Here is a 52,908-nt window from a genome sequence, read left to right on the forward strand (position 1 = left end):
AAGAACAGCTAGGAGTTCTAAAAATGAAATTGTTATGAGAGCTTACCATGACTTGTACGGTTATGTTTGGTATGATGGAGCGTCTTGGCAAATCGCTAGTTCATGTATAGCAAACTTATCCGTAAGTTTCGATTCAGCGTCAGGAGTATTAACGATTAGTCATGATAGCATGAGTAAACAGCCTGGATATTATGAGTTTCAAACTTGTCACGTGGAAGCGAGAAGAGGAGTAACAAAAAGGTTAATACATGCTCGCACCACTTCGGTAGCCCAATCTCAAATTCAAGTAGAATTTTTCGATCATGCTGAAGGGCGTTTCATGACACCAGATCCTAATATGCGCCTTTATTTCAGCAGACCGGGTTTCAAAGTACCGCACGTATGGGCTACTGGAACAAGGGTGTATTTTGACTTAGGTTATACTATAGTAAGACCTGGGAATTTAGTTGCAGATACAGGGAACCTTTGGTTACTTGGGGTGCACACAGCAAAATAAACTGAACAAAATACGGCTTGTATAACAAAACGAAGCGTGCTTATAGCAGGCTTTTTTTATTTTTAGAAAAGGAGGAATTAAAATGAAGAATTGTAGTCATAAAAAGGTATACAGTAACCGAGTTCTTATGAGTAATCCACCTCGAATTTCATGGACTTGCGAGAAGTGTGGAGAAACTGGTTCTGAAAAATATAATGTTAGCGAACAAAAAATTAAAATTAATTAGATATAACAGTTTTTTAATATTGTAAAATTAAGATTTTTCATGCATACTTTTTGTATATTTTTGTAAAGGAGAGAGTTTGTATGAAAAATGAACTAAGTAATGCGGAACAACTTTTATATTCAACCGTTAGAATTGAGTGTGAATCTGATCAAGGCATAAGTACCGGAACAGGTTTTTTCTTTCGTTTTCTTGAGATAGAGGGTACAGCTAGCCATATACCTGCTATTGTAACAAATAAGCATGTAGTAGAAGGGGCTATACGCGCTAGATTCTTTATGACCCAAGCAGACGATGATGGGAACCCGATTGACAAACAACATATACCTATAACTGTAGATAGTTTTAGAGAACGCTGTATTTTTCATCCGGATCCTGAGGTCGATCTTTGTATTTTTCTAATCGGACCGTTACTTCATCAAGCTAATGAGAAAGGAATAAAAGTGTTTTATAGATCTCTTATGAAAGATATCATTCCAACGTATGAAGATGTGAACGAGCTCGATGCTATTGAAGATATTCTCATGATTGGTTACCCTAATGGAATTTGGGATCAGGTGAATAATTTTCCTATAATGCGTCGGGGAATAACAGCTACTCATCCAAAGGTGAATTATAATGGTAGGGAAGAATTCATGATTGATGCAGCTTGCTTTCCGGGATCAAGTGGTTCTCCTGTATTAATATATAATGATGGATTCTATTCAACGCGAAAAGGTACTACTGTTGGAAGTAGAGTATTATTATTAGGCATCTTGTATGCAGGACCGCAATTTATAGCTACAGGAGAAGTTAGAATAATGAATATACCTACAAGTCAGAGGGAGGTTGTGGTTTCAAGTATTCCAAATAATTTAGGGTTTGTAATTCGTTCTAATAGGATATTAGATTTTGAACCTATTCTGGAATCTATGGACATTAAATAGAATTCTAAATAAAACTGGTTGAGGAGAGGAGCGATTTCGCTTCTCTTTTTATTTTGGGGAGATGATCAGTGTGAAACGAATAGTAGACCAAGCAATTTATGAAAAGTATGTTAGCCAAGAAAACAAAAACCTAGTCAAAGATTTTCTAATCGAAAAGAAAGCACAAGGGAAAGCGGCAAGCACTTTACAGCAATATCATTGGGATTTACGAATTATTTTGTTTCTATTACATCAACACTTCGAAAATAAAAATCTAATTGAATTAACACGTAAGGATATTCGAAACTTATCTATTATTTTTCAAGAGCTGGGAATGTCTAATGCACGTGTAAATGGACTGATGAGTGCATTAAGGTCCGCGTTAGAGTTTTGTGCGGATGATGACGACTATGATTATGAATTTAATGTAGGCTCACGGGTTAGAGGATTACCTAAGAATCCAGTCAGAGAAATCACTTTTATAACTGAAGAACAAATTGAGTGGTTAATCGATGAATTACTTGAACAAGAGAAATATATGTTAGCAACCTATTTAGCGCTTTCTTACTACAGTGCAGCAAGGAAGAATGAAGTTTACCAAGTTCAAAAAGAAGAACTAACAGAACGTTATTTTACGAATGTAGTACGTGGTAAGCGAGGTAAGAAATTCAGATTGTATTATAATCCCCGAGTACAGAAATGTATTCGTTTATATATAGAACAACGAGGTAAGGATACAATCCCAGACTTGTTCGTACGAGTTTATAAGAATGGTGAGCGAAAACTTTTAAATAAGAGTGTATTTAATTACTGGTGCAAAATATTCGCTAAGATGCTATACGAAAAAGAAGGGAAGGAATATAAAATTAATCCTCACTGTTTCCGTCATAGCAGATTAGATAATTTAAAAGTGCAAGGTGTACCACTCGAAAAATTAAAATCACTTGCAAATCATTCGGATATTTCAACAACACAATCCTATTTAAAAGATAGGAGCGAGGAAGATATTGCAGATATTTTCGGAATGGATCCAAGTTGCTTTGCAGCTTAAAAGGAGGCTTAATAAATGCCAGAACAAAAACATGATGACTTTAAGGAATTATTAGTTGGATTAACAAGGGTGGAAACAAAGTTAGATACGCTTGGTAACGTTAAGGATGTTGCAATTGAAGCGCAGCAGTCAGCGAAAAGTGCTCATTTGAGGATTGATCGATTAGATAAATTAGTATTTTGGATTGGTACTACAGTAGTTGGAGCTATTATCACCGGTGGGATAATGGCTCTTTTTAAATTCGCAGGGAAGTGATCGTATATACGGTCACTTTTTTTATTGAAAGGAGGTGAGGTTATGAAAAACTTTGATGCAGCTTCAATTAGTCGTTATGTCGTATTAGTAATCGCTGTGATTAACAGTGTTTTGAATCTTATTGGGTACCAAACGATTGATGACAAAATCACAAATGATTTAGTGGCAGTAATTACAGGAGCTTTCACTCTATATATGGCATGGAAGAATAACTATTTAAGCAATAAAGGATTACAACAAAAAGATGTATTACAAAAAAATAACCTACACTAAAAGGAGATGTTGAACAATGGGTTGTTTCGCAGGGTCAGGTGGTCACAATAGTATCGTACAAGGTGCAAATAGTGTTTATGGGAAAGAACATGTGGAGGACAGAAAGTTTCTTGATGCGGTTGCTAAATATGTACAAACAGCTGGATGGAAGTATGTGAATTGTTCTGATGAAGTTGGAACAACAAAAGAGGCAGTTTGGAGTAATGCAGCTAATAATCATTTACGTGTAAAAGATAGCGATGTAGATTTACAGTTTCACTTAAATGCTTCTCCAGGTGGTACAGGGTGTGAAGTGTGGTTACATCCTTCATACGGAAATAGAGAATTGGCGGCAAAGATTTCAAAAGCGATGGCCGATGCATTCGGATTAAGAGATAGAGGAATTAAGTTTTCAACAGAATTAGGTTGGATTAATAAAACGAAGACGGGACTACTTCCAGAAATCTGCTTTATTGATAATGAAACAGATATGCAAAAATACCGTGCTAACTTTGATAAGGCGGCTAAAGCGGTAGCTGAGGTTATTGTTGGCAAAACAATTCAATCAAGTACAAATAATGGAGAGGTGGAGATCACAGTGAATAAATTTAATAAAGTTGTTACGTATGAATTTGGGACAGCGTTAGTACCAGAAATGTTAGGAATGATGGATTCTTTAGGATACGAATCTCGTATCATTTCAGGTGGGGACAAGCAAGGTTTAGTTAGATTTGAGACAAATTACCGCCAAGGGAATGAACTAGATCGAGCAACAGCATGGTTAGATGCTAAAGGACTTAAATACTTCTATACAAAAGAATAGTCCAACAAAAACGAAAGCCGTCCTATTGGGCGGCTTATTTTACATATCCCAAAAATCATCAGCTTTTACCCTTGAATCAAATGACCATACTCCTTAACGTAGTTATCATTTTTCAATGCATAATCAAATATTTTGTGTGCCGCTTTTCTTATCGAACATCTCCAAGCAACAGACAGTTCAACAAGCATATCATATATTTCTAGATTTAACTTAACGTGAATAAATGTACCGGTTCCTGAATCATATTCCACATCTGGAAATTCAGATTTGTTAAGCAAAGTTTCTGAAAAAGTCCGAGTAGAGAATTGTGTTGGAGTGAACCCTTCTTTTCGGCTAACGATTAAAATCTGTTTATACATATCATCAGTGATAGGTATCTTTACATCTTTTTTCTTATCACTTCTCGACTTCTTCTTGAAATCCGCATATCTTTTCTTGACCACGGTATCTTTATCAGTAATCATTTGTATATTATATACCCCTACGAATGATGAGTTTTTTATTAACACCCTCTCTAAAATAACTGCATCTTCTTCAGTTTCGCATTCAAAATAAATAATATGACTTATTCGATTACGAGAAATATCTTTCTTTAAGTATTGATTATGCGACTCATATAAGTGACTTTCTATTCTTCGTTTCAAATTAGCGGCTTTCCCTACATATAAAGAAGTACCTAAGTAGTCATACCAAACGTAAACACCTGGTGTTTCAGGTAACATGCCTTGGTTTAATTCTTCAAATCTTAATAATCCATCTGGTTTTGGTAAATTATTGACTAAAGAAAACACCATCTATCCCCCCTTTTTTTATATAAGACGTTGTGTTATTAGTTTATTTGTACGATCTAATAACAATAAAGTATCCTCATGAACAGTTTTAGTCTCACTAAAAGATAAAAATCCAAACCCCTCTTTTCTAATAATATCTTTTATTCTATGACATTCATAAATAAGATGGGCGGCGTTATACTGCTCGAACCCTTCCAACTTATCCAATGACAATGAAACTTTTTTTAAAATACTTACTATTTCTCGTCTTAAAATGTTTTTTTGTCGCTTTTCCTCATTAATTTCCCCTGCAATTCTCTCCATCCCTTGGTGTGTTACTAGAATAGCGCCTCCACTTTTTTTAGCTTCATTATTTTCAAATTTCCCTCTGTTATACCATTGTGTAACTGTTTGATATGACAATCCCCATATCTCCGCAGCTTCCTTTGATGTATAAACATACTTTAATGCATCTTTCATAATTCTCCCCCTCATATTGTATTTAATTGATTACAATTCGTTATATTGAATTTAACACCATTTTGTATTTAAGTAAATACACTGTTGATATTTTAATTCAAAAAATAAAAAGCTGACTAATTTTAGTCAGCTACATCCAAAATTCATTTTCATTTATGTTTTTCCCTAATTTTTTTAATCCTTTTGTAATTTGAACTACAGTTGAAAATTTCGGTCTGTATGTATGGTCATTACACAATTTTGAAATAGTCGCTCTACTCAATTTTGATTTTTCTCCTAATTCAGCTTGAGAAATCCCTTGTCTATCTAACCACTTCCCAAATTTACTTCTATTTGTTTTCCCTAACTTTAGCCAATCAAACATTACTGTCACCTCAGTAAACAGCATGTACAAGAATTAACTTTTTTATACGAGTGCAAAAAAAGATGCATATCAAACAAACAGTATGAAATACCTTTTACCATACCAAACAAATTACGATTCTCAGTTCCGAATTAATAGCCTCTTAAAACTACGTTTTATCTATTCCAAATAGAATTCGTTCACGGAATACCGCAGGAAGAACCTGCAAAAGCTTTGCGAGGGATTGGATTGCAACATATTTACAGTTACTGATTTCCATTAAAAATAGGGAGATGGTCCATATGGCAGCAGAGACAATGAGCATCAAAGATTTTATGGATGGTAACTATGGAGCGAAGAAAAAGTGGAGCTTGTTCAAAAAGAAAGCAAAAAAATACGCACCTGTCGCAGTGCGAGTAAGTATAGTAATCGGTAGTGCTATTATATTCAGCAACATTATAGATATTCCTCACGTATTTGCTGATGGAAATAATCCAGATGTGAATGAAGTATTTAAAGATGTGCAGTCCAACGATGGGGCGATAAAAAATTATATAGATGGCCAACTGTACAATCGTATTGTAAATGCGTTTGAACCGGTTATTTTCTTGATTAAAGCAGTTTCCTATCCAATTGCATCCGTTGTAGCGTTATGCGGCGGGCTATTCATTATGGTTGGTAGCCAAGAACGGGGATTCTCGTTAATAAGTCGTGCAGGGATTGGCTATATAGTTGTTCAAATGATTCCGTTGTTTATGAGATTGTTAGTTGAGATTGTTAAGGCTATATAAATAAAGGGGGATATCTTTTATGTTTCGAACTAATTCTGCAAGAAATGGTTTTAAAAAAGAAACAGAATGCGAATGGTGTAAAGATATAATCAGTAAAGGGGACTGGGTAATAAATAGTTCGGAATTTGGCATCTATCACGATGAGTGTTATAAAGAATTTTTGGCGAATGAGTTTTCATATGATTATGGAATGTGGGGTAAGGATATTACAGAAAAAGATTTGTTTTGCTAGCCCTATATAATAGGGCTTTTTTCTTTGCAGGAAAATCCTAACCATCATGGAATACTGTCACTAGGAGGTGTTGTGACGTTATGACGGATGAAATTGTTTATTCTGCTAGTGAAGTGTATAAGCGACTAGGAATAAGTGATAGCACCCTTAGAAAGTACATGGAAGTATTGTCGCGAGAAGGATTCGCAGTGAAGAAGAATAATCGTGGCAGACGCCAGTACACAGACAGTGACATTATGGTGATTGAGAAGTTAATTGAACTGAGTAAGCATGACGGTATGACGCTAGAGAAAGCAGCGAAGATGATTGCGCAGCAAATAGAGAAGGTTAATCCAGATCTAATTAAAGAAGAGACTGAGGAAACGGATTTAGTGCCATTCCACATTAAACAGCAATTACAGGAACAGTACAGCGTTATGGCGCAAGAAATGAATCAAAGCATGTTAGCGATGGAAAAACGATTAAGTGAGCAGGCCAAGCAAAGTAACGAGGAAATCAAAGCGAGTGTAGAAGCGCATAATGAACGAGTGGAAAAACGATTGGAAGCGCGAGACGAGACGCTTATGAAGACACTACGTGAGATGCAGGAAACGAAGAGAATGATGCAGGAATTTCGAGATGAGGTTGCTGCAGCGAAAGAGAAGAAGAAGCCGTGGTGGAAGTTCTGGTAAGGTTTCTGAATAAACTACGCATAAGTAGAAAAGTGTATTTTTCTACTTTTCTACTTAATAGTAAATATACAAAAAGCCCTACATATGTAGGGCTTAATCATTCACAAGATAATTGGCGATTCCTCTGTTATCTCCAAAACAGACTCTCCACTATCAAAATCTTTTATATCAAACTTCCCGTTTGAATCTTTGCCGAAAACTTTCATTTCAATATTGTTTATATTTTTAAGAGCGTTATATATTCTATTTGAATAATTGGGAGCAATTGTAATCATACGAACATCTTCATTAAAGCAAGATGGATAATAAGCAGATTGCCATACTAAACTTTTATCATCTTCAACCGTCTTCAATTCAATAATACACTTAGTGCCATTTTTGTCCTTAGCTATAATGTCAATAATCCCATTTTCCACTCTATATTGTCTTTCTATAAAACTCATACCTTCTTCAATGACGAATATATGGTCACACAATATATCTTCTAATAAGCTTTCAGGTCCATTCATCATTCCCTCTGTTATTAGTTCTTCCCAAATATTGTCCATAAACTTTATCTTTTCTTGTATTACATCATTATTTTTGAATTCTTCACGAGTCATACAAGAATCAGAACATATTCCAAAGAAAACAAAAGGTTTATCGTCATTAGTTATACTTTTTACCATAGACCAATCCATATCATCTATTGAATATAAAATTTCATCTTGTAGTAATTTTTTAGTATGATTCGGGGTTTTGTCCCAAAAATTATGACACCAATATTTCGTATTATCTTTATTAGATAATTTTTCAATATCTTTTTTTCTGAAACATTCTTTACAAAAGAATTCACCTACAGATAAAGTTAATATTTTTGAGGCAATCTCTTTAACTTTATCTTTATTGTGGGTAATTAAAATTAATTCACCTTTATTAAAATCCCACTCGGTTAAATCATTACGAAAAGCATATAAGTAGTATCTTTCACCTTCTTGTTGCTTAAAATCAACTTTTATACAACCATACTTTTTTGTGAACGAATCGAAATCGTTTAAACTATCACCATTTCTCGTAATTACTCCCATGAACTTCATCTCCAATAATAGTATGATGGAAAATCCTAAGAACCATTGTGTAGAAAAGATAAAATTGTATCGTGTTTATTGTTTATCTAACATCTCATAAAGTTGCTTATATATCTCTTTATATCCTTCAGACTGTCGGGTTGTTAGTTTAGTATTTACATAGCTTTCAAGCAACATGTCGATAATGCTGTTAATTGATGCTTTATCCATGTTTTCTTGTTCTTTTATAAAAGGTTTTAGTGTGTTTAATTTTAATTGAACTGCAGGCGAAATTTTAGCAGTTTTAGATGGAACTAAACGCTGATCAGGCTTTTCAGGAGTAACTACTTTTCCTTTATTGATGATAGGCTTAATAACTTGCTTTTTAACAGGCTCACTATTACGGCCAAAATCGTTAGTTCCTTTTATCTGTACATCTTTGTCATTTAAGGTGTTTCCAGGTTTTGTGACTATAGGTTTAAATGGTGTTTTAGACATTACGAACCTCCTCCTTAAGCATTAATAGTAGCAAAATAATTTTCATGCTCATTAAGTTCGCTAAGAACATCGATGAATAATTGGTGAGCTTTTTCATCCCACATATCAATATTGCCGCTAACATTAACGTTTTTATGAATCCCTTCGATATCGTACACTTTTAGCCGCTCTTGATATCTCACGATTGTATCTAGAACGTTTCCACCATACATTTCTTGAGCTTGTTGTAATACTTTATTATCCACTCGTTTCCCTTGATGTAACATCATTGGAATGATACCTAAAACTTGTAAGTCTGCATCATATTTTTCTGCTAAGAACTGCATATAAGCGATGTATGTTTGAGCACCTTCTAGAGATAATTCTTGTGTTTGTAGAACGATGATACAATAATCAGCTGCTATCATAGCATTATCTGAGTAGTCACTGATTGTTGGCGGCACATCGATGTAGATACGATCATATTTATCTTTTAATGGTTCTAATAACTTCTTTAAATATGTAATTTGTGCAAGCTCATCCTCTGGGAACATATCGAAGAGGATTTTTGAAAGCTTTCTAAATGAAGTATTAGATGGAACGATATCCAAGTTCTCAATAACCGGGATAATCTCATTCTCTAAATTTTGATTTAGAAATGCATCCGTAATAGACTTGTCTATTTGTTCAATGTCACCTGTTTTAGCAAGTACTCTTGTAGCATTACCTTGAGGGTCCATATCTACTAAAAGACATTTCTCATTAAATACAGTAGCTGCTTCATAAGCTAACATTGTAGCTGTTTTCGTTTTTCCAACTCCACCTTTAAAGTTACCGATTACGTATGTAGTTGCTTGTCTAGTCATTTTTGACATTCCTCCATAAAACTCCGAATAAGTATACCTTTGAGTAAAATGTATCATCTATATACAATATTCGCAACAGTATACCCGATAAAATTTTATGTTTTTTCAACGGATTTATCGAAAGAGTAGAAAAGTAGACTCAATCGTAAGATTTTTTGGTATACATTTCTACTTTTCTACTTTTGCGTAATTCATAGAGATAAGGGTGTTATAGGCTGATATTTATACATTTATATCAAAATGTAAGTTAGTAGAATTATAAGTTACTTTGAATATAAGTAGAAAAGTAGAATTTTACACTTTTGCGTAGTTCTACATTTACACTTTTGCGTATATTTGACTTGTCATTTCTTTATTTACAAACAAAAAAGCTTGTTGTAACGTAATAAACAACAAGCAACATTCTACAAAACAAAACACAATTTGATATTTTACATAAACGAAGATCGAGCAAAACAATTGAATATGAACACAAAACAAAAAGCCACTCCCATATGCTATTGGCGCCAACCATTAGCGGGAATGACTTGCTCTAGCAAGTGTACCACCACTTGACTAGAAAAAACTGTTTTAACCGACAGTGTTAACGTTTAAGTAGTGTACCACCACTAACCTTAAACAACTATGCCTTTTCACGAGGCTTCTTTGATATACCCATTTTATCTATTGTTTGACTAAAATTCAACTAGTAAATGCTAGAATTGTATTTTTTGTAGTCAAAAGATATATAACGGGCATCTCTAAACCTAGAAGTCTTGTGAACGTACAGGCCATTTAGGAATAGGAGATGCCTTTTTGTTTTGGTTCGCGTGGAATTGCCTGAAACCACGTAAATAAAAACTGATAAGCCGTAATTCCGTGCTTCTATATAGAGGGAACGTGTTACGTGCGTGGCTAGCTGTTGGTCGTGCAGGGGGTACAGAGTATGCGCCTACAAAAACAGCACCCCTCATTGGAATCCTGTTCTTCTGGTGAGGGAGGGTGAGAACTTACCCAGGGACGATTCTCTGAAAGGTTCGGGTGGTTATCGTTAGCATTACGGTGCTAGGGAGTACATTCAGTTTGTCGTGTAGGGACGATATTACAAGGACAAGCCATAGAAAAAGGATGTATGCGGTGAAAATCGCTGAGTGAACAGGGTCTATACATACGGATACCTTATAAGTGACCGCATGGAGAAAACAAGACGCTTATCCATCTATTTTGATTGATTACTTTTTTGTGATCTTTCAAAGTAGGGGATAAATCTGCCTTCCAGCCGTGTTCCATAATCGTTCCCACATGATAAAAACCCTCAAGACCTTCAGTCAAGATTAAATTCGAAGAAAAGCAGAAAAACATGAGATTGTTTAAGTCCTGGGGGAATGACTTACTAAGATAGAGGAATAAATAAGGGATTTTCTACTTATTTGGTTAAAGGATAAGGGGACGGATGGTAGAATAGACCTTATTGCAGGATTTGGTTTTACACAACAGATATAGTACGTGAAATTATAGATTGATATTGAACATATAGTGTTTTATTTGAAAGGGATTCTATAACATTCAGATATATACAAAATAAAAAATATATGCTACATTATTCCAGTAATGATAGTTTATCGAGTGGGATTGTCAACCTACCTCTGGTAAGTTAACTAAAATCAAGCAACCTTTTATCAACCATTGCTGTTGATTTTTAGTTCTTATTAGAAGGAGGTGATACATGTGAAAGAATTGATAGGGGCTGTATTATTGTTTTTAATGGAAAGGTACTTCATTGAACCTTTCGTTGAATATATAGAACAAAAAACGCGGAATTTATCTATTTTTACATATGTAAAAACCACTCAAGCTATGAACGTAGCTGTAGAGTGGCTAAGAGTGCTAAAGATAGTTACTTTTAGTTATGTTCCGTTCACTCACTAATAAGTGAGTATTACATAGAACAGGGTGTCTCAACCACTCTGTTCTCTTGCAATTATGCCTCTGTCTAATGTATATTATACACTCATTTGAAAAGTTTTGCATTTCTAATGAGATATGAAGGAGGAACTAATATGAAAATTGATCTTTTTAAACTATTTATAAAATCAACAATATTATTTGTTTTAGCGTTAGTTATAGCGGATAAATTTCTAGGTTATACAGGTATAAAAACGATGGTTTATGCGTTAAGTTTAGCAATAATTATTCCGTTAGTTAGTCTAGGGATAGATTATATTAAATATCATTTCACCGAAAAACACGTTTAAAAGTTAATTTGACGTGTTTTTTTAAAAAGAAAAGACACCCTAAGGCGCCTTCCTCCGACTTGAACCACTTTAATTTTAATAATATGTATTGGACGCCGATTCAAATATTATTTTACCATGTTAAGTTATTTCACACATCGATAACTGTTGTTCAAATCTATATTTTGTTTTAATTGTTATTTATGGTGATGTTTAATATTTTTCGAATGTGAATGTTATTGTTGGTAAGATTGGCATTGCACTTAAATCGTATTCAAACTTCACCTTATAGTCTTTAATAAATGATGTGATATCAAACTTTTTCTCTCCAACTTTATCATTGAGCTTTGTAAACATTTCATTTGCTTCGGTTTCTTTATTTAATTCTAATGCAGTTAATGTAAAGATGAATGCATTTATACGATTACCACGATAGATGATTTTTTTGATTGATTCTTTCGAATCGTCTAATACAATCGTTAGGGATTCAGCGTCTTTATTGAATGAATCTACATTTTGGGACTCTGTTTTCTTTTTCAAATCGCCACCAATTGTATCGATGAGTGTTACAACATTTTGAGACCCATCTTTGTAATTTGCTTTTTCAATTTTAAAATCACGCGGGATCATGTATATAGCGGCATCTTTTTCTTTTACTTCATTGTTATAAATATCTACAAATTTTTCTAGATTTTTCGGTATATTACTTGTATTAGTAGCGGCTACAGATTTTGTCTTTGATGTAAGTACAATAATGTTTATCCCTACTGTGACAACTAAAGCAGTAACCACCCAAAATAGCCAATGTTTATAGATTGGTTTTTTCATGTGTTTTTCCTCCTGAAAATAGTTATGAATTCAGCAAAAATAAAAGCACTCTTTCGAGTGCCTTCGACTATTCTACTTTTAGTTTAATCTCTTTACCCATCATACCGCCACGAGCTTTTAAAACTAAGCCTTGTGCATCAGCAGGAACGTCAAATATGATTTTACCTGTTTGTGTTAAACCAGGGTTAAGTTGTTTTAAGAAGAAATCAGATTTACCACCATTACCTACATCAAAAGCTGTTTGAGCTTGTGTAGAATACTTGAATTCACGATCTTGATTATCAACTAACTTGAAGCTGTTAGCATCAACAGTGATAGCGTCTTTTTGGTTATTAGTGATAGAAATTTCAACGATTTTAAATACACCTTGAGCTTTTTCGCTTAAGTATTGGCCACCTACTGAATCTGTTGATTCAACAGAACCTACTGCAATTTTAACTTTAGAAGATTCGCCCTCTTTAGAAAGTTCCTTCTTAGGTTCTTCTTTTTTAGGCTCAGTTTTAGCTTCTTCCTTCTTAGGTTCACCTTTCTTCGTTTCCTTTTTAGCCTCTTGTTTTGGTTCGGTAGAAGCTGTTTTAGTTTCTTCTTTATCCTTAGTACTATTACCATAAGCTCCAAGTACTACGATAACAACGATAACCCAGAACCACCATTTTTTGTAGAACGGTTTTTTCATTATTGTTTCCTCCAGTTATGTAAAATGTAAGATTTCCGAGCTTATCATAGCAAACAATTAATTCGAATATTGTCATATTTTGTCGAATGAAAATAAAAAAAGAGAGCCGAAGCTCCCGTTGGATAAATTGGTAAAATAATGTAAAATTTTACCTCTAAAAAATGGAAAACGTTTCTTCTACAATGAAATCAAATCACAATATTTCGTTATGCTCACCTAAGAATCGTACATAATGATCAAGTTGTTTACAGAAGTTTTCTCGTTGGCTTTCAGATAACACCCCATACGTTTTTTGAACGCCAACTAGAGTATTATGTAGTCTTTCGTCATCAGTAGCGTCAGTGCGTCCAGTAAGCGCATCTAACGACACGTTAAAGAAGGAGGCGAGACGAAATAATGTTGTAAGATCTGGTTCGGAAAATCCGTTTTCATAGTTATTAATTTGGCTGCGACTAAGATTCAGTTCATGAGCCAAATCAGCTTGTCTAAGCGAACGACTTTTCCTAAGTTTTTTAAGAGTTTCACCTAAAGTTTTCATACTATCAGTATAATTATAGACATATTGATATACTACAAATGATAGATTTATTGTCTTTTGTGTTATATTGATAGAAATATAATCTAAATTCTAAAATAAAATAGAACAAAAGTTCGATTTTATGGTAATATATGCATGTGAGGTTTTTATTACGTCTCATGCATAATTGCATATTTTGTTTTCGTGTCAGCTGCTAAACGTTGGTATATAAAGGTTTTACAACTTTCTCAATAATTATCAGATAACTACACGACTGAATTTTGGAAAAAATGTGATAAAATGAAAATAATAAAATAAACGGACGTAAAAAAGACCCACGGTGTAAGTAGTGTTGGAAGCACTCTTACACTGCCCCCTAAGTGCCTAGGGAACATTGTCGCGGATCTTGTACATACATATTATAACACAACTTAGAGTGAGAGTGACACGTTTTCCTTTTATGTAAGAAAATGGGGTTTACGTGTCTTTTTGTCCAAAGGGAGGACAAAATTTGTGCGAGTTTTATTAGACTTGAACGACATGCAAGAAAATTTAAAATCAAATGGTTATACGAATCGGAAATTGGCAACAAGGTTTAAAGTGACACATACAACAGTAAATAGCTATTTTAAAAAAGAAGATAAATTTGATTTTATGCATTTAGTTGACGCCCTCAGGTTATATAAGCCTAAAGATGTAGAATTTAGAAGGGCTTGCATTAAAGGATATATACCGAGATTGTCTCATAAAAACTTAAAACTAGCGTTAGAGGTTCTAGATATGTTTGGAGAATATGATCTTCAAGATATAGTCATGAAACAGATAGCAAGTTATAAAACTAGTAAAGAGGAAAAAAGAGGAATTTCAAAAACTGTACGGATAAATTTGAATTTGATTCCGTTATATAAAATGTTACGAGAAAGAAGCGAGAAGGCAATAACCCCTAAGATTTATTTTGAGAAAGTCGATAAAATGAGAAAAAAACAAAAGTATGTTGATAATGAACTAGTAATAATATTGGTTTTAAATACAATATACTCTTTTTTTGATTTAGGTAATTATAAGATGGTCAATGAATATATTCAGCAGTTATTACCTGATATTTTAAAAATTAAATGTCACACATTGAGAGATTCGCTTTTATTGAGAATAAAAGAAATGCAAATTTTCGTCGCACTTCATGAAAACGATCTAGAAAAGTCACGTGAACTTTGTTTAGAAATAATAAATGACGAGACGAATTGTTATGTTAGTACTAAAGCTGTAGCATATTGTAAAACTGGAGAAAGTTTTGTTTTCTCTGATTATCAAAGAGCCAAAGAGTATATGGAGAAAGCACTATCCATTATTGGAAATCCAGTAAACAGGAAATTAGAAATAAGAAGAGAAAAGGTATTAAATACGCTTTTATTCTTAAAGATATATCATGATAAAGATTTGCATACTATAAACATTGACGATTTAGATGAAGCTGAGAAGGCGTTTTTATATGTAAAGCTGGGTGAAAGTGAAAAGGCAATTAAAATACTGAGGAATTTACAAGACGAAAACGGTTATCTTAGTAGTTTCCAATTGTACTATATGGGACTTGCGGTTGGCGGTGAGGAAGGAAAGAAATACTTAGAAATGTCCGCAGAAAGTTTTTCTAAATCAGGTGATTTTTTCTATATTTACCTACCAAAAACAGCCTTAGAATGTTATAATTGAATTATACATAAAAGGTGGTGAAACACTTGAAAAATAAGCTTGTAAAAACAGTTTTAACTATTGCTGCAGTAGCTTGTCTTTCTATCGCAGCTTTTCAGGTGACTGAAAAAGATAAGGTGCAAAGCGCTAAAGAACAGAAAACAACTTTATACATGATTGATCCCGGCCCAGGAGGCGGGTAATTAATATAAATATTAGAAATGAGACTATCAAATAGATAGTCTCATTTCTGCTTTATAGGGAATGGAAACATTTTGACTAAAACGACAAAAACTTTCCACTTTAATGATTAATATATAATAAAAAAGGGATGCAAGGGGAGAATTAGAGATGACTAAAGAAGAGATTGTAATGCTATTTTTAGATACAGTGGAAGAATTCGCACCAGATAAATTAGAAGAATACATAGCAGAAATCAAAAAAAATAGCCATTCCTAATTCGGGAGGCTATTTTTCCGTTTTATTATGGTGATTGCTAAGAGCTTTAGCGATAGCTAACATTTGGTCTAATGCCATATCTTCTTTATCTTTCGGAAGAGGATCTAACCACGCCATAATTTCCTTAAACTTCTCATATTTATCGTCATTAATATTTACTGTCTCATTTTCTCCGTATAGATAATCTACAGTAACATTAAATCTCTTCGCTATTTTCTCTATTGTTTCACGACCAGGAAACGCTTTTCCATTCTCAAACTTCGAAACAGTTCCTTTAGTTAGATCGACTTCTTTACCGAATTGTTCTTGGCTCATTTTATTTTCTATCCTAATTTGTTTAATCCTATCTTTCATTTCCACTTTAAAAAACTCCCCTTGTCACGACTTATCGTAAATCACGTTAATTTCATTATAAAGTTTCCTGAGAGGAAACGTAAAGAGGAAAAAAGTTTCCTTTTATGAAATTATTTTATAAAAAGTACTTGAAGTTTCATACAATGAAACATATAATAAGTTTGTAAGCATCAGAAGGGAGTGATCAGATGCAGAACGAAACAGCAAAAACAGAACTTCAAAAAGCATTTGAAGAATCTGGTCTTAAATATCACGAATTAGCTGTTATGGTTGGTATATCGAAGTCATACTGCTATAAGATAATCAATTGGAACTTAAGAGTCTACTATGATGTAGCAGTTAAAATAGCAAATGTTTTAGGGAAAGAAACATCAATACTGTTTAAAGAACAAGAAAAAAATTTTAAACACGAAGTTTCATAGAATGAAACTTTAAAAGGGGGTAAAAGAAAATGAATCAATTACAAGTTTTCAACAATGAAGAGTTAGAAAGTAAAGTTCGGGATATATGCCATCGAATTGAACAGATGCCACAAGATAAACAAAACCAACTTTTGAAAATTTTAAATAGCTTCATGAATAGTAAGGATGAAAGCAAATGAATGAAGTGATGAGCTTATCAAACGACATCAACGTCATCACAGCAGAAATAAAAAGTTACCAGCAAATCGCAGGACAATCGATATTCGAAATGGGTAAACGGTTGAAACATGTTAAAGAAAATGATTTAGCACATGGAGAGTTTGCTAAATGGGCAAAAGAAACGTTCGGTTTTCATGCAACAACTACAAGTCGAATGATAGCAGCTTACGATCAATTCGGTGAAATTAGCGACGTCGCTAAAATCGGGAATGGTCAAATATTCGAAATGCTAACGCTCCCTTCTAATATAGATCGCCAACAATTCATCGAACAACCACACATCATCCCATCAACAGGAGAACAAAAAACAGTCGATGAAATGACAGTTCGCGAACTTCGTGAAGTGAAGAAGTCCCTTAAAGAAAAGGACAAGCTGTTAGAACAAGCAGAGCGCAAAATGCAAGAATCACAAAGGGAATTAGAACAAGCAAGAAAATCAGAACAAGTCGCAATGAAACAACTAGAAAACGTACATAATCAAGAACCCCAAGTGATTGAAAAAGAGATAGTAAAAGAAGTACCTGTCGTTCCAGATGATCTCCTTAACGAGATTGAAAGGTTAAAAGTAGAAAATCAAGAGTATAGAGATAACGCTGATTTCTACAAACAAAAAGCTGATGCGTTATCCAAAAATGCGAACGACATGGAAAAAGAAGAAAAATCAATGAATTACATCTCTAATAAGAACGTTCATAACCTTATTGCATACATGGACAAGTTCTTAAAAGATGCAGTGGTTTCTTCTCTTATGAGGGGTTCAATAGCGAATTCGAGTGATGCTACCAAAGATTTACTTAATTCACGTATTCAAGCCTTTCAAGAGTTCATAAACGATTTAAAAATCGCTCAAACAGGCAGAAAAATTAGTTAACTGGAGGAATGGAAATGGATCCAATTAGACAATTACCAATCACACTTAACGAATCAGGGGATTTAGTTATTAAAAGAAGTAACGATGTAATGATTGAAAAATTATTCGCATTAGTACAAACGCAATTCGCGAGTCAAAGCAACATGTTAGAAGGAGTAGGGCAAGATGTAGGGAAGCTTGGCGAAGCGATTGATATGCACACAGAAAAAGTCGAAACACTAGACCAAACTGTAGGGAGTTTTGACGAAAGACTAACAAAAGCGCAGTTATCGAACGTAGCATCAAAAATAATTCGTGATGATTTGCAAAAAGATCGTCATCGAAAAGCGCAACAATTTGTAGGAAACAAAGTACAACTCACATTCGAAGCGATGGAAGGCTCGAAAAATGACTTAGAACAAGCAGTTCGAGACTTGATTAAGAAAGATACAACGAAGGTTATGAGACAAGTAACCTCTTATTTAAAACAACAATTAGGGTTGAAGTCAATTGACGATATACCGAATTGTTTAGTCAAAAAGCACAAACAACTCCTTAAAGAGCTCACATGGAAAAAATTAAATAACTTCACACAAAAAGGTGGTAAGTAAAATGACAAACGTAGATAAATACACAGTAATTAAAGCGAAATTATTTGGTGAATTACTGAAACATTTAAACGATGTAGCTACATCGTTAAGTATTCAGTATGACGATATGTCAGAAGAAATGGATAAAAACAATCATAATTTGCATGAAGCGTCTCTTGAAGAGTTAGAAGCCATGCTAGAGAAGAATGAAGAGTTATATCGCGAAATCAGCGCGTTGTTAATTACAGAAGTAGACAAAATCCATGAAGAAGTAATGGCAATCTCTTAGAACAGGAGGCGGTTTAAATGATGGAAGAAAGTACATTATCACTAGCAATCGTAGCAGCGGCAATATGTTTATTCGTATACCTAGTACACCGAATTGATGTTGTAGCAAAGAGAGCAGGATGGCTTGAAGATGACGAATAGAGAACAAAAAGACAAAGAAGAGAAAGCGAACATCATCAAAATGATACGAGATTTACGAGCTAGAGGGATACATAACAGCGCAGATAAGGTTGAGGAAATGCATAAGGAGTTTATTACTCTAGCTAAATAGGACAAGCGTTGTGCTTGTCATCATGATCAGGAGCGGACACCTTTCCCCCTCCACCTCGTTTCTGGTCATGATGATGCGTACAGCATCAAAACAAAATAAAAACCATTCGACTACGCCTAATCGAATGGTTCGTGAAACGACACAATAAATTGTACCACTATTATATCACAGTCGTTTCTCTCAGTAAATAAGGAGGAATGTGGAAATGAAAGATGGCGTAGTTTTAATGTATTGCAAGGATGGAGTGTTATATCCGGTAGCACTAACAAATGAGCAAAACGAAATGCTTCAAATGTCAGCAATGTTATTCCAACCATTAAAAGTTATTTTTGATAAACCGCAGGGACAAGCTATCAACTTAATGGAGGGACGCAAAAATGATTGAAAATCCAATAACTTACGGAAATCATCACGATTCATCAGCAAGAGACTTTATTGAATACTGTGAAGGTTGTCAGGGAGAAATCTATTACGGAGAAAGTTGCTTAGATTTCGGTGGAGATTACCTACATGCAGATACAGAGTGCATTACTCAATATGTGAAGTCTCATTCTACACAGAAAGTAGCAGGTGAATAAGATGGAAGCAAACGTACTTATAACAACTGAAGATATGGCCCATGAACAATGGTTAGAAGCTAGAAAAGCTGGTATTGGTGGTTCTGATGCAGCAGCTATTGCAGGGTTAAATAAATGGAGTTCTCCAATTGGAGTTTACTACGACAAAACAAGTGAAACAGTTAAAGATCAATTGCCAAGCGAAGCAGCTTACTTCGGCAATGTGCTAGAGGAAATTGTAGCAGAGGAATTCAGTAGACGCACAAATATAAAAGTTAGAACATGCAACGCAATCTTACAACATCCTGAATACCCTTGGATGCTAGCAAATGTGGACAGGCTGGTTGTTGGCGAAAAGGTAGGACTTGAGTGTAAAACCGCTTCTGAATATCTAAAAAAAGAGTGGGAAGGTGAAGAAATCCCAGCTTCTTATCTTCTACAGTGCCAACACTATATGGCAGTTACAGGTTATAAAGCATGGTGGATTGCGGTATTAATTGGCGGTAACAAATTCATCTATAAAAAGATTGAACGTGATGAAGATATCATTCAGTACCTAATCGATATTGAAAAAGACTTCTGGTTAAACCACGTTGAGAAGGGGATCCCTCCAATGTTTGATGGTTCAGAAGCATCATCTACATTACTTAAAGAAATGTATCCGGATTCGGTTGAGGATAGCGAAGTCGAGCTAGGGAATGAAGTCGAGATATTAATAGAAGCTCGTGATCAGGTAGATAAAGAAATTAAAGCATTAGAAGAACAAAAAACAGAGTACGAAAACAAGATTAAAGCAAAACTTGGCTCAAATGAGATTGGTAAAACAGAAAATTATAAGGTTTCTTGGAAAACACAGGTTTCTAATCGGATTGATAGCAAGCGTTTAAAAGAAGAACAACCGGAATTGTACAAACAGTATACAAAAGAATCTAAAAGCAGAAAGTTCAGAGTTAAATAGGGAGGAAATGAACAATGGCAAACAATGAATCTATTAAAAATCAATTAGCAAACCGTACTGAAAATAAACCAGCTAGCCCTGAGCAAACAGTTGAAGCTTATATGAAGAAAATGGGGCCGAGAATGGCTGAAGTATTACCAAAGCACATGGATATGGACCGTATGAGCCGTATAGCACTTACAACAATTCGAACTAACCCAACGCTATTAGAATGTACTGTTCCTTCTCTTATGGGAGCTGTGATGCAAGCGGTACAACTTGGATTAGAACCAGGGTTACTTGGTCATTGCTACTTGCTTCCGTTTAACAAAAACGCAGGTACAAAACAGAATCCTCAGTGGGTTAAGGAAGTTCAATTTATCATCGGCTACAAAGGAATGATTGATTTAGCAAGACGTTCTGGTCACATCCAAAGTATTTATGCTCATGCGGTGTACGAGAATGATGAGTTCGAATATGAATTAGGATTACATCCTAAATTGACGCATAAACCTTCATTTGGCGATAGAGGGAAGTTTATTGGAGCGTATGCAGTAGCTCATTTCAAAGATGGTGGATACCAAATGGAATTCATGCCAGAAAGCGAGATTGAAAAACGAAGAGGTCGTTCCAAATCAAAAGATTTTGGCCCTTGGAAAAGTGATTATGAAGAAATGGCTAAGAAAACAGTCGTGAGATCGATGTTTAAATACTTACCAATCAGTATTGAAGTTCAAACGCAAGCACAGCATGACGAAGTAGTACGAAAAGATATTACAGCAGAACCAGAGTTTATTGAAGCAGAAGAAACAAATGAAGAAACAGCAAATCAAGAACAATCAGAAATTGTATTTGAACAATGATTGAAAAACAAAGTAAAGTGCTCCTTCCGGCTTGGTGCTGGGAGGATGCCAAATCAACAGATGAAGTAAAACGAAATGTACTGAAATATATAAATCCAAAACGCTACCCAGGTTATAGGGTCCTGAAAGTATCGAAAGGATTTGCTATCTGCGAACGGAGTGATGGTTGATGTTTAAGATACCTGTGAGAAGACAAACGCAAATAGAAATGATACAAGCTACAAATGATTTGATTGAAAGAGGTTTTGATTTCTTAACACCAATTAAGCCGATATATAAGAACGGTAAGTTTTATGAACAAAGCGGTAGAAGTTTTCAAGGTAAACATGAATTTAGAACAATCGGCTACGTGGATAATGTCAGCTACGAATGTTGGATGAAGAAGGTGAACTAAATGAGTAGTAACATATTTCAACTAGAAACATTTGCAAGAAGCGGATATATGGTGCGACTCGCTTATGTAGATATAACTGAAGATTTAATTGCAGGGATTTTACTAGGACAGATTGTTTATTGGTACATGCCAAATGAGCAAGGTAAGAGCAAGCTACGAGTTAAAAAGAATGGTGAGTTTTGGTTAGCTAAAGGTCGTGAAGATTGGAGAGAAGAGATACGTATCACTCCTAAGCAATATGACAGAGCAATTAAGATTCTCATTAATAAAAATTTAGTAGAAGTTCAAAAATTTAAATTCAATGGTGCTCCTACTAATCATATTAAGTTGAATATTTCCGAAGTTACCCAAAGGGTAAAATCCATTTTGACCTTTGGGGAAAATCCAAATCCCCCTTTGGGTGAAATGGAACTTACCGAAAGGGTTAATTCTTTAACAGAGAATACTACAGAGACTACAACAAAGAAAAAGACTTCTTGTCAAAAGTTTTCAACTTCCGACCTGGAGAACGCGAAATTGTTATTTGAATTAATGTTACTAAACAATCCATCAGCAAAAGAACCTAACTTAGAAAAATGGGCTAATGACTTCCGTTTAATGAGGGAAAAAGACAATAGAACGGATGAAGCAATTAAATACCTTATTAACTGGACACAAAAGGATGACTTCTGGAGTACTAATATTCTTTCTCCAGCTAAGTTAAGAAAACAGTTTGATGCATTAGTAGTGAAGATTAAGAAAGAGAAAGCAAAAACTCAGCCTAAAGTTGTTAAAGGTAAGAAAGAGTTAAGAGAGGAGGACTTTGACCTTGAATAAGAAGCAAACGTTTGAATTATTAAAGGCAATTAGTGCATTGTATCCGATATTTGAAGTGACACAAATGAAAATTGATTTATGGACTACTATTCTATCGGAACAAGAATATGAGGAAATGCTTAAGAACCTTTCTAACTATGCAAAATACAATCAATTTCCTCCTAAACCGGCTGACTTATTAAAAGAAGATCATGAAGTGAAATATACAGGGCCAACTGTTGCGGAGACAAAAACAATGTTTAATCGGTGGGATGAAAATAGCAAAGACGTGGCGCCGCCGGAGGAACGGGAAAAGCATCTAAAAGAAATAGCAAAGATATTGGGGATTAAACGGAGGGGAAGACAGTGAGTCACACTTTAGATTACGAGGGGTTATATAGCATTCAAGCGGAGCGGGGTCTTCTGGGAGGACTGTTATTAGTTCCAGACAAGATAAAAGATATTAATTTACAACCTGAGCAGATGTATCGTCCTCAGCATGTCCATATCTTCCGTACAATGCTCGAAATCGATGGCGAAAACGAACCAGTAGACTTTGTAACAATGACCGCTAGATTGGCTGAGAAAGGGCTTATAGAGGATGTCGGGGGAATCGGTTATCTTGCTCAATTATCAGAAACAACACCAAGCACTTCTAATATTAAATACTATGAAAAAATCGTGTGGAGTAAATGGCGAGATCGAGAGGTTGTTAGAAATACAGAAGCGTTAAAACAGGCGGTTCATAGCGGAAACGATACAGAACTTGCTATACAAACGCAAATGGCAGCGCTACTGAACTTAAGCAGGGAAGACAAGAACAGTGACGGGCGGATTCAGAATGGGCTTGTTAAGGTATTCGAACAGCTAGAGAATCCAGTGCGTGGATTGGTCGGAATGGACACAGGATTCACCGAGTTAAATCGCATGACGGCAGGATTTAAACCACACGAATTTATCATTGTAGCAGCAAGGCCATCGGTTGGTAAAACAGCATTTTGCTTAAATATAGCAAGCCATGCAGCGGGTGAATACGAAGAGGGTGATATTGTCGCTGTTTTCTCACTCGAAATGGGCGAAGAAGAATTGCTAAAACGAATGGTCAGTATTAATGGGAATGTAGATGGGAACCGTATCAAAACGGGTGAATTAACTGATGAAGATTGGCAAAAAGTATCGCAAGCCATGGGAGTTTTAAACAATAAGAACCTTAGAATCTTTGACGAAGCAGGAATTACAACGAACTTTATCTGGTCAAAAATTAAAAAGTTACGTGATGAATCACCAGGTAGACGAATCATGGTAATCATCGACTACTTACAGCTTATAACAGGCAATCCGGTACATAAGGGAAACAGACAAGCAGAGATTGCAGAAATTAGCCGGACACTGAAAACGATGGCTCGCCAATTAAATGTATGTGTGGTCGCTCTATCTCAGTTGAGCCGTGGTGTAGAACAGCGCCAAGACAAAAGACCTATGATGTCTGATTTACGCGAGAGTGGGCAAATAGAGCAGGATGCAGACGTCATAGCGTTCCTTTATCGGGAAGATTATTACGATAGGGAAACAGAAAATAAAAACACAATCGAAATCATTATAGGGAAGCAAAGGAATGGTCCAGTCGGTGTAGTGGAATTGGCATTCATTAAGGAATATGGAAAGTTCGTTAACTTGGAAAGAAGATTCGATTCATAACGGAGGGGAAGCAGATGCCAAAACTTGAAACGGAAGTAGATAAAGAAAATTACACAATGGTTTTGCAAGATAAAAAATATATGAAGAAATCGCGTCGTAACTTATATATCGCTTTAGAAGAGTTGGACCTGGTATTTGATGAAAGCGAAGTAATTCGATTACAAGAAATGTGGAAGGAAGGCAAAGGAATCCTTGAAATCGCAAAAGAGTTGGGAAGACATCAATTAGAAATTGCCGCTCTTATTATGGATCAGGCAGATAAAAACTTGATTAAATCCCGTCCAATGGGGTTAGGGGCATGAAACAACTGACACTAGAGGATGTTGTGGGGAGTTTCGATTATGCAGCAACAAGTACGGCCGAGCGATTCCTTGCGAAACCTACCTCTATAACACCGACATACGAAGTTCATTTCTATGACCAGGACGAAAGACAAAAAATAGATTGGTTTGACGTGAAAACAGAGAGCGAAGCATGGAGCGCGGCAGTGAAAGAGCATGGCAAAGGTATTCAGAAGATTGAAATAAAATATTCGGAACGTACAAGAAAAGAAATCATGGCATTGGATTAGGAGGGTGCAAAATGACGGTTTATATGCTAGTACCAACTGAAGAAGAATATGAAATAGCTGCAAAAAACGGAATTAGCAAAGAAACGGTATACCAGCGAATCCACTATAGAGGAAAGACGGTAGAACAAGCGATTACAGAACCGTTGCAGAATGGGAAGTTTTCGAAAAAATATCAGAAGTACATCGAAATTGCAGAAAGAAACGGGATTTCTTATCGGACATTTCATGCAAGAATGACCAAAAAGACAGTTCGTAAATGGACACCTGAAGATGCGGCAACTATCCCTCCTAAAAGAACTGGGAGAGTAAGGAAAACAAAGGCTAATTCTCTTACAGAAGAAGATTATAAAACAGCAGAGAAAAACGGAATCTCTAGAAAAAACGTGAATCAAAGGGTGGATTTATATGATTGGAGTATTGAAAGAGCTATAACTGATCCAGTGGGAAAGAGAAATAAGAAAGATAACAATACACGGATGCTTGTGATTGCTGCGCAAAACGGGATAAGCGCTTCAACTTATTACAGAAGAATTAGAGAAGGGATGCCACCACGCGACGCAGCCATGAAACCTAAGGGCCACTCAGCATATATAGAAGTAGCCAGGGAAAACGGAATAAATGATATTTGCTTCTATAAAAGAGTTGAAAGAGGAATGCACCCGTACTTAGCAGCAACCAAACCAAAGGACAAGCGTGGAAGTACGAAAAAGAAACAAATTAGCTAGGAGGCAAATAAATGAAAGAGTTAGATGTGTTTTTTAAAACTCTTAATGAAGAGTTGAATGGAGAACAAATGGAAGTTGGAGATGAATTTGTATACACATGTAACAACGCAGTAGTCATTTTCGCAATGGATTATGACAAGCAAGGAAATAGGAATCTAGACGTCAGAATTATTGGCGGAAAGGCAGTTCACATAGATACAGAATTACCGATTTTCGAATAGGAGGCAACATGGACAGGCAAGACGTTTTAATCAACAAATTAATCGATAATCACATATACAAGCTACCGGATGGGCGCGACTTATTTGAAGGGAGTTGCGAGGAACTGGCGGGGCTGTTGGAAGAAGGAGACGGAGAAAAATGAACTTAGTTAGATGTGTTAAATGTAATACACCAGTGTTATCTACAGATTCTATGCAAGAACGATTGATGGAAGAAAAAAATGAATTAGTGAAGAAAAAAGACAATATACAAGCGAAAATCAACAAATTAAAACAAAGAGGAGCGCATGAATCAACTTATAAAAGAATGAAAATGGATAATCACCTATTAGGCATAAAAATTGGAGAGGTTAATTCATATTTAAAATTGTTAAAACATCAAGAACGAGAAACAGATGTAAACAAAATAATGATCGACATTCTAATGGATGAACTTAAAAAGCATGGATATAAAAAAGAATTTTTTGTTCAAGCGAACAAGACAGCCAATGAAATCAAAAATGAACGACAAAAACAATACAAGAATACCAAAAATGATATTTATAACAAAGTTAAACATAATGATTGGCACAATTCAAAAGGTCAATACGATCCTACTGCTAAAATGGCAATCGATAAAACTATGAAAATATAAAAAAGACCTGCGGTAGTATGTCAACTGAAAAACAACAGAATTTTTAGTTATCAAAGTACTATTTATTTAAAAAAGACATCACGAAACTAGACCAGTAATACATGTAATTTACTGGAAATTAATTGAAAGGTAGCGATGACAAGTTTTATGTCACACTTTCACGCACCTTTCTGGCGTAAAGAGTTGGTGACTACGTAGTAGCGCATCCACCAATCGCACAAGTTTTCTTGCGGTTAGAACGAGTGCACGTTTGTGTTGATGTTTTGGTACTTCATTATATTTTTTCACGTAATATTCTTGGTAATCAGATACATGCCTTCTTACAGAGTTGGCGGCTTCAACTAAGTAATACCGCAAGTAATGATTTCCATTACGAGATAATGAAGTGTTTTCTGCGGTGAATCGACCAGACTGGTGCGTACGCCAATATAATCCGGCATATTTTGCTACCTTGGTTTCATCATCAAATCTTTCGATTTGACCAATTTCAGCGAGAATACCGGCGGCGAACACAGGTCCGACTCCAGGAATGGATTCAAGTGTTTGAGGCAATCCAGCCATGATTCGCTTAATGGATTTTTCTAGTTCTTTGATTTGTTGTTGATAGGTACGAATGACCGCAATAGATGTTCCGAGAAGGACATCGATGGAGTCTTCCACAACCTTATCCAAACGATAGGAAGAGCGAACAGCCTTTTGAATGGTTGATGCCACACATTTTGGGTCACCAAATCGGTTTTTTCCTTTCACTTGTAGGAACTCAGCGAGTTCCTCTAAAGGCATGTTGGCTAGCTCTTCTAGACTGAATTTTTCAAGGAACAATTCCATCATGGCGTTGCCAAATATAGAAGAGTCCACCTCTTGTGAGAACGTATTACATTTATAACTTAGGTGTTGTAAAAAATGTTGTTTTTCCTTTGTCAACATTCTAACGAGCTGATAACGAGATCTTGTCAATTGCTGTAGTGCCACATACTGGCTTTCTTTTACGATAGACATTTGATTTCTTCCGAACCGTAAATAGTCAGCGATGACGAAGGCATCAATCTCGTCTGTTTTATCCATGTCAGAATAGCTTTTCTTGAAGTTTGCAATTTGTTTTGGATTCATTAGAAAGACTTTTGCTCCAAAGCTTTGTAAGTCTTCATCATAGTGAAGAAACATAGATGGATGAAAACTATAAACAGATGTGGATTCTAAGCCGATTTTAAAGGTTTCAACCTCTTGAGTGGCTATACGTTGTAATAATCGCTCTTTAAGCGCTGTGGCACCTGGTAAATCATTATTGACTGAAAAGGAGTCTAGCTTTTCTCCTTCACCATTTAGAATACAAGCTTTTATATCAAACGAACTTACATCTAGACCAACAAATAATCTCACGTAAGAGACCTCCTTTCGATTTAGAATCATTTCTTGGACGCCTCGAGATATCTCTAGTGTGTACGCCGACCAACAACCTCGTGTATGAGAGCTTGTCCTGAATCGAAAGCCGCCCTAGAGCTACTAACATCTAGGTTCGAGGGTCAGGCTGCTCAGCCTGCGAGTAGGGAGTCCCGCACGTTCACTGAGAAACACTCTTTTTTATGTGGTATATCCACAGGAGAAATTAGAATTGTCCCAAATGATCCTACAATCATTATCTAGAAATATCTTGAGACATCCAAGTATTAATTTACGGGTCTCTTATTAAGGGAATTTAAAGCTGAAATAACAGCTTAAATATAATATACGAGGAGAGAATGATATGAAATATACACAACATGGCACGTTTGAAGTAACTCAATTATTAGCAGAGGCGAAGGAGAATGAAGAGAATGGCAAATATAAAATCGTTATGTATACAAAAAACGATTGTCCAAATTGTAAGAGGGCGAAATTTATGTTTGAAGCGTGCCCGGTAGAGATAGAAATAATAGAAATTAATGTAGATAACTCAAGCGATACAGATAAAGCTTACAAAAATCTAAAATCTAACGGTATTCATAGTTTACCAGCGTTTAAGTTTGAGAATGGGAATATAGTTGTTGGATTCGAAGAAGGAAAGATTATGAAGGAATTAGGACTTTAGGAGGGATTGCATGAAGAAAGAAACGAGAATTCAACTCGAATCGGAATTAGAAAGTGTTAATTCTGATATAAGCAACATGAAACTACATTTAAATATGTTAGGGCTTGAGAAAAAGAAAACAGAAGGTAATTTATACGATTTAATTACACGCAAGAAACAAATTGAAGGTTCATTAAAAGGGGCGTAACGGAATGAATTTAAGAGTGAAGATTAAGCGATTGAAAGATGTGGAATTGCCACGATATGCAAAGCCTGGAGATTCGGGTTTCGATCTTGTAGCAGCAGAGGACACGATTATATGGCCGGGCGAAACAAAGGTTGTACAAACCGGATTAGCTTTTGAGATTCCACCAGGATATGAATTACAGGTGCGCCCGCGTAGCGGCATGACGCGTAATACAAAGTTGAGAGTTGTTCTTGGAACGGTGGATAGTGGATATAGATCAGAGGTAGGTATTATTGCAGAAAATATGGGAGAAGAAGCTTATGAAGTGACGCGTGGAGACAGAATCGCTCAAGGGGTAATCGCTCCAGTAATGACAGCTTGTTTTGTTGAATCAAATGAATTGAGTGAATCAGAAAGAGGGGGAAGTGGTTTTGGGAGTACAGGGATCCGATAAAAGATTTAAAGAGTGTTGCGTATGCGGGGAGGTTTTCAAGACCAAACCGAGTCATTGGGAGAGAAGGAAAGCTTGTAGTAGAAAATGTGATAACAAACGAAGAGAAACGATGTATCTAGGTAAAGATAATCCTAATTTTGAAAATAGAGGAGAAAAAAATCCGTTATTTAAAGGTGGAAGAAGAATAAATTCTCGTGGTTATGTACTGGTTTATCACCCAGAACATCCTAACTGTGATCAGGACGGATATGTGATGGAGCATCGTTACATAATGTCCCTGCATTTAGGAAGACCCTTAGAAGCTTGGGAAGTTGTACACCATAAGGATCATAACAAACAAAATAATAAAATATCTAACTTAGAAGTTATGAGTTTAGCAGATCATACAAGACTTCACAATGAAGAAAAAGAGATTATCAGGTGTGAAAAGACAGGAAGAATATTGGGTATAAACGTCATAGCGCCAGTAATAACAGCGCATTTTGAAGAAGCGGACGAGTTATCGCATAGCGAGCGTGGAACAAATGGATACGGATCTACTGGAATAAGGGGAGGTAAATAAACAATGGCATATCCTCGTGAAGAACAAGAAACAACTCTAGTTTTTGACAACAGTACAAAGGAGTGGATGGTTTACTCTACTGTTCCGAAACACATTCGAAAACTTAGTAATCTATGTGAATTACAGACCTTAGAAGAAGAGGACGGAAGACCAATAGCGGTAAAAGGTGCACTGCAAGAAAAACAAGTCAGTATGAAACAGGTTCGTGTGATGTCTGAGGAACAAAGACAACAGGCTGCGGAACGTTTAGCGAAAGTTAGAGAAAAGTAAGACAAAATTTGAATTTTGTAAGAAATGAGGATATAAAAATGAGCATATATGCAGAAGATTTTACAAATGCAGTAGTTATTTCAGGTGGTAAAAAGTATAAGATTTCTAAAATAGAAACGATTGACCTATCAGAACAAAAGGAAAAACCAGAGGGAATAATTCAAGTAACTCATGTCATAGAAGGGTTCGATGTTCCAATATACTTCATTATCGACAATGAAGATGATTCATTTACATTCGGTATGTATGTGGGTCAAGGAGTGCCTTTGCTGGTAACTGTTACCGATGAAGAAGTGTTTGAAAGAGCTGTTCAATTAGTAGCATCTTTAGAAGACGAAGAAAACTAAACAAAAGCGTTATTTTGGAGGGAAAATGAATAATGGAAACATATTTTACAAGCGATACACATTTTTGGCATAAGAACATCTTAGATTTTGAAAACAGACCTTATCAATCTGTTGAAGAAATGACTGTAAATATGATTGATAAATGGAATAGCCAAGTTAATGAAGATGATGTTGTGTATCATTTAGGGGATTTGTGTTTAGGTAGTTTTGAACAAACAGTAGATGTTTTAAAACAACTTAAAGGAAAGATTTTATTAATAAAAGGAAATCATGATTTTTCTAAGCATTACAAGAAGATTAATCAAATGGGATTGCTCCATGAGTATCACGAAGTTGGAATTACTCTTAAACATCAGAAACAACAAATGTGGTTAACGCATTATCCTTTTGAAATTGGATTACGCCCTAGAAAATGGTCAATTCATGGACATATACACGGGGATGAATCAATGTTTGATAATCAAATTAATGTCGGAATAGACTCTCCGCATTTTAAGAACAAACCATTTGGAGAATTAATAACGATTGATGAACTATACAAATTAATGATGGATCGACTGCCAGCAATCGAAGAAAAGTACATTAATCAGAAACAAAATAAAACAAAATAGTTATTTGGGAGAAAGGACGAATAAGACATGGATGAAATTAAGTATCGGATTTATGGTAAAGAAAATCGAATCATGTATAGCTGGGAAGAAATACTTAACTTTGATAGCTTAAAAGACACGTTGAAGAATGGTGGAAAAGAAAATCAATATTATTCTCCATTGTTGAGATACACAGGCTTAAAAGATAAGAACGGAAAGGAAGTTTATGAGGGCGATATTTTAAAAGAGAAAGACATTATTACTGAAGTCGTTTTTCATGACTACCAATGGAAAGAAAAATTGATAAGCAGTCCACGTAATCATTTGAAAAATTATTTTCCGTTTAGAGATACATTACCTTTTACAGCAGAAGTACTGGGGAATATTTATGAAAATCCAGAGCTACTAAAGAAATAATACAAAATTCTTATTTGAAAAGGAGAATAAAAAAATGAACAAACAACAAAAAGAAAAAATGGTAAAAGAAGCTTATGAAAAATTCTTGTATACAATCGGACTTGCTTGTACGAATGGGAGAGAAAAATCAGTGGCAATCACAAATGCGGAGACTGCGTATCTGTGGGCAAAACATTCATTAGAAAAAACTAAATAAAAGATTTATTTGGAAAGAGTTCAGCCCCTAACGGTGCGCTGCTAGGGGCTGAATCTTGAGAACTTTTATTAAAATTACATGAGGTTGATCAGTGAATGTAACTATTGATCTCTCGCATTATAACACTAGGTAAATCAAAAGTACAACTCAATATTTGCATTTAGTGATGCAGGATATGGAGGGGATAAAATGACATACTCATCAATCGAATATTGTAATCAGTGCGATAAAGAAATAGCGTTTTGTGATTGTGTTTGTAATGAATGTGGTGGCGATTTGCATGATTGTGAATGTGAAGAAAAATAAACAAAATCATTATTTGAGAGAAAGGAAGGGATGATATGAAGTTCGGAGTTTTAAAAATTGAGGATGTGCTAAAAGTATCTACTGAAAGTGAATTGTTAGTCATGGATGGTATTGTACGGAAAATAGGGATTATGAGAGAAGAAGAAGGACGGAATCCAGACCCTAAATATTATGTGGTTAATCAAGATGAACCATATGCAGAGGAAGTCTTAAATATCATAAAAAAACATGAAGGTGAAATATAACAAAATCGTTATTTGGGAGGTAATTGAATGATTTATTTAATTAGTGTTCTGTTGATTTATATAACATGGTTACATTATCGGATTACGAAAATGACTGAGCGTTTGAATACGCATGTACGTATGTTCAGTGATGTTTGGGGAGAAATATATAAAACTAAATAAAAATTGTTATATGGGAGGAAAAAGGATATGAAATTTTGGGCGATTGCTTATCAATATCAAGAAGATGTTTTTTTTGATTTTGCAAAAGAGGATGACACGATGGATTTAACTGAAACATGCTTTTTACCTACAGAAGAGTTAGCTAAAAGTATCATTGGCGAATTGTTAAATAGTCATGATTATATCCCTGTAGAAATTGAATTAGAAACATTACAGAAGAATGGGATTTGGTCTTACACAAGAGGTCGAGTGGAACGTTGGGACGAGGAGTAAAACCAAACAAAAACGCTATTTTATTAGAAAAGGAGAATGAAAATGAATAGAGTGACTATTAAATTTGGACAAGGTATAACGGCGTGGAAGGATGCACAAGAAGTATTAAAAATACTACAAGAAAAAGGTTACAAAGTACAACCCTACGAAGAAATCGGAACTGTTAATTTAACTAAGGAAATTAAAATGGAAGAAATATTAGTACAAGGAAACATAACTGAAGATTTAAAAAGATTAGGGGTTAATGCTATACGAACATACGGTGACGAAACAACATCATATCAAGTATATGAAGTTTCGGATGAGGATTTTAAGATACTGAGTGATGATGCAAGCAAAAGAGATACGGATGATGGTCATTGGGAAAGCGGCGGTTGGCGTTGGTGTGAGGGAAGTAATCAAGGTATACCGAATGTCACGATAACAGTTAATAATCAAAGGCTATTTTGTTGGGCGGAAGAAGTTAATGACGGTGAGGGACCATATTTTAATGATTGGCATGTTAATTTGCTAGAATATCTCGATATAGAAAAAGGATGTACATCTTTTAAAAATGTATGTGCCTTAACTAAAGATCTAGCAAAACATAACAATATGACAATGGCTGAATTATTCAGAAAGTATCAAGGGTGGGATAAAGAAAACTAAACAAAAACTTCATTTTAATAGAAAGCGAGGATATAAGTTGTTCAAACGTAAAAAGAAAACAGGCCGTATTAATAGTAGAAAAACAGTTGCACTAGGAATTGAGTTTGATAGTAAAACAGAAGCGGAATATTACCTATTCCTAAAGAGTAATCCTGAGGTTGTTGGAATTGAACTGCAACCTCAGTACATGCTCCTTGAAGGGTTTTATATTACTACACGAGAGGGCAAGCGAAAGAAACGAAGGGACTGGAAATTCACAGCAGATTTCCTTGTTACTTATAAAGATGGAACGCAGGAAGTAATTGATGTTAAAGGATACGCTAACGATCGCTTTCCATATATGAAGAAGATGTTTGAATACCGATATAAACAGGAATTAGTGGTTGTTATGAAGGACAAGCAGAAAGGTTGGATAAGAAAATAAAGGGAGCTGAGTAGATGATTCCAAAATACAAAGGTACAAGAGAATTTATGCTGCACCGTAATGAAGAAGGTTTTGGAGATAAACAACGCGTATGGAGTTTCGATGTATTTACGTACAAGGAGTTAATGGATCATTTAGATGATGGATGGAGAATTCACGATGAAGAGAAACGTATAGCAGCGTTCTATAGGAAGACAACAGCTTAATGGATAGTGGAACCATGACTAACAGTGTGGTGGGGGCTGTATTGTAGTCATCGTTCCCTTATTCAACAAAGAGATAGTAAAATTTCACGTACCTGATGTGAATGTAAAAACCAAAATACGAAATAGGGGGATTCCTTCATGGAGAGACAATTAACATTATTACCGGCAATCGATAAGGAAACAGAAAAGAAGGTGCAGAAAGAAGTAGTAAGCATCTTAAAGGAGTACAGAGCATTGAAGGTGTGTTCTGAGAATAAAGCAGAGCAACAACAGGAAGGAATCAGTCTATTCCCTGAAATTCGTGATACAAAGCATGTTAATCAGATTAAATTAAGACAGGTTGAGAGGGCGTTAATGCATAGTTTGGATGAGGATGAAGTAAAGATCATCGAGATGAAGTATTTAAGTAATAAGAAACTGAAAGACGACTTCATTTATAATGAGTTACTTATTAAGAAAGATGCGTTTTATGAGAAGAAAAAGAATGCCATTCGATTGATTGCTACAGCTTTAGGAATGATTTAACCATAAAAAGTAGGTGTAAATATGAAAACGTCAATAGGTGATATAACTTTGAATCCTAGAATTAAATGTTTCTTTTTAGGACATCATTGGATATTCAATTTTAAAGAAACTAAACACAAGTGTTCAAGATGTGGAGAGTTGAAATATAAACAAAAAACACCGAGAAAATCCCGACAAAATAGGGGATAAAAAGGGGGAATTTTGATAATGAAATCAACGGTATTCTTAATGTACAAGCCCTTTGACAACCGCATATCGAAGAGGATTAGTACACCTATCAGTGAAACGTTCTTATGCGAGAATGTCACGGCAACGTATACCGCATAGTAGGGCGGGCAAGGCGGTAAGAACCCGCAAAAGACGAAAAGACCAATGAATGTATAACAATGACATATTCCAGTGTGGCGGGTGTGAGATAACTCGCATTCGTCATGCTGTTTCTAATTTATATTTACCATTCAGCTCAGAAGCGTCCTCTGGGCTGATAGTGAATATAAGTGTCTATTACTCTCTGTTATTTGTTTCTGGAAATGGAATGGGGTGGTTTATTTATGATTAAATGAACATCGCGTTTATTGAAAGAAAACAAATATTAAAATAGGCATCTTCTTCACCAATTTGGACGAAATGATTTACACTTTCAACGAATTACTCACATCTTTCGTTAGGCAAAGAGTTCCACTCTTTGTTTGAGGTAGTACAGTGGAATGGACACTTCCATCTAATGCATGTACTGCTTCAAACAAGGCGTCGGAAGAAACCTCCCATCCCCTTTAATATTTTTATAAGCTATAAAAGAGCTGTCACTTCGGTGAGGGCTTTTTGTTTTTTGTAAACCAGGAATTAGCAGATCAGCTTGTATCGTATGTTAGTTCCGGGTTTAGAGAGAACAATTTTCTTTGTTATATAGAAATTACACATTAAACGTAGATTTGAACAAAATGGACATTTGGGTAGGAGGATGAATTATTAATGGCTAAGAACAAACTTACTATTAAGGTGGATGCCGATACAACAGAAGCGTTAAAACAAATGAAGGAAGTAACTGAAGCTGCTAATGAGTGTGTGGGTGCATTGGAGAAGTTAGAAAAGGCTATGGGTAAATTTAGATTTAATAGAGAACCGATTAGATTTGATATTCCTACATCGTTTGTTGGAAGTGAAATCCATCAAACAGCAGATGCCGTTAAGTTGAAAGTAGGAAAACTAAATATTGATTAAACCAATAGCAATTATCGTAGGCGCTACCGTGATCTGGGTGGCGTCTTGTTTGTTGTTAAGGAAAGATAAGGGGTAATAAAAACATGACTAGAGAAGAAATGATTCGATTCGTCATTGATGGTGGAAAAGAGTTTGGAGAAGATTACACTCTTAAAGGATTAGAGAAGATGTCTGATGAGGAATTGAAGAAACAAGTTGAATGGGTGGATTATCTGTTAGGTAAGTAAGGAGTGAGGAAATGGATTGGGTAGACTTCTTCGGGATTCTAATATGGATAATCATCCTTCGCGTGTATTATCGATATGTTACAAAACAAACGAACACAACGAACGAAAATAGATAGTAAAACGTCCGTTATGGGTGTACTTATCCAGAATTGTATTTGTTCACAATTTAGACATATTTAAAACTCTTATTTCACAACTCTCTATATGTTCGGTTTACATGTACGGAAATTAAATGCTATTATTAAGTTATAGTTAATTTACGGACACTTAAACGGACAAAAGGGGAGAAATGGAATGATTCTTGGATATGCTCGCGTATCGACACAAGATCAGAACTTAGCAAGGCAACTCAAACAATTGAGTGATTATGGATGTGATTATGTGTTTGAAGAAAAGGTTAGTGGGGCTACAACAGACAGACCTGAGTTGTTACGTATGTTAGACAATCTGCGTGAAGGTGATGTAATTGTAGTGACTGAATTAGCACGTATTACAAGAAGTACACAGGACTTATTTAAACTTATAGAAACAATTAAGGAAAAAGGCGCTTCTATTAAGTCATTAAAAGATAATTGGCTTGATACTACAAGTGATAATCCATACAGCACTTTCTTACTAACTGTAATGGCTGGTGTTAATCAGTTAGAACGGGACCTAATTCGAATGCGACAACGAGAAGGTATTGAACTGGCTAAAGAACGAGGCGTTTATAAAGGACGTCCCAAAAAGTACGATGATGATAATCCAAATATGGAGCATGCTTTAGAACTACTTGCAAACAGAAAGGAAAACAAGTTTACAGTTAAAAAGATATGCGAAGTTACTGGTGTGAGCCGTACTGTTCTTTATGAGAGAGCAAAAGAAAAGGGGATTATGTAGGAGGGGAAAGGGATGGGAGAATTAAAGTTCATGAGTTTAGATGAGTTTAATAAAAAAATACACAATCTCGACAGTGGTGTTTACTTAATTACAGATCATAACAATCAGATTGTTTATGTAGGCAAAGCTTTTAAAATAAAAACTAGAGTTCTTGCTCATTTTAACGGATATTCCAATACCAAAGACTACTCACACTTATTTAATAAAGTGGCTTATATACTAGAGGATAGTCCTTTAAAACGGTCTTTGTTAGAGATTACTTATATGATTGAATATAAAACAGTATTAAATAAAGAGGTTCAAGAAGAGTTCCCTAATTTATATACCGAATATATTAAAAGAATTAATAAAACATATAGTACAGTTGTTATGCAACGGGAAATCGATGAAGCTATGGAACAAGCAAAGGTTGAAGATGTTGTTAGAGATTTAGAAAAAGAAAAACAGTTAACGAAGCAACAAGAAGAACAACGAATTGAACAGGAAAAACAAAGATTAGAAAAGGAAAAGAGACAGAGATTTGCAGAAGAAGTACGCGAATTACAAAATAAAAGAGCTAGAGAAAGAGATAAATTTAAAAAAGATTTATTGAGGATGGTTGGTGGGAAAGCTATGTTTTATGAGGTTATCTCATTGCTAGACAGCGGATATAACCCTCATGTGTTATCAAGAGCATTGAATATAGATTGCCAAACGATAATTACAATTAAAGAACATAGAAAAGAATTTAAAGTGCCACGTAATCATAAAAGAATGATTAAGCACCAAGATATAATGTACTCGTTAAATGGCAGGGAAGATAAAGGTAATTCAAGATTAAACCATTTACTTTAAAGTAGCGAATCCGCTGCTTTTTTATTTTATAAAGAAAAAAGCCCTACCTGGGCTAGATGCTTTTCTTCATGCCGCATTTACGGCACTCTCTTAAATAGATGAAATCTTTAACGGAACTCTTAAACGCGGTATTTCCGCAATTATCACAGCGACCGCTGATTTTGTCAGGAAGTTCTGTGTATGTGTATATCTTGCTTAGATCGTACTTTTGTTCATGTTCTTTATTTTCCATTCGTTTCACCTACATATCAATCTGGATTAATACAGCTTTACCATAATAACATGAAGCGTTCGTATAATGGATGTTTTTAAATTTACAAAAAAGAACCTGCAAACCTGCAGATTCTCCTGATAATGATTTATGGAGCAAGACCCGAAAACATAATACAATAATTCGAAAATGAGTTCAAGTAAATAAAAAGAACCCGCTGGAGTTCGGGTCCTTTTCATAAGTGATGATGTATTCTCCGTTTGGGAACTGAGAAAAACACAAAAATATAATACATCGAGTTTTAGAGAATTTCAAGACTAAATTAGGGATTACCATGAGGGGGAGTTATAACGAGTTTCTTCCTATTAATATAGAAGGTGGTGGGTGATGTGAAGTGAGTAGAAGAAGTGTAGAACGAGATAAGGCGTTTGATATTTATAAAGAGCACAATGGTAAAATAACTAATCGTAAAATCGCTGAACTGCTATCAACATCTGAAAAAAATGTATCTGAAAAAACAGTGGGTGGATGGAAAACGAAAGATAGTTGGGTGAAGAAATTAGACGGAGTACTCCATGAAAATAAACGGAGTACTCCATCCGAAGAAGTGGAGTACTCCGAAAGAAAGAGTAAAGGTGGTGCTCCGAAAGGAAATCAAAACGCAATAGGAAATTCGGGTAACAAGAACCCTAAGTATGGTAATAAAAACGCTGTTGGTCATGGCGCCCCTGCTGGTAATGATAATGCAGTTAAACATGGGTTATTCCGTAAAATAATTCCACAAGATGACGAAAAAGCAGTGGAATTATTGGAAGAAATAGAAAATGAAGATCCATTAGCTATGCTATTCAACATGATAAGGCTCAAATATTTCAATATCTTAAATTCCCAACGAATTATGCATGTTCGAAGTGAAAAGGATAAAACAAAAGAATTATCTAAGGTTAAATACTACCTCAAGTTTGAAAAAACAGAAGATGGTGAGTATATAGAAGAAATCCCGGTGGAAAAACAATGGGATGTACAGCAAGCTTGGGATAAACAAGCGAACCTGCTTAATTCTCTTTCTAGGGCTATGAATACATTAACCTCAATGATAGCTCGTTTTGATAAATTGGCCCATGCTGATGATAAACGTAGATTAGAGTTAGAACAGATGAAAGCTACTCTTGAGAAAACGAAAGCTGATACTGCTCGTATTAAGGGTGAAGATGGTGATGAGTACGAAGACGACGGTTTCAAAGAGGCGTTAGAAGGTAAGGTAGAGGAAGTGTGGGATGACCATGACGACAATTCCGAAACGTAAAAAGAAACCTGCTCCATTCAAATTTAAGCCATTTTCCAAGAAACAGCTGAAAGTATTAACCTGGTGGAAGCCTAACAGTCCCGTTAAAAATTATGACGGGATTATTTGCGATGGTTCCATTCGTGCCGGGAAGACAGTATCAATGGCTCTATCCTATGTTATGTGGGCGATGGAATCATTCGAAGGCGAAAACTTCGGTATGTGTGGTAAAACGATTGGTTCACATCGTCGTAATGTTATAACACCGCTTAAAAAGATGCTAAAGTCTCGTGGATATAAGGTTAAGGACCATAGAAGCGAGAATATGCTTACCATTACTAAGGACGGTGTAACAAACTTCTTTTATATTTTTGGTGGTAAAGATGAAAGTTCCCAGGATTTGATTCAGGGTAGTGATGCCCTCCACTATAGTAATATGGTGGCAAACATCGGGCAAAATCGGCAGACGCTAAGTCTTTGGTATTTGCGGGTATGACATTGGATGGTATAATATATTTATACTAGAAAGGGGTGTTATACTTGCAAGATTTAACAGGTCAAGTGTTTGATATGATTACAGTCTTAGAATTTTCTCATAAAACTTATGAGAATAAGAGATACCGTTCTTTTTGGAAATGTAAATGCGAATGCGGAAAAGAGTTTGTGAGAAGAACAGACCAAATAAAAACTAAACGAGGGTATAAGAGCTGCGGTTGTTATCGAAAGATGATTACAAAGAAGCTTTTTGAAGAAAATAATCCCAATAAAACTCACGGATTGTCGAATACACGATTGTACAAGGTGTACAGAAAGATAATAGAACGTTGTTATTACGAAAAATACGAAGAATTTCATTTGTATGGTGGGAGAGGTATTAAAATGTGTGATATATGGAGGAATGATTTCACGTCTTTCTACAATTGGGCAATGGAAAAAGGATATAATGATCAATTATCTATTGATAGGATTGATTATAACGGAAATTACGAACCTAATAATTGCAGATGGGCGGACAATATCACACAAGGTAATAACAAACGTAACAACATCGTGTTAACTCACAATGGTTTAACTATGACTTTGCCTGAATGGGCTAGACATTTAAATCTCCCGTATTCAACATTAGCAAATAGAAGAAAGAAAGGTAAGACTGTAGCAGAAATATTAGATCCTGTTAAAAAGAGATAAGTGAATGCCGAGGTAAACAAGTAGATTACGAAAGGCTACTTGTCACCGTAGAGCGTAGAGGGTGAATAAATATAATCCCTCCAAGAGTGCCCGACAGCCAATATAGGTTGTCTTTTTTATTGGTTGAAAACGTACGCCGAACTTATAGGAAACTATAAGAAGCAGAGGATAAAAAGCCACTGCGATAACAATTAGATCACTTTAGCGGGATGTTTCTTTGATGAAGTAGTGCTTATGGTTCGTTCATTTGTTAACCAAGCAACTGGACGTTGTTCTGTAGAAGGTTCAAAAGTATGGTTTAACTGTAACCCTGGCGGGCCATATCATTGGTTTAAAACCGAATGGTTAGATAAAGCGAAAGAAAAGAACTTACTACACATTCGCTTTACTATGGATGATAATTTATCGTTGTCTGAAAAAGTAAAACAGCGTTATTACAAGATGTATAGCGGCGTTTTCTTCAAACGATATATATTGGGACTTTGGGCAGCTGCTTCTGGGCTTATATTCGATATGTTTGATGAGGATAAACATAAAGTTCCTACAATCGAAAGGGAATACGTTGAATACTTTGTCTCTTGTGACTATGGTACGCAGAATGCTATGGTATACGGCCTATGGGGTAAGTGCATCGAAAAAGGTAAAGAAGTATGGTACAAAGTGAAAGAGTACCGTTATAGCGGTAGAGAAACAGAAAAGCAGAAAACAGACCAGGAATACTATGAAGACTTCGAAAAGTTTGTAGGAGATTTGCCAATCCGTGGTACTGTAGTTGACCCGTCCGCTGCTTCATTTATAGCTTTATTAGTTAGGAATAAACGAAAAGTATATAAGGCCCGAAATAATGTTAAAGAGGGTATTGGTAATGTTGGTGTTGCGCTTAACACGGGCATTATTTATTTTAACGACTGTTGCAATGAAACATTTAAAGAATTCGCTTCTTATATATGGGATGAAAAAGCAATTCAACGTGGTGAAGATAAGCCTCTAAAAGAGAATGACCACCACATGGATGAAACAAGATACTTCATTAACACAATAATATTTGGATTGCGTAAAAAGAAGAAAAAGAAAAGAGGTGAAGCAGCTTAATGACGAATAAAAGGAGAGTAAGTGCGAAGGTAATTAAGGCAGCAGGAACAAATACTCAAGTGTTATCACGCCAGCAAGAAAGCGAGAATGAAAAGTACGCCGTAAATGGCATTATTGAACCACCTTATAGAATAGAGGACCTGCAGCAAATCAGAGAAAATAGTACGATTCTTGGTCAATGTATCGATGCATACAAGCGAAATATAGCTGGATTTGGTCATGAAATGAAGTATAAGCAAGAGGACGACAAGGAAACTCCTGAGATGAAGGCGGAGTGGACGCTAGTTGATACAGAAATTATACCTTTATTTAGTTTCGACAAGCCATTCAAAGAGATTCTTGAAACTGCTATCGATGATAAAGAGACGACTGGCAATGGTTATATTGAAGTGATTCGTAATTTAGAGGGAAAACCTGCTGAACTAATAAATATGTTGCCGCAGTACATGCGAGTAACACGTAAAGACGACGAACCTCAAGAAGTAACGTATTTAGTTAACGGAAAAGAAATCAAACGAAAGAAAAGATTCCGTCGCTATGTACAACGGGTAGGAGCAGTAGATACTTACTTCAAGGAGTTTGGTGATCCGCGTTTCTTAAATAAAGAGACTGGGAAGTTTTCCGAAAAGTCTTTAGGAGAGAAAAACGCTACTGAAGTAATGCATCTAAAGATTGGTAATGGTCCTTATGGCATTCCGCGATGGGTATCACATGTTGTTCATATGGTCGGTGCTAGGAAGGCGGAAGAGTTAAATCTTCGTTATTTCAAGCAGGGCAGACATATTCCCATGGCTATTCTATTGAAGAATGGTATTTTATCAGAAGAAAGCGAAGCAGCACTTACCGATTATGTTTCAAATGTTGAAGGTGAAGATAATCAACATAAATATTTAGTACTGCAAGCGGAAAGTGATGAGGAAGGTATAGTTGGAGAAGCGCGGCCTAATATAGATATCGAATTGAAATCATTAGCAGATATCCTGCAAAAAGACGCTCTATTTCTTGAGTATGACGAGAAGTCACGCCAAAAGGTACAATCAGCATTCCGTTTACCAGACGTGTACGTTGGGTATATTCGTGACTTTAACAGAGCGACTGCCGAATCTGTTCGTGAAATTACAGAGGAGCAGGTATTTGAGCCGGAGCGTAATAACTTAGAGTTCATTATTAATAATGTCCTGCTGCTCCCATATGGATTAAAACACGTATATGTGAACTTACGTAAGTCAGAGATCAGCAACACGGAGGATATGGTTAAAACTATCGAGGTACTTGCTGATAAGGGTGGATTAACATTCCAAGATGTACGTAATATCGCTGGTAATATGCTAAATAAAGAGTTCTCAGATTATGATATTCCTGAAATGAATGAGCCAGTTGCTTTAGTTTTAGAAAGACATCGTAAGGTAGGCGGTTGGCAAAAAGGTCTAGGAGAAACGTTGCAAAAGTCAGCAGATAGCAATTCAAATGAGGATTTAGTCAATGTAATGAAAGACTTACGTGACTTACTGGAGTCGATGCAAGATGCAGAAGATTGATAAGTTGCTAGATTCATTGAATGAGTGGATTGAAAAGGCTGATACTGATGATTTCACCTCTTCATTACCTGCCGATCTAGAAGTATTGGACATGCTACCTGGTTATGTTGAGGATTTCGAAAAGGAAATTGCTAAACTGCTTCGGAAGCAGAAGAAGTACTTTATTGATGGGATTAAGAACTATACGAAAAAGGATGCTGTAAAGAAGGGTATCAAGATAAAGGATATTATCGACTTTGTCACTGGTAGCCTATTCGGAGCAGATACCTTCGCTAAAAGCTTAAGTAAAGCAGCTAGGAAGTTTCTTAATTACACGATGAAAGATATGACGAAAGCTTTTATGGATGCAATTGACCCGGATATCCAGTTTAATATCTTCTCAAAACGTACTACAAAATGGATTGATAGTTGGTCTGATGAATTAGGTAAGATTATGAAGATTAACTCTCATAAAGCAGTAGAACGTATTTTAAATGATGGATTGGAGAAAGGGAAAGGCATAAAAGAAATAGCAAGAGAACTTGCGAAACTTCCGGAATTTGATCGGAAGAGAGCGAAGACTACAGCGCAGACAGAAGTACTCGCTGCATGCTCTGCCTCTCAATTTGAGTCATACCGCCAATCTCCTGCTGTTACTGGAAAGAAGTGGCGTCATAGCGGCGCGAAGAATAACCAACCACGTGACAATCATGTGGCGTATGACGGTACAACGGTGCCAGTAGAGGAAGAGTTTGAACTGCCTGGATCTGGTGAAAGATGTATGTTTCCTCGTGATAGCTCGTTAAGTGGTAAAGAGAGAATAAATTGTCATTGCGTTCTTAGTCCTGCAGTAGACAATAACATATTAGGTCTATCTGAAGAAGAGAAGCAGAAGATTAGGGAAGAAACGTTGAAGGAGTTGAGTAAGTGATGGATCATATTGAAATATATAACAAAACAATGAGTGACCTGTATATGTCTCTTAATAAATATTTCGGTTTGAAACCAATGGAGTTTAATGGGTTCTCTGTAAATGACATAAAAGAACTTATTAAACATCAAGATACAATAACCCATTGTAGTTTATTGACTACTGATTCTGTTGACGCTGATGAATATGCGGAAGAATATACATTACTAGTTCGTTTTAAACCGAATAAAAAGAAGCGGATTAACCCTGATATTTACAAGGATTCAGATTCTGATGCTTCAGAAGTATATGTGAAAACAGATAAATTCGGTTGTCCTTTACAAACATCTAAACCAGAAAAAAAGTTTGCACTTGAATTTGATGAACCGCCTGCACTTGTATTCATTTCTCATGATGGTAAAAAAGATGATCTTTATATAAATGGAAAAGGAGTTCAAAATTGGACTGCGGTTAAAATCGATTCTGCCATTGATAAATATACCGAATATGATTTGAGTTTATTGGCATTGAAACCTAAAGATGAATCGAAATAGTACTGAAAGGAGGTGAACAAATGAAAAAACGTAAGCTGAAGAACTTGCAGGTTTCACATGTCTCTTTTGTAGAGAATGGAGCAAACCAACGCAAGTTCTTTTTAACGAAATCAGAAGAACAACCAAACTTTGAAAAGCCTGTGAAGGTTATTAAGTCCGATGATGAAGAGAAACGCCTAGTATATGGAATCGTATATGAACCGGATGTAATTGATGCCCATGGCGATTTCGCTGACGAGAAAACAATCGAAAAGGCAGCACATGAGTTTATGCTCAAGTACCGCCAAATCGATAAGAATCACGACTTTGTAGCAGGAGTAGGAGAAGTTGTTGAATCATATATTGCACCTGCTGATATGGAGCTTAATGGTGAACCTGTAAAGAAAGGTACATGGATCCTTACTACGAAAGCAGATGAGGAAACATGGGAAGCTGTTAAAAAAGGTGAGTTTCAAGGCTATTCTCTTGCAGGAGTTGCTGAAACAGAAGTAATTGAGGAAGAAGTAATGAAAACTGAAGAGAAACAAATGAAGTCCTTCTTCCAATTGATGAAGGGCTTTTTTAGTGGAGAAAAAGTTGTGAAAGGTGAGGTTAGAGATAAATTTAACCAGAATAAACACCGTCGTGACGTCAACGCCTCTTTCTCTGCATTAGAAGATACTTTCTATCAATCTCTTTGGAATGCTCCTACTGCTGATGCTATCGACTTAGATCGTATTGAAGCAGCTGCGCAAGAGTTTATTGAGATTATCAACGAGCTAAAGGGTACAGAAGCAGTTGTAAAAGCATGGAAAAATAAACCCGTTATCTCTCTTGCTGAAGAAGTAGAAAAAGCAGGTAAGAAAATCAGCAATACAAATATGGCAGATATCGATGCTGCTATTGAGTCATTAACAAATCTAAAAACACGCGTCACACCTTCAACGGAAGGCGCAGGAAGTGAGGAAGATGGTATGAACCAAGAACAATTAGAAAAAGCTCTAGAAGTTGCTGTAGCACCTCTTAAACAGGAGCTAGAAACAGTTAAGAAACACTTAAATATCGAGCCAGAAAAAACACCTGAGGAACTTGCAATTGCTAAAGCGGTTGAAGCTGCTACCGCTCCAATCCTAAAGGATTTAGAAGATCTTAAAAAGTCTCAAGGCATCAGCAACCAACAAGATACAGATGTTCATACAAACGTACAAAAATCTACTGGCGGTTACGCTAGACACTTTGGTAACTAAGGAGGAAACATATATATGAATAACGGACAAATTATTGCAGGTGGTTCTACAGAAATCGTTTTAAAAGATGTAAACGTACCATTACCACAGGCAGAAGCAGAAGCGTTTTTACGCGATACGATTAATAAAGCTACAGTATTACCTAAATTAAAACCGTACTACAAGAAAGCTCCTGCTGGTAATATCGATACATTAAGTGTTGGTAAACGTAAATTGCGTGAAGCGTCTAAAACTGATACGCCAACTGGTGTAGGTTCTATCGCTTCTGGTCAAATTCCTTACGCTGTTAAGAAAGTTAAATGGGATGAATGGATTCAAAATGATGATGTATGGTATGCATTAGCATCTCGCGGTCAAAACGTTGAAGATGTAATTATCAGTATGATTCAAGATCAATTTGCTGTTGATTTACAAGACTTAATTTTTAACGGTGATACGACTTCCGCTGATCCATTCGTTAAAATTATCGATGGATTTGTTAAAAAGGCTAAAGTATCTACAAATAAAACGGATTTAGCTACAAACGACGTAACTATTCAAGCGTTTGTTGACCATGTAGCGGTACTTCCTGATAAATTTAAAACACGTAATGACATCGCTTGGTTCATTACACAAAAAACACACGACAAGCTAATGTCTCTATTAACTACTCGTCAAACTAACTTAGGTGACGCAGTATTAATTGATGGTAAAGTATCTAAATTGGCGGGTTATGATGTTGAAATCGTACAAGAAATGCAGTCAGGATTTGCAATGTTAACTCCACGTGAGAACTTAAAACCTGTATTTACTCGTGACTTACGTTATAACCGTACTGCTCAAGGTGCTACTGCTGCTGCTAAAGATGCAACTTACCACATCTTATTTGCTTACTTAGACTGCGTAATCCGTGAAGTTGATGCAGTTGCATGGATGACAGGTTCTAAGCTATAAGAATAGGAGGCTAGAATAATGCCATACGTACAATATAAAAATGAGAAGGGCGTTCTTCATATTGGTGAAGGACGTTTTTTTCATGCGGGAGAACCACATAAAGTTACAGCAAAAGAACGTGATGAATTATTAGATGTATATGAGGATCTGGAGGAAGTAAAAGAACCATCTAAATCTAAAGTATCAGAAGCAGGTGAAGTGAATGCCTAAGATTCCGAAAGATATTGGTAAAGGCGGCGCTTATTTAAACACTGATTTAGGTGCGTTATTAACTTCAATCGTTGATGATTTAAACTCATTAAAAACGCAACAAGATGATTTAAAATCAAAATATAACCAGCACATTAACGATGGTAAACATCGTGTTGCTACTGTTGTAGATGCAGCTTCTCCAAACTCGACAGTAAACTCTACAATTACAACAACTAAATAAGGAAGTGATAAGTATGGCACTTATTACTGCTCAAGAATTAATAGATTACACTGTATTGCCTGAAGTGAAAAAACGTCCTGTTCCTTTATTGGAGCAGGACATACTTGAGGCAGATACAGAGATTTATAATCTATCAAAAATAGATTTTGGTGATAAGACGAAATATCCTGAGATTCCAGCAGAAGTGAAGTTAGCGTGTAAAAAGTTAGCGCAGTATTATGCTTCAATAAACAGTGATACAAACGCTATGAAGGGGATTAAGTCTGAAAGTATCGGCGGCGGTGATTACTCCTATACAAAGGATAGCGCGAGTGTAACGAAACCTTCTGTTTTGTATCTCCTGCAGAAATTCATGAATCATAAAGGGAAAAATAAAGTCACCTTCAAAATGAGGGCAATTTAATGTCTTTGCAAGGGATGTTTGTCCACGAATGTGATATTTATCATTTGCAGAAGGAAACAAATCCTGGGAAGTACGGGCAACCAGGAGAAGAGGTTTATTCATACAAAGATAATCCTGATATAGCAGAACAAAGCTGCTACTTTGCAGAAAATGTAGCGATTGCTAGACCAACTGCAATTCAATCTGCACCAAATCAATTAAATGAACAGCATACACGAGTATTATTTATGCCTGGTACAGATATAAAACATAACGACAAGGTAATCAAGAAGAATACTAATGTCGTTTACTATATACGCAATCCCTTTCCGGTAGTGCATCCACTTACTGGTGAGGTTTCACATATAAAAGCCACTGCGGAGAGGAAGAGTGAACCATGGCTAGCCAAATAACGACTAGAGGATTCCGTGAGTTCAGCGCCAAGTTGAATCGTATGGCAAATGGATTAGATCAGAACGTTGCCTTATGGCTTGAAGCTAGTGGATTTCAATTTTTAGAGGAAGTTCAGAACCAAATCATTTCACTAGCAGTTGTCGATACGAGAAGGCTGCTCAATTCGTTTGATAAAGGCGGAGATGGAAACGTATGGCGCTCCTCTGATGGGGGTTTAGTTTTAGAAGTTGGTACAAATGTAGAATACGCTAAACTTCAAAATGATGGGTGGCAGCAGGTAAGGAGATTCGTCCCAGGAAGATGGGAGGGTCATAATTTCGAGTATGATCCGCATGCACCTACTGGAATGATGTTAACTGCTAAATTCATAGAAGGTCGTCCCTATTGGGATAATGCTATCGCTATCTATGAGCGTATGTTCCAGACTGCATTTGACCGCCAGTTCCGACAATGGGTACATGGAGGTTAGGATATGTACGCACAAATACATGGATCTATGAAGGCTTTTGTCTTCGATAACCTGCCGCAAGGTACATTCGCTTATCATGAGCAGGTTCCGGAAGAAATAAAGATACCTTCAGTATACTTTCCGCACTTATCAACGAATGATTTGAAAAATACAAAGGATACATTCACCTTACTGCACACAATGACAGTGAGGTTTTTTAATGCAACAACAGAAGAAGCTATGGAGCTATCTGACAGAATTGCGAACTTAATTCGACGCAGCGGTTACACATTAAGTCTTCGGAATGAGGATGGAAGTGAATCGACTGATACCGTCTATTTCAGAAGAGTGACTACCGCCCCAGTTGAGGTAGGTTCTGCTCAATTAACAATGATTTTTGAATACGAACAAAGTTATATCAATTAAAGGAGAGTGTAACGTATGGCTGAAACGCAAACGCCTACTACTTCAAATAAGATGTACCGCGGTGACGAGTTTATTTACGCGGTAGTAATCCCTGACCCAACCGACCCATTAAAAACTAAACTGATTCGTCCGTTTGACCAAACTGATTCATCTCATTCTATTGAAGCGGATGAGATTGAAGCAGAGTCAAAGGATAGAACAATTTCTGATTACGGAAAAGTAACAGAGACCCGTTCTTTTGAAGGAATTGTTTCTGAAGGAGATCCATTTGTTGAGGCAGCAAAGAAAAAGCTACGCAATAAGGAATACATTGAAATCTACGAAATTAACAAACGTACATTAAAAGCTGAAAAAGGAACTTACATGATGACTTCTTTTGAAAAATCAGCATCTACTGGTGAATTTGCGACTTACTCTTTAGAGGCTAAGCTTTCTGGAACTGTAAGTGAAGAAACATTAACTGAAATCCCTGCAGGGGCTAATGCATAAGAGTGGTTTTATACCGCTCTTTTTAAATTTGAAAATAACATCCAATTAAAAGGAGATTGATATATATGCGTTTTGAAATCGAAGGAAAAGAATATGAGTTAAAACTTACTTATAAATCTATTGCAGAGCTAAACAAGAAATATGAGGGTGGAGCGAACCAAGTTATCGCTGCTTGTTTGCAAGGTGACTTAGAACTATTCGAAGACGCGGTATACTTCGGATTAATGCACACAGAAGAAGGGTTCACTAGAGCTAAAGTGACAGCTGCTATTGAAAAGCTGTTTGTAGAAGAAAAAATCTCACAACAATACATTGAAGATGTCCTTAACGAAGTGGTAGCGGACAATTTTTTCTACAAAGCGAAGACGAAGCAGTACAAAGCACGAATGAAGAAACAAGTATTAGCGAAGAATCCGGAATTCAAGGAGATTGCAGAGGAGATGTATGGAACGGACGACGAACCGCAGACTTCTCTAGAGAAGAAATAGACAAGGTGCAGCAGGATGGATTTAGATATTTAGGTTTGTTACCAAATGAGGTAATGAACCTAACTCCTCGTGAGTTTCAAAATATGATGACGGGGAGAAATGAACAGTATCTAGATGAACTGCAAACATATAGTATATTTGCTCTCATGATGCGTGCGGTTTATCACAGTAATCCCAAAAAGAGTATGAAACCAAAAGATTTATTTGATAGATCGAAAATGGTTACTGATGAACAAAAGAAAAAATCTATCGAGAATCGTGCAAAACAAGCTGAGGCAGATATGCAATTCTTACAAAATCTCAACTTCGGTTGATTGAAAGGTAGGTGAGATTTTGGCGACACAAGAAGAATTAGTAGTCCAGTTTCGAGCAGAGACCGACCAAATTCGAAGAGAATTAGCTGCTATGCAACGTGAAATGAATGAGTTTGTAAATGCTACGGCTCGGTCCTCCCGATATTATCACCGTAGTCTTGAGAATATGGGGGATGCGAACAGCGAATATAGCAGACGCTTACGTCAGATGAAATATGAGCAACGGGAAGCGATGAGACCCCATATTGAAGAATTGAAAAGGACGAAACTCGCTTACTTGGATGCTGCCATGGGAATGGCGACATACACCGGTAGTGCACAAGACTTAATTGCTCAAGTTAACGAAATCGGTAAGGCTGAGAAGGCTGCTAACGATGAAATAATGAAATTAGATAGAATGAAGCAGGCAAGCATATTACAGACAATTGGTATGATGAACAATATGTCCACAACGTCTAGCAAACTACAAGCAAACTTACAACGTATGGGTAATCCGTTGTATAACGTTTCAAGAGGGGCTTTGATGGCTACTAATGCAATGGAGAGACTAGCGAATAGAAGTTCAGCTGCTCAGTTAGCTTTAGAGTTTCTTGGGCCTAATGCGAATATGAAAGAACTTAATGATCAGATTCGTATTATTAACCAATCTGTTATGGGTATGGGGCAAGCTTTCTTAGTTGTTGGTATTGGGGCTGTAATGTTTTACAACCGATTGCACCAAGCTAATATGGAGATGAATCCTAAATATGCAAAAGCATATAAAGATATGATGGATTCATTAACTGAAGCCCTACAACCCATGAGGGATGCTTTTGCTGCTCTTATGATACCAATCTACAATTTTGTGAATGCAATAGCCAAGATGGTAATAGCGTTTAACGAGGCGCATCCAGCTTTAGCAAGGTTTATTCAAGGAACAATGATGCTTGTTCCAGCCTTAACACTCCTATTGCTACCCTTAGGGGCAGGAATGGGATTATTAAAAGGGTATAGAGCTGCTTTTGCTGCTTTATGGATGATAATTAAACCTGCAGTCATGGTTTTAGCGATGGCTAGTCCCGTTGCTTGGGCATTAGCTGCTGCGATAACAGGGCTAGCAGTAGGGTTCGCTTATGCTTATAAAAATATAGAACCTTTCCATAATGCTATAAATAAAGTTTTAAAAGCATTAAAAGGTTTTTGGAAGGTACTTTCAGGTAAAAAGGACGCTGGAGTTGAATTACTAAAAGCAGTCGGACTATCTGATGAAACAATTTCTAAATTAACAGGTGCTGTAGACAAAGTTCATTTTGTACTTAATGGAACAGGAATGTTATTTAAAGCTTTTTGGCAAGAGTTGAAAAGTCGAGGTAGTGCAGATAAGGATCTGTTACGAGCAGCTGGATTATCTGATAGTGCTATTAATGCATTTACTGGTGCTGGAGCTAAAATCGGTCACAATTTGAATGCTATTAAAATGCTAATTGGGGCATTTGGGAAAGAAGTGAAAAAACAAGGTAGTGCTGATATTGATTTATTAAAAGCTGCTGGTATATCTGATAATGCCATTAATGCTTTTACAAAAGCAGGAGCGAAGGTAAACCACAATCTAAACTCAATTAAATTATTATTAAAAGCATTCGGACAAGAAGTGAAAGCTGGCGGTACGGCTGATATCGACTTACTTGTTGCTGCTGGAATTCCCGTTGGGGCAATCGAAAAGGTTGTCTCTTTTGGTCGTGCCCTTAATAGTGCTTTAAATACAGTAAAAACAGTTATAAAGGGGTTTTCGTTGTCCTTTTCTGGTAACAGTGATGGGGCAATGCAACTTATGCAGGCGATGGGACTTAATGATAATTTAATTTCAATGGTAGTATCATTTGGCGAAAAGTTACGCTCGGCATTTGATTATGTTAAACAAGCAATAATTAATGCTTTCCATGGAGATTTCACACAAATAACTGATGTCTTTGTAAAGCTGATTCCGAGTATTATTGCAATTTTACTAGGTGGAGTTCCAGGCCTAATAATCGGGATCGCTACAATGTTTGCTCGCATGTCGGATGCGGCAGGTATTGGTGGAGAGGTATTGATACAAAAGTTTGGCGAAGTAATGAATAAATTTGTTACTTGGTATGCAAATTTTGTTACTACTAAACTACCTGTATTTTTAGAACAAGGAATGCAAATTATTGTCAGCTTCATCCAAGGGATTCTGCAAGCTTTACCTCAGCTTGTTGAGACGTATGCTCAAATTATGACAACGCTTATTACAACTTTGACGACTCAGCTACCTCAAATTATTCAGACAGGAGTATCAATAATACAAACATTAGTGTTGGCGATAGTTCAGGCACTGCCTTATATGATGCAAGCATCGACTCAAATTATTAGCACTTTGATCCAAGGCATAACTCAATTGCTACCTATGCTAATAGATACAGGAATCCAAATAATTACTACTTTAGTACAGGCGATTCTCCCTTTGATACCTCAAGTTCTAGATGCCGGGGTTCAAATTTTATTAGCGATAGTTAATGGCATTATTCAAGTTTTACCGCAACTAATAGACTCTGCTATGCAAATCATAACAACTTTATTGAATGCGATCGTGCAGAATTTATCTTTAATCATTGATGCTGGTATAAAAATACTTATGGCATTAATTGAAGGGATTTTGCAAATTTTACCTCAATTAATAGATACGGCGTTACAAATTATTAATCAATTCATAACAATAATTATGCAGAATTTGCCTCAGATTCTCGAAGCAGGAATGCAAATACTAATGAAATTGGTTGAGGGTATCATTCAAATGTTACCTCAAATTGTAGATGCGGTTATACAAATTATTACTAAATTTACTGAGGTTGTAGTCCAAAATCTTCCTAGAATCATAGATGCAGGGGTTCAGATTCTAACCAAACTTATTGAAGGGATTCTTAAAATGACACCTCAATTAGCTGGTGCCGCTCTCCAAGTTATGGCTAAGTTAATTGCAACGATTATCCAGCACCTCCCTCAATTGTTATCTGCTGGCGTACAATTGATAGGAGCTTTAATTGAAGGTGTTCTTAGTTTAGTAGGAGCTGTATTTAGTGCAGCTGTTGAAATCGGTTCGCAACTTATAGATGCTCTAGGAGATGTTGA

Annotated in this window: 82 protein-coding genes and 4 pseudogenes (1 of these 86 only partly in view); 74 read left to right on the forward strand and 12 right to left on the reverse strand. The window is 36.0% G+C overall.

The genetic code is table 11. From position 1 onward, the window contains the following. The 7 genes from QCI73_RS30045 to QCI73_RS30075 form a co-directional block, all read left to right on the forward strand. The coding region (locus QCI73_RS30045) for a hypothetical protein (protein ID WP_353824163.1) at positions 1-496 on the forward strand (496 nt) is incomplete at its 5' end. Positions 497-578: 82 nt separating this feature from the next. Next, positions 579-722, forward strand: a complete 144-nt coding sequence (locus QCI73_RS30050) for a hypothetical protein (RefSeq protein WP_200730719.1) — start codon at positions 579-581, stop codon at positions 720-722. Between the two features lie 80 nt (positions 723-802). Then, positions 803-1,645: a S1 family peptidase gene (locus QCI73_RS30055; protein WP_200730718.1), complete on the forward strand. Its 843-nt coding sequence runs from the start codon at positions 803-805 to the stop codon at positions 1,643-1,645. Between the two features lie 70 nt (positions 1,646-1,715). After that, complete coding sequence (locus tag QCI73_RS30060) at positions 1,716-2,675, forward strand: tyrosine-type recombinase/integrase (protein WP_200730717.1); 960 nt, start codon at positions 1,716-1,718, stop codon at positions 2,673-2,675. A gap of 15 nt (positions 2,676-2,690) precedes the next feature. Further along, positions 2,691-2,930: a hemolysin XhlA family protein gene (locus QCI73_RS30065; RefSeq protein ID WP_001115042.1), complete on the forward strand. Its 240-nt coding sequence runs from the start codon at positions 2,691-2,693 to the stop codon at positions 2,928-2,930. 42 nt (positions 2,931-2,972) lie between these two features. After that, positions 2,973-3,203 carry a phage holin gene (locus QCI73_RS30070; RefSeq protein ID WP_000787571.1) on the forward strand — a complete coding sequence of 77 codons (231 nt, stop codon included), beginning with the start codon at positions 2,973-2,975 and terminating at the stop codon, positions 3,201-3,203. Positions 3,204-3,219: 16 nt separating this feature from the next. Then, the gene (locus tag QCI73_RS30075) at positions 3,220-4,005 is read left to right on the forward strand and encodes an N-acetylmuramoyl-L-alanine amidase (RefSeq protein WP_200730716.1); all 786 of its coding nucleotides are present in this window, start codon (positions 3,220-3,222) and stop codon (positions 4,003-4,005) included. Between the two features lie 65 nt (positions 4,006-4,070). Here QCI73_RS30075 and QCI73_RS30080 read toward each other — a convergent pair whose 3' ends face one another. The 3 genes from QCI73_RS30080 to QCI73_RS30090 form a co-directional block, all read right to left on the reverse strand. Beyond that, complete coding sequence (locus QCI73_RS30080; RefSeq protein ID WP_353824164.1) at positions 4,071-4,796, reverse strand: nucleotide excision repair endonuclease; 726 nt, start codon at positions 4,794-4,796, stop codon at positions 4,071-4,073. Positions 4,797-4,814: 18 nt separating this feature from the next. Continuing rightward, positions 4,815-5,255, reverse strand: coding sequence for a helix-turn-helix domain-containing protein (locus QCI73_RS30085; RefSeq protein ID WP_234449421.1), 441 nt, complete (start codon positions 5,253-5,255; stop codon positions 4,815-4,817). A gap of 130 nt (positions 5,256-5,385) precedes the next feature. After that, positions 5,386-5,619 carry a helix-turn-helix domain-containing protein gene (locus QCI73_RS30090; protein ID WP_000460750.1) on the reverse strand — a complete coding sequence of 78 codons (234 nt, stop codon included), beginning with the start codon at positions 5,617-5,619 and terminating at the stop codon, positions 5,386-5,388. 281 nt (positions 5,620-5,900) lie between these two features. Here QCI73_RS30090 and QCI73_RS30095 point away from each other — a divergent pair, with 281 nt between their 5' ends. The 3 genes from QCI73_RS30095 (at position 5,901) to QCI73_RS30105 (ending at position 7,292) form a co-directional block, all read left to right on the forward strand. Then, the gene (locus QCI73_RS30095) at positions 5,901-6,389 is read left to right on the forward strand and encodes a hypothetical protein (protein WP_200730714.1); all 489 of its coding nucleotides are present in this window, start codon (positions 5,901-5,903) and stop codon (positions 6,387-6,389) included. 19 nt (positions 6,390-6,408) lie between these two features. Further along, positions 6,409-6,621, forward strand: coding sequence for a hypothetical protein (locus QCI73_RS30100; RefSeq protein ID WP_000490198.1), 213 nt, complete (start codon positions 6,409-6,411; stop codon positions 6,619-6,621). Positions 6,622-6,701: 80 nt separating this feature from the next. Next, entirely contained in the window at positions 6,702-7,292 is a 591-nt protein-coding gene (locus tag QCI73_RS30105; protein ID WP_200730713.1) for a DUF3967 domain-containing protein, read from the forward strand. A 101-nt stretch (positions 7,293-7,393) separates the two neighbouring features. Here the strand turns inward: QCI73_RS30105 and QCI73_RS30110 are convergent, their stop codons facing one another. The 3 genes from QCI73_RS30110 to QCI73_RS30120 all read right to left on the reverse strand — a co-directional run bounded on the left by QCI73_RS30110 (position 7,394) and on the right by QCI73_RS30120 (position 9,681). Then, positions 7,394-8,359, reverse strand: coding sequence for an endonuclease NucS domain-containing protein (locus tag QCI73_RS30110; RefSeq protein ID WP_200730712.1), 966 nt, complete (start codon positions 8,357-8,359; stop codon positions 7,394-7,396). Between the two features lie 75 nt (positions 8,360-8,434). Further along, positions 8,435-8,836, reverse strand: a complete 402-nt coding sequence (locus QCI73_RS30115) for a hypothetical protein (protein WP_098213234.1) — start codon at positions 8,834-8,836, stop codon at positions 8,435-8,437. Positions 8,837-8,850: 14 nt separating this feature from the next. Beyond that, complete coding sequence (locus tag QCI73_RS30120) at positions 8,851-9,681, reverse strand: ParA family protein (protein WP_098013631.1); 831 nt, start codon at positions 9,679-9,681, stop codon at positions 8,851-8,853. 1,707 nt (positions 9,682-11,388) lie between these two features. Here QCI73_RS30120 and QCI73_RS30125 point away from each other — a divergent pair. Both QCI73_RS30125 and QCI73_RS30130 read left to right on the forward strand, forming a co-directional pair. Next, complete coding sequence (locus QCI73_RS30125; protein WP_000661238.1) at positions 11,389-11,589, forward strand: hypothetical protein; 201 nt, start codon at positions 11,389-11,391, stop codon at positions 11,587-11,589. A 131-nt stretch (positions 11,590-11,720) separates the two neighbouring features. Beyond that, positions 11,721-11,915, forward strand: coding sequence for an ABC transporter permease (locus tag QCI73_RS30130; RefSeq protein WP_200730711.1), 195 nt, complete (start codon positions 11,721-11,723; stop codon positions 11,913-11,915). Positions 11,916-12,107: 192 nt separating this feature from the next. On the opposite strand, the gene QCI73_RS30135 is transcribed toward QCI73_RS30130, so the two are convergent. The 3 genes from QCI73_RS30135 to QCI73_RS30145 all read right to left on the reverse strand — a co-directional run bounded on the left by QCI73_RS30135 (position 12,108) and on the right by QCI73_RS30145 (position 13,936). Further along, positions 12,108-12,722, reverse strand: coding sequence for a hypothetical protein (locus QCI73_RS30135; RefSeq protein WP_200730710.1), 615 nt, complete (start codon positions 12,720-12,722; stop codon positions 12,108-12,110). Positions 12,723-12,789: 67 nt separating this feature from the next. Next, complete coding sequence (locus QCI73_RS30140; protein WP_353824165.1) at positions 12,790-13,398, reverse strand: DUF4352 domain-containing protein; 609 nt, start codon at positions 13,396-13,398, stop codon at positions 12,790-12,792. Between the two features lie 193 nt (positions 13,399-13,591). Next, positions 13,592-13,936 carry a helix-turn-helix domain-containing protein gene (locus QCI73_RS30145; RefSeq protein WP_200730708.1) on the reverse strand — a complete coding sequence of 115 codons (345 nt, stop codon included), beginning with the start codon at positions 13,934-13,936 and terminating at the stop codon, positions 13,592-13,594. Between the two features lie 492 nt (positions 13,937-14,428). On the opposite strand from QCI73_RS30145, the gene QCI73_RS30150 reads away from it, so the two are divergent. Continuing rightward, positions 14,429-15,622: an AimR family lysis-lysogeny pheromone receptor gene (locus QCI73_RS30150; protein ID WP_200730707.1), complete on the forward strand. Its 1,194-nt coding sequence runs from the start codon at positions 14,429-14,431 to the stop codon at positions 15,620-15,622. 26 nt (positions 15,623-15,648) lie between these two features. Next, positions 15,649-15,804 carry a hypothetical protein gene (locus QCI73_RS30155; protein WP_200730747.1) on the forward strand — a complete coding sequence of 52 codons (156 nt, stop codon included), beginning with the start codon at positions 15,649-15,651 and terminating at the stop codon, positions 15,802-15,804. A gap of 265 nt (positions 15,805-16,069) precedes the next feature. On the opposite strand, the gene QCI73_RS30160 is transcribed toward QCI73_RS30155, so the two are convergent. Next, entirely contained in the window at positions 16,070-16,420 is a 351-nt protein-coding gene (locus QCI73_RS30160) for a helix-turn-helix domain-containing protein (RefSeq protein ID WP_200730706.1), read from the reverse strand. A gap of 182 nt (positions 16,421-16,602) precedes the next feature. Here QCI73_RS30160 and QCI73_RS30165 point away from each other — a divergent pair, with 182 nt between their 5' ends. The 21 genes from QCI73_RS30165 to QCI73_RS30265 all read left to right on the forward strand — a co-directional run bounded on the left by QCI73_RS30165 (position 16,603) and on the right by QCI73_RS30265 (position 26,449). Continuing rightward, positions 16,603-16,836 (forward strand): helix-turn-helix domain-containing protein, encoded by a 234-nt coding sequence (locus QCI73_RS30165; protein ID WP_144474067.1) that lies wholly within the window; start codon positions 16,603-16,605, stop codon positions 16,834-16,836. A 29-nt stretch (positions 16,837-16,865) separates the two neighbouring features. Next, the gene (locus QCI73_RS30170) at positions 16,866-17,015 is read left to right on the forward strand and encodes a hypothetical protein (RefSeq protein ID WP_200730705.1); all 150 of its coding nucleotides are present in this window, start codon (positions 16,866-16,868) and stop codon (positions 17,013-17,015) included. Beyond that, on the forward strand, positions 17,012-17,926 hold the full coding sequence (locus QCI73_RS30175; RefSeq protein WP_200730704.1) for a DUF3102 domain-containing protein: 915 nt from the start codon (positions 17,012-17,014) through the stop codon (positions 17,924-17,926). Before QCI73_RS30170 ends, QCI73_RS30175 begins: the two co-directional genes overlap by 4 nt. Positions 17,927-17,940: 14 nt before the next feature. Further along, entirely contained in the window at positions 17,941-18,516 is a 576-nt protein-coding gene (locus QCI73_RS30180; RefSeq protein ID WP_200730703.1) for a hypothetical protein, read from the forward strand. Position 18,517: 1 nt separating this feature from the next. Beyond that, positions 18,518-18,784, forward strand: coding sequence for a hypothetical protein (locus tag QCI73_RS30185; protein WP_200730702.1), 267 nt, complete (start codon positions 18,518-18,520; stop codon positions 18,782-18,784). A gap of 17 nt (positions 18,785-18,801) precedes the next feature. Further along, positions 18,802-18,924, forward strand: coding sequence for a hypothetical protein (locus QCI73_RS30190; RefSeq protein WP_265176818.1), 123 nt, complete (start codon positions 18,802-18,804; stop codon positions 18,922-18,924). Then, positions 18,914-19,054: a hypothetical protein gene (locus QCI73_RS30195; RefSeq protein WP_200730701.1), complete on the forward strand. Its 141-nt coding sequence runs from the start codon at positions 18,914-18,916 to the stop codon at positions 19,052-19,054. The genes QCI73_RS30190 and QCI73_RS30195 overlap by 11 nt, the downstream gene beginning before the upstream one ends. Positions 19,055-19,259: 205 nt before the next feature. Next, positions 19,260-19,439, forward strand: a complete 180-nt coding sequence (locus QCI73_RS30200) for a hypothetical protein (RefSeq protein WP_200730700.1) — start codon at positions 19,260-19,262, stop codon at positions 19,437-19,439. Next, positions 19,432-19,632 (forward strand): hypothetical protein, encoded by a 201-nt coding sequence (locus tag QCI73_RS30205; protein WP_200730699.1) that lies wholly within the window; start codon positions 19,432-19,434, stop codon positions 19,630-19,632. The genes QCI73_RS30200 and QCI73_RS30205 overlap by 8 nt, the downstream gene beginning before the upstream one ends. 1 nt (position 19,633) lies before the next feature. Further along, a complete protein-coding gene (locus QCI73_RS30210; RefSeq protein WP_200730698.1) occupies positions 19,634-20,569 on the forward strand; it encodes a YqaJ viral recombinase family nuclease in 936 nt (311 codons plus the stop codon). Between the two features lie 14 nt (positions 20,570-20,583). Then, the gene (gene recT / locus QCI73_RS30215) at positions 20,584-21,411 is read left to right on the forward strand and encodes a recombination protein RecT (RefSeq protein ID WP_200730697.1); all 828 of its coding nucleotides are present in this window, start codon (positions 20,584-20,586) and stop codon (positions 21,409-21,411) included. 169 nt (positions 21,412-21,580) lie between these two features. Next, the gene (locus QCI73_RS30220) at positions 21,581-21,805 is read left to right on the forward strand and encodes a hypothetical protein (RefSeq protein WP_200730696.1); all 225 of its coding nucleotides are present in this window, start codon (positions 21,581-21,583) and stop codon (positions 21,803-21,805) included. Further along, positions 21,806-22,621, forward strand: a complete 816-nt coding sequence (locus tag QCI73_RS30225) for a hypothetical protein (protein ID WP_200730695.1) — start codon at positions 21,806-21,808, stop codon at positions 22,619-22,621. Further along, positions 22,614-22,970, forward strand: a complete 357-nt coding sequence (locus QCI73_RS30230; RefSeq protein WP_200730694.1) for a replicative helicase loader/inhibitor — start codon at positions 22,614-22,616, stop codon at positions 22,968-22,970. Before QCI73_RS30225 ends, QCI73_RS30230 begins: the two co-directional genes overlap by 8 nt. Next, complete coding sequence (dnaB, locus tag QCI73_RS30235) at positions 22,967-24,298, forward strand: replicative DNA helicase (protein ID WP_200730693.1); 1,332 nt, start codon at positions 22,967-22,969, stop codon at positions 24,296-24,298. The genes QCI73_RS30230 and dnaB overlap by 4 nt, the downstream gene beginning before the upstream one ends. 56 nt (positions 24,299-24,354) lie before the next feature. Then, positions 24,355-24,600, forward strand: coding sequence for a helix-turn-helix domain containing protein (locus QCI73_RS30240; protein ID WP_414160105.1), 246 nt, complete (start codon positions 24,355-24,357; stop codon positions 24,598-24,600). Next, the gene (locus QCI73_RS30245) at positions 24,597-24,869 is read left to right on the forward strand and encodes a hypothetical protein (protein ID WP_200730691.1); all 273 of its coding nucleotides are present in this window, start codon (positions 24,597-24,599) and stop codon (positions 24,867-24,869) included. Before QCI73_RS30240 ends, QCI73_RS30245 begins: the two co-directional genes overlap by 4 nt. 11 nt (positions 24,870-24,880) lie before the next feature. Next, entirely contained in the window at positions 24,881-25,594 is a 714-nt protein-coding gene (locus tag QCI73_RS30250; protein WP_200730690.1) for a hypothetical protein, read from the forward strand. An 11-nt stretch (positions 25,595-25,605) separates the two neighbouring features. Next, a complete protein-coding gene (locus tag QCI73_RS30255) occupies positions 25,606-25,815 on the forward strand; it encodes a hypothetical protein (protein ID WP_200730689.1) in 210 nt (69 codons plus the stop codon). Positions 25,816-25,823: 8 nt separating this feature from the next. Further along, positions 25,824-25,958: a Fur-regulated basic protein FbpA gene (locus tag QCI73_RS30260; protein ID WP_200730688.1), complete on the forward strand. Its 135-nt coding sequence runs from the start codon at positions 25,824-25,826 to the stop codon at positions 25,956-25,958. Next, the gene (locus QCI73_RS30265) at positions 25,955-26,449 is read left to right on the forward strand and encodes a hypothetical protein (protein WP_200730687.1); all 495 of its coding nucleotides are present in this window, start codon (positions 25,955-25,957) and stop codon (positions 26,447-26,449) included. Before QCI73_RS30260 ends, QCI73_RS30265 begins: the two co-directional genes overlap by 4 nt. Before the next feature lie 150 nt (positions 26,450-26,599). Here the strand turns inward: QCI73_RS30265 and QCI73_RS30270 are convergent, their stop codons facing one another. Continuing rightward, a complete protein-coding gene (locus tag QCI73_RS30270) occupies positions 26,600-27,829 on the reverse strand; it encodes an IS110 family RNA-guided transposase (RefSeq protein WP_127063753.1) in 1,230 nt (409 codons plus the stop codon). Positions 27,830-28,193: 364 nt separating this feature from the next. On the opposite strand from QCI73_RS30270, the gene QCI73_RS30275 reads away from it, so the two are divergent. From QCI73_RS30275 to QCI73_RS30945, 20 genes and pseudogenes are all read left to right on the forward strand, one after another. Continuing rightward, on the forward strand, positions 28,194-28,517 hold the full coding sequence (locus tag QCI73_RS30275; protein WP_234449419.1) for a glutaredoxin family protein: 324 nt from the start codon (positions 28,194-28,196) through the stop codon (positions 28,515-28,517). A gap of 10 nt (positions 28,518-28,527) precedes the next feature. Then, complete coding sequence (locus tag QCI73_RS30280; RefSeq protein WP_198174701.1) at positions 28,528-28,704, forward strand: hypothetical protein; 177 nt, start codon at positions 28,528-28,530, stop codon at positions 28,702-28,704. Positions 28,705-28,708: 4 nt separating this feature from the next. Further along, positions 28,709-29,137 carry a dUTP diphosphatase gene (gene dut, locus QCI73_RS30285; RefSeq protein WP_200730686.1) on the forward strand — a complete coding sequence of 143 codons (429 nt, stop codon included), beginning with the start codon at positions 28,709-28,711 and terminating at the stop codon, positions 29,135-29,137. After that, positions 29,109-29,699 (forward strand): HNH endonuclease, encoded by a 591-nt coding sequence (locus tag QCI73_RS30290; protein WP_200730685.1) that lies wholly within the window; start codon positions 29,109-29,111, stop codon positions 29,697-29,699. Before dut ends, QCI73_RS30290 begins: the two co-directional genes overlap by 29 nt. 3 nt (positions 29,700-29,702) lie before the next feature. After that, the gene (locus QCI73_RS30295; protein WP_200730684.1) at positions 29,703-29,969 is read left to right on the forward strand and encodes a hypothetical protein; all 267 of its coding nucleotides are present in this window, start codon (positions 29,703-29,705) and stop codon (positions 29,967-29,969) included. A gap of 38 nt (positions 29,970-30,007) precedes the next feature. Beyond that, positions 30,008-30,316 (forward strand): hypothetical protein, encoded by a 309-nt coding sequence (locus tag QCI73_RS30300; RefSeq protein ID WP_200730683.1) that lies wholly within the window; start codon positions 30,008-30,010, stop codon positions 30,314-30,316. 32 nt (positions 30,317-30,348) lie between these two features. After that, positions 30,349-30,927, forward strand: a complete 579-nt coding sequence (locus QCI73_RS30305) for a metallophosphoesterase family protein (RefSeq protein WP_353824167.1) — start codon at positions 30,349-30,351, stop codon at positions 30,925-30,927. A 27-nt stretch (positions 30,928-30,954) separates the two neighbouring features. Beyond that, the gene (locus QCI73_RS30310; protein WP_086876980.1) at positions 30,955-31,323 is read left to right on the forward strand and encodes a YopX family protein; all 369 of its coding nucleotides are present in this window, start codon (positions 30,955-30,957) and stop codon (positions 31,321-31,323) included. A gap of 34 nt (positions 31,324-31,357) precedes the next feature. Next, positions 31,358-31,519: an Acb2/Tad1 domain-containing protein gene (locus tag QCI73_RS30315; protein ID WP_001041610.1), complete on the forward strand. Its 162-nt coding sequence runs from the start codon at positions 31,358-31,360 to the stop codon at positions 31,517-31,519. Positions 31,520-31,860: 341 nt separating this feature from the next. Continuing rightward, entirely contained in the window at positions 31,861-32,070 is a 210-nt protein-coding gene (locus QCI73_RS30320; RefSeq protein ID WP_200730681.1) for a hypothetical protein, read from the forward strand. Between the two features lie 189 nt (positions 32,071-32,259). Continuing rightward, complete coding sequence (locus tag QCI73_RS30325; RefSeq protein ID WP_200730680.1) at positions 32,260-32,505, forward strand: hypothetical protein; 246 nt, start codon at positions 32,260-32,262, stop codon at positions 32,503-32,505. A gap of 42 nt (positions 32,506-32,547) precedes the next feature. After that, positions 32,548-32,670: pseudogene (locus tag QCI73_RS30940) on the forward strand (DUF8088 domain-containing protein); the annotation flags it as partial. Positions 32,671-32,691: 21 nt separating this feature from the next. Next, positions 32,692-33,153 (forward strand): hypothetical protein, encoded by a 462-nt coding sequence (locus QCI73_RS30330; RefSeq protein ID WP_200730743.1) that lies wholly within the window; start codon positions 32,692-32,694, stop codon positions 33,151-33,153. A gap of 37 nt (positions 33,154-33,190) precedes the next feature. Then, complete coding sequence (locus tag QCI73_RS30335; protein WP_200730746.1) at positions 33,191-33,577, forward strand: DUF1064 domain-containing protein; 387 nt, start codon at positions 33,191-33,193, stop codon at positions 33,575-33,577. 14 nt (positions 33,578-33,591) lie between these two features. Then, positions 33,592-33,783, forward strand: coding sequence for a hypothetical protein (locus tag QCI73_RS30340; protein ID WP_200730742.1), 192 nt, complete (start codon positions 33,592-33,594; stop codon positions 33,781-33,783). A 138-nt stretch (positions 33,784-33,921) separates the two neighbouring features. After that, positions 33,922-34,308, forward strand: coding sequence for an ArpU family phage packaging/lysis transcriptional regulator (locus tag QCI73_RS30345; protein WP_048528579.1), 387 nt, complete (start codon positions 33,922-33,924; stop codon positions 34,306-34,308). 972 nt (positions 34,309-35,280) lie between these two features. Then, on the forward strand, positions 35,281-35,529 hold the full coding sequence (locus QCI73_RS30350; RefSeq protein WP_200730741.1) for a hypothetical protein: 249 nt from the start codon (positions 35,281-35,283) through the stop codon (positions 35,527-35,529). An 83-nt stretch (positions 35,530-35,612) separates the two neighbouring features. Continuing rightward, complete coding sequence (locus tag QCI73_RS30355) at positions 35,613-35,756, forward strand: hypothetical protein (protein WP_200730740.1); 144 nt, start codon at positions 35,613-35,615, stop codon at positions 35,754-35,756. 294 nt (positions 35,757-36,050) lie between these two features. After that, on the forward strand, positions 36,051-36,635 hold the full coding sequence (locus tag QCI73_RS30360; protein ID WP_200730739.1) for a recombinase family protein: 585 nt from the start codon (positions 36,051-36,053) through the stop codon (positions 36,633-36,635). Positions 36,636-36,647: 12 nt separating this feature from the next. Next, positions 36,648-37,037 (forward strand): annotated as a pseudogene (locus QCI73_RS30945) (GIY-YIG nuclease family protein); the annotation flags it as partial. Between the two features lie 484 nt (positions 37,038-37,521). Here QCI73_RS30945 and QCI73_RS30370 read toward each other — a convergent pair. Beyond that, positions 37,522-37,701 (reverse strand): DUF8096 family protein, encoded by a 180-nt coding sequence (locus QCI73_RS30370; protein ID WP_234449425.1) that lies wholly within the window; start codon positions 37,699-37,701, stop codon positions 37,522-37,524. 373 nt (positions 37,702-38,074) lie between these two features. Here QCI73_RS30370 and terS point away from each other — a divergent pair, with 373 nt between their 5' ends. The 19 genes and pseudogenes from terS to QCI73_RS30465 form a co-directional block, all read left to right on the forward strand. Beyond that, positions 38,075-38,986, forward strand: a complete 912-nt coding sequence (terS, locus tag QCI73_RS30375; protein WP_200730737.1) for a phage terminase small subunit — start codon at positions 38,075-38,077, stop codon at positions 38,984-38,986. Beyond that, positions 38,958-39,377 (forward strand): annotated as a pseudogene (locus QCI73_RS30380) (PBSX family phage terminase large subunit); the annotation flags it as partial. The gene terS and the pseudogene QCI73_RS30380, both read left to right, overlap by 29 nt. A gap of 119 nt (positions 39,378-39,496) precedes the next feature. Continuing rightward, positions 39,497-40,153 carry a hypothetical protein gene (locus QCI73_RS30385; protein ID WP_353824168.1) on the forward strand — a complete coding sequence of 219 codons (657 nt, stop codon included), beginning with the start codon at positions 39,497-39,499 and terminating at the stop codon, positions 40,151-40,153. A gap of 195 nt (positions 40,154-40,348) precedes the next feature. Then, positions 40,349-41,245 (forward strand): annotated as a pseudogene (locus QCI73_RS30390) (PBSX family phage terminase large subunit); the annotation flags it as partial. Next, positions 41,245-42,783 (forward strand): phage portal protein, encoded by a 1,539-nt coding sequence (locus QCI73_RS30395; protein WP_200730735.1) that lies wholly within the window; start codon positions 41,245-41,247, stop codon positions 42,781-42,783. The pseudogene QCI73_RS30390 and the gene QCI73_RS30395, both read left to right, overlap by 1 nt. Next, complete coding sequence (locus QCI73_RS30400) at positions 42,770-43,693, forward strand: phage minor head protein (RefSeq protein ID WP_200730734.1); 924 nt, start codon at positions 42,770-42,772, stop codon at positions 43,691-43,693. The genes QCI73_RS30395 and QCI73_RS30400 overlap by 14 nt, the downstream gene beginning before the upstream one ends. Continuing rightward, positions 43,693-44,226 (forward strand): hypothetical protein, encoded by a 534-nt coding sequence (locus QCI73_RS30405; protein ID WP_353824169.1) that lies wholly within the window; start codon positions 43,693-43,695, stop codon positions 44,224-44,226. The genes QCI73_RS30400 and QCI73_RS30405 overlap by 1 nt, the downstream gene beginning before the upstream one ends. Before the next feature lie 20 nt (positions 44,227-44,246). Continuing rightward, positions 44,247-45,452, forward strand: a complete 1,206-nt coding sequence (locus QCI73_RS30410) for an XkdF-like putative serine protease domain-containing protein (RefSeq protein WP_200730733.1) — start codon at positions 44,247-44,249, stop codon at positions 45,450-45,452. A 15-nt stretch (positions 45,453-45,467) separates the two neighbouring features. Continuing rightward, positions 45,468-46,385 (forward strand): phage major capsid protein, encoded by a 918-nt coding sequence (locus tag QCI73_RS30415; protein WP_200730732.1) that lies wholly within the window; start codon positions 45,468-45,470, stop codon positions 46,383-46,385. Between the two features lie 18 nt (positions 46,386-46,403). Continuing rightward, positions 46,404-46,595 (forward strand): hypothetical protein, encoded by a 192-nt coding sequence (locus QCI73_RS30420; protein ID WP_200730731.1) that lies wholly within the window; start codon positions 46,404-46,406, stop codon positions 46,593-46,595. Continuing rightward, complete coding sequence (locus QCI73_RS30425; RefSeq protein ID WP_200730730.1) at positions 46,588-46,818, forward strand: hypothetical protein; 231 nt, start codon at positions 46,588-46,590, stop codon at positions 46,816-46,818. The genes QCI73_RS30420 and QCI73_RS30425 overlap by 8 nt, the downstream gene beginning before the upstream one ends. Before the next feature lie 13 nt (positions 46,819-46,831). Beyond that, a complete protein-coding gene (yqbG, locus tag QCI73_RS30430; RefSeq protein WP_200730729.1) occupies positions 46,832-47,221 on the forward strand; it encodes a protein YqbG in 390 nt (129 codons plus the stop codon). Next, complete coding sequence (locus QCI73_RS30435) at positions 47,221-47,613, forward strand: DUF3599 family protein (protein WP_200730728.1); 393 nt, start codon at positions 47,221-47,223, stop codon at positions 47,611-47,613. Before yqbG ends, QCI73_RS30435 begins: the two co-directional genes overlap by 1 nt. Next, the gene (locus tag QCI73_RS30440; RefSeq protein ID WP_061184900.1) at positions 47,598-48,083 is read left to right on the forward strand and encodes an HK97 gp10 family phage protein; all 486 of its coding nucleotides are present in this window, start codon (positions 47,598-47,600) and stop codon (positions 48,081-48,083) included. The genes QCI73_RS30435 and QCI73_RS30440 overlap by 16 nt, the downstream gene beginning before the upstream one ends. Before the next feature lie 3 nt (positions 48,084-48,086). Then, complete coding sequence (locus tag QCI73_RS30445; protein ID WP_200730727.1) at positions 48,087-48,488, forward strand: hypothetical protein; 402 nt, start codon at positions 48,087-48,089, stop codon at positions 48,486-48,488. Positions 48,489-48,503: 15 nt separating this feature from the next. Beyond that, a complete protein-coding gene (locus tag QCI73_RS30450; protein WP_200730726.1) occupies positions 48,504-48,977 on the forward strand; it encodes a phage major tail protein, TP901-1 family in 474 nt (157 codons plus the stop codon). 65 nt (positions 48,978-49,042) lie between these two features. Next, positions 49,043-49,465, forward strand: coding sequence for a tail assembly chaperone (locus tag QCI73_RS30455; RefSeq protein ID WP_200730725.1), 423 nt, complete (start codon positions 49,043-49,045; stop codon positions 49,463-49,465). A gap of 53 nt (positions 49,466-49,518) precedes the next feature. Next, positions 49,519-49,779 carry a hypothetical protein gene (locus tag QCI73_RS30460; RefSeq protein ID WP_065383470.1) on the forward strand — a complete coding sequence of 87 codons (261 nt, stop codon included), beginning with the start codon at positions 49,519-49,521 and terminating at the stop codon, positions 49,777-49,779. 19 nt (positions 49,780-49,798) lie between these two features. After that, positions 49,799-52,908 carry the 5' portion of a tail length tape measure protein gene (locus tag QCI73_RS30465; RefSeq protein WP_200730724.1) on the forward strand. The gene runs 598 nt beyond the window's last position, so only the first 3,110 of its 3,708 coding nucleotides appear in the window; it begins with the start codon at positions 49,799-49,801; the stop codon falls past the right edge of the window.

The organism is Bacillus cereus group sp. MG16, from assembly GCF_040459875.1.
Lineage (GTDB): Bacteria > Bacillota > Bacilli > Bacillales > Bacillaceae_G > Bacillus_A > Bacillus_A paranthracis.

Excerpts from the sequence above, each read along its gene's own strand:
- QCI73_RS30225 (WP_200730695.1), top strand. The coding sequence starts at position 21,806 with ATGAGTAGTAACATATTTCAACTAGAAACATTTGCAAGAAGCGGATAT.
- QCI73_RS30420 (WP_200730731.1), top strand. The coding sequence starts at position 46,404 with ATGCCATACGTACAATATAAAAATGAGAAGGGCGTTCTTCATATTGGT.
- QCI73_RS30425 (WP_200730730.1), top strand. The coding sequence starts at position 46,588 with ATGCCTAAGATTCCGAAAGATATTGGTAAAGGCGGCGCTTATTTAAAC.
- QCI73_RS30405 (WP_353824169.1), top strand. The coding sequence starts at position 43,693 with ATGGATCATATTGAAATATATAACAAAACAATGAGTGACCTGTATATG.
- QCI73_RS30275 (WP_234449419.1), top strand. The coding sequence starts at position 28,194 with ATGAAATATACACAACATGGCACGTTTGAAGTAACTCAATTATTAGCA.
- QCI73_RS30115 (WP_098213234.1), bottom strand. The coding sequence starts at position 8,836 with ATGTCTAAAACACCATTTAAACCTATAGTCACAAAACCTGGAAACACC.
- QCI73_RS30260 (WP_200730688.1), top strand. The coding sequence starts at position 25,824 with ATGGACAGGCAAGACGTTTTAATCAACAAATTAATCGATAATCACATA.
- QCI73_RS30135 (WP_200730710.1), bottom strand. The coding sequence starts at position 12,722 with ATGAAAAAACCAATCTATAAACATTGGCTATTTTGGGTGGTTACTGCT.
- QCI73_RS30340 (WP_200730742.1), top strand. The coding sequence starts at position 33,592 with ATGATTCCAAAATACAAAGGTACAAGAGAATTTATGCTGCACCGTAAT.
- QCI73_RS30265 (WP_200730687.1), top strand. The coding sequence starts at position 25,955 with ATGAACTTAGTTAGATGTGTTAAATGTAATACACCAGTGTTATCTACA.
- QCI73_RS30085 (WP_234449421.1), bottom strand. The coding sequence starts at position 5,255 with ATGAAAGATGCATTAAAGTATGTTTATACATCAAAGGAAGCTGCGGAG.
- QCI73_RS30195 (WP_200730701.1), top strand. The coding sequence starts at position 18,914 with ATGACGAATAGAGAACAAAAAGACAAAGAAGAGAAAGCGAACATCATC.
- QCI73_RS30185 (WP_200730702.1), top strand. The coding sequence starts at position 18,518 with ATGACAAACGTAGATAAATACACAGTAATTAAAGCGAAATTATTTGGT.
- QCI73_RS30140 (WP_353824165.1), bottom strand. The coding sequence starts at position 13,398 with ATGAAAAAACCGTTCTACAAAAAATGGTGGTTCTGGGTTATCGTTGTT.
- QCI73_RS30210 (WP_200730698.1), top strand. The coding sequence starts at position 19,634 with ATGGAAGCAAACGTACTTATAACAACTGAAGATATGGCCCATGAACAA.
- QCI73_RS30200 (WP_200730700.1), top strand. The coding sequence starts at position 19,260 with ATGAAAGATGGCGTAGTTTTAATGTATTGCAAGGATGGAGTGTTATAT.
- QCI73_RS30070 (WP_000787571.1), top strand. The coding sequence starts at position 2,973 with ATGAAAAACTTTGATGCAGCTTCAATTAGTCGTTATGTCGTATTAGTA.
- QCI73_RS30065 (WP_001115042.1), top strand. The coding sequence starts at position 2,691 with ATGCCAGAACAAAAACATGATGACTTTAAGGAATTATTAGTTGGATTA.
- QCI73_RS30100 (WP_000490198.1), top strand. The coding sequence starts at position 6,409 with ATGTTTCGAACTAATTCTGCAAGAAATGGTTTTAAAAAAGAAACAGAA.
- QCI73_RS30120 (WP_098013631.1), bottom strand. The coding sequence starts at position 9,681 with ATGACTAGACAAGCAACTACATACGTAATCGGTAACTTTAAAGGTGGA.
- QCI73_RS30095 (WP_200730714.1), top strand. The coding sequence starts at position 5,901 with ATGGCAGCAGAGACAATGAGCATCAAAGATTTTATGGATGGTAACTAT.
- yqbG (WP_200730729.1), top strand. The coding sequence starts at position 46,832 with ATGGCACTTATTACTGCTCAAGAATTAATAGATTACACTGTATTGCCT.
- QCI73_RS30415 (WP_200730732.1), top strand. The coding sequence starts at position 45,468 with ATGAATAACGGACAAATTATTGCAGGTGGTTCTACAGAAATCGTTTTA.
- QCI73_RS30090 (WP_000460750.1), bottom strand. The coding sequence starts at position 5,619 with ATGTTTGATTGGCTAAAGTTAGGGAAAACAAATAGAAGTAAATTTGGG.
- QCI73_RS30170 (WP_200730705.1), top strand. The coding sequence starts at position 16,866 with ATGAATCAATTACAAGTTTTCAACAATGAAGAGTTAGAAAGTAAAGTT.
- QCI73_RS30205 (WP_200730699.1), top strand. The coding sequence starts at position 19,432 with ATGATTGAAAATCCAATAACTTACGGAAATCATCACGATTCATCAGCA.
- QCI73_RS30305 (WP_353824167.1), top strand. The coding sequence starts at position 30,349 with ATGGAAACATATTTTACAAGCGATACACATTTTTGGCATAAGAACATC.
- QCI73_RS30320 (WP_200730681.1), top strand. The coding sequence starts at position 31,861 with ATGAAGTTCGGAGTTTTAAAAATTGAGGATGTGCTAAAAGTATCTACT.
- QCI73_RS30180 (WP_200730703.1), top strand. The coding sequence starts at position 17,941 with ATGGATCCAATTAGACAATTACCAATCACACTTAACGAATCAGGGGAT.
- QCI73_RS30055 (WP_200730718.1), top strand. The coding sequence starts at position 803 with ATGAAAAATGAACTAAGTAATGCGGAACAACTTTTATATTCAACCGTT.
- QCI73_RS30075 (WP_200730716.1), top strand. The coding sequence starts at position 3,220 with ATGGGTTGTTTCGCAGGGTCAGGTGGTCACAATAGTATCGTACAAGGT.
- QCI73_RS30355 (WP_200730740.1), top strand. The coding sequence starts at position 35,613 with ATGACTAGAGAAGAAATGATTCGATTCGTCATTGATGGTGGAAAAGAG.
- recT (WP_200730697.1), top strand. The coding sequence starts at position 20,584 with ATGGCAAACAATGAATCTATTAAAAATCAATTAGCAAACCGTACTGAA.
- QCI73_RS30315 (WP_001041610.1), top strand. The coding sequence starts at position 31,358 with ATGAACAAACAACAAAAAGAAAAAATGGTAAAAGAAGCTTATGAAAAA.
- QCI73_RS30310 (WP_086876980.1), top strand. The coding sequence starts at position 30,955 with ATGGATGAAATTAAGTATCGGATTTATGGTAAAGAAAATCGAATCATG.
- dut (WP_200730686.1), top strand. The coding sequence starts at position 28,709 with ATGAATTTAAGAGTGAAGATTAAGCGATTGAAAGATGTGGAATTGCCA.
- QCI73_RS30050 (WP_200730719.1), top strand. The coding sequence starts at position 579 with ATGAAGAATTGTAGTCATAAAAAGGTATACAGTAACCGAGTTCTTATG.
- QCI73_RS30105 (WP_200730713.1), top strand. The coding sequence starts at position 6,702 with ATGACGGATGAAATTGTTTATTCTGCTAGTGAAGTGTATAAGCGACTA.
- QCI73_RS30440 (WP_061184900.1), top strand. The coding sequence starts at position 47,598 with ATGGCTAGCCAAATAACGACTAGAGGATTCCGTGAGTTCAGCGCCAAG.
- QCI73_RS30145 (WP_200730708.1), bottom strand. The coding sequence starts at position 13,936 with ATGAAAACTTTAGGTGAAACTCTTAAAAAACTTAGGAAAAGTCGTTCG.
- QCI73_RS30110 (WP_200730712.1), bottom strand. The coding sequence starts at position 8,359 with ATGGGAGTAATTACGAGAAATGGTGATAGTTTAAACGATTTCGATTCG.
- QCI73_RS30395 (WP_200730735.1), top strand. The coding sequence starts at position 41,245 with ATGACGAATAAAAGGAGAGTAAGTGCGAAGGTAATTAAGGCAGCAGGA.
- QCI73_RS30245 (WP_200730691.1), top strand. The coding sequence starts at position 24,597 with ATGAAACAACTGACACTAGAGGATGTTGTGGGGAGTTTCGATTATGCA.
- QCI73_RS30345 (WP_048528579.1), top strand. The coding sequence starts at position 33,922 with ATGGAGAGACAATTAACATTATTACCGGCAATCGATAAGGAAACAGAA.
- QCI73_RS30330 (WP_200730743.1), top strand. The coding sequence starts at position 32,692 with ATGGAAGAAATATTAGTACAAGGAAACATAACTGAAGATTTAAAAAGA.
- QCI73_RS30295 (WP_200730684.1), top strand. The coding sequence starts at position 29,703 with ATGGCATATCCTCGTGAAGAACAAGAAACAACTCTAGTTTTTGACAAC.
- QCI73_RS30435 (WP_200730728.1), top strand. The coding sequence starts at position 47,221 with ATGTCTTTGCAAGGGATGTTTGTCCACGAATGTGATATTTATCATTTG.
- QCI73_RS30455 (WP_200730725.1), top strand. The coding sequence starts at position 49,043 with ATGCGTTTTGAAATCGAAGGAAAAGAATATGAGTTAAAACTTACTTAT.
- QCI73_RS30410 (WP_200730733.1), top strand. The coding sequence starts at position 44,247 with ATGAAAAAACGTAAGCTGAAGAACTTGCAGGTTTCACATGTCTCTTTT.
- QCI73_RS30255 (WP_200730689.1), top strand. The coding sequence starts at position 25,606 with ATGAAAGAGTTAGATGTGTTTTTTAAAACTCTTAATGAAGAGTTGAAT.
- QCI73_RS30445 (WP_200730727.1), top strand. The coding sequence starts at position 48,087 with ATGTACGCACAAATACATGGATCTATGAAGGCTTTTGTCTTCGATAAC.
- QCI73_RS30450 (WP_200730726.1), top strand. The coding sequence starts at position 48,504 with ATGGCTGAAACGCAAACGCCTACTACTTCAAATAAGATGTACCGCGGT.
- QCI73_RS30240 (WP_414160105.1), top strand. The coding sequence starts at position 24,355 with ATGGTTTTGCAAGATAAAAAATATATGAAGAAATCGCGTCGTAACTTA.
- QCI73_RS30190 (WP_265176818.1), top strand. The coding sequence starts at position 18,802 with ATGATGGAAGAAAGTACATTATCACTAGCAATCGTAGCAGCGGCAATA.
- QCI73_RS30220 (WP_200730696.1), top strand. The coding sequence starts at position 21,581 with ATGTTTAAGATACCTGTGAGAAGACAAACGCAAATAGAAATGATACAA.
- QCI73_RS30350 (WP_200730741.1), top strand. The coding sequence starts at position 35,281 with ATGGCTAAGAACAAACTTACTATTAAGGTGGATGCCGATACAACAGAA.
- QCI73_RS30325 (WP_200730680.1), top strand. The coding sequence starts at position 32,260 with ATGAAATTTTGGGCGATTGCTTATCAATATCAAGAAGATGTTTTTTTT.
- QCI73_RS30280 (WP_198174701.1), top strand. The coding sequence starts at position 28,528 with ATGAAGAAAGAAACGAGAATTCAACTCGAATCGGAATTAGAAAGTGTT.
- QCI73_RS30460 (WP_065383470.1), top strand. The coding sequence starts at position 49,519 with ATGAACCTAACTCCTCGTGAGTTTCAAAATATGATGACGGGGAGAAAT.
- QCI73_RS30370 (WP_234449425.1), bottom strand. The coding sequence starts at position 37,701 with ATGGAAAATAAAGAACATGAACAAAAGTACGATCTAAGCAAGATATAC.
- QCI73_RS30175 (WP_200730704.1), top strand. The coding sequence starts at position 17,012 with ATGAATGAAGTGATGAGCTTATCAAACGACATCAACGTCATCACAGCA.
- QCI73_RS30165 (WP_144474067.1), top strand. The coding sequence starts at position 16,603 with ATGCAGAACGAAACAGCAAAAACAGAACTTCAAAAAGCATTTGAAGAA.
- QCI73_RS30250 (WP_200730690.1), top strand. The coding sequence starts at position 24,881 with ATGACGGTTTATATGCTAGTACCAACTGAAGAAGAATATGAAATAGCT.
- QCI73_RS30130 (WP_200730711.1), top strand. The coding sequence starts at position 11,721 with ATGAAAATTGATCTTTTTAAACTATTTATAAAATCAACAATATTATTT.
- QCI73_RS30360 (WP_200730739.1), top strand. The coding sequence starts at position 36,051 with ATGATTCTTGGATATGCTCGCGTATCGACACAAGATCAGAACTTAGCA.
- QCI73_RS30300 (WP_200730683.1), top strand. The coding sequence starts at position 30,008 with ATGAGCATATATGCAGAAGATTTTACAAATGCAGTAGTTATTTCAGGT.
- QCI73_RS30400 (WP_200730734.1), top strand. The coding sequence starts at position 42,770 with ATGCAGAAGATTGATAAGTTGCTAGATTCATTGAATGAGTGGATTGAA.